We start from the raw sequence: 57,671 nt of genomic DNA, 5'->3' as shown, positions 1-57,671 counted from the left end.
CAGGTTGGCAATCAGGACTTTTATATTGATCTGCTACTCTATCACCGATCTCTGCAATGCTTTGTTGTTGTAGAATTGAAAGTAACTGCTTTTAAACCCGAGCATATTGGTCAACTTAACTTTTATCTGGAAGCCCTCGACCGCGACCATCGATTACCCCACGAAAACCCGAGTATCGGCATCCTGCTTTGTGCCAGTAAAGACAGTCAGATTGTCGAGTACGCACTGAGCCGAAGCCTATCACCAACCCTCGTGGCCGATTATACACAACAACTCATCGATAAGCGCTTATTGGCCGAAAAACTGGCCGAACTCTACGCTTATATCCAAACAGAACAAGCGAACCAATAATGGAAAATCAACCGATAGATTTTACCAATACATTAATACCTCAAGGATATAAATCTTCGCCAGTTGGCATTATTCCTAAAGATTGGGATGTTAAGAGGCTAAAAGAGATAGGAAAAGTGGGAAGTGGTAATACTCCTAGCAAAGACGTTAAAGAGTTCTGGTCTAAGGGTAATGTACCTTGGTTACCAACCGGAAAGGTAAATGACAGAATAATTACAGAAAGTGATGAGTTTATAACAAATTACGCGGTCAAAAAGAATTCAATAAAACTTCTACCAGTCGGAACAGTGCTTGTAGCTATGGTAGGGCAAGGCCATACAAGAGGTAGAGCAGCTTTAATGATGATAGAAGCATGGGTAAATCAAAACTTTGCATATATAATACCGAACGATAAAATAGTTTCTACATTTTTATTTATAATACTAGTACTCTTCCAATTTAGATTCTAGAGATTCTTATGATTCTACTTGATGTTTTAGGTATTGATTATCAGTAGAATATCGTCAATAGAATCCGATAGAATCACCAGAATCTATTTTGGTAAAGCACTAGAGTATCGATATGACCAAATAAGATCAGAAGGAGATAGAGGGGGAACACAAGGTTCATTAAACGGAGACATTGTCAGAAACATTAGAATTCCTCTCCCACCTCTCCCCGAACAACGTAAAATTGCGGAGATTTTGAGCACATGGGACACAGCCATTGAGCGCACGCAAGCTTTAATATCAGCCTTACAAAACCGCCATCGCAGCTTATTACAACAACTTCTCACTGGTCGGAAACGACTGCCAGGGTTTGAGGGAGAATGGAAGGAAGTGAAGCTGGGCGAGGTGTTTGATTTTATAAAAAGTGAATCGCATGCACGGGAAAGCCTAACATATCAGCAAACACATGAGCGTATCTATTACATCCACTACGGGGATATTCACGCCAAATTCCAGAAGCCATTTTTAGACTTCAACATAGAAGAAAACATACCATTTGTTAAAGATGGGCTATTAGATGAAAGTAAAGTTTCCTTCTTAAAAGAAGGCGACTTGATACTTGTAGATGCTTCCGAAGATTATCTAGGTGTTGGTGAATCTGTGGAAATCAAGCATCTAGGAGATCGAAAAGCTATTTCCGGCCTACATACATTCGTTCTTAGAGACCAATCAAATCAACTTGTAAATGGGTTCAAAGGCTTCGTGTTAAAGCACGAAAAAGTAGCCAATAACATTCGAAAAATAGCAACTGGCTCTTCGGTATATGGGATTTCAAAAAATAACCTTGCCAAGCAAATCCTTTATCTCCCTCCCCTTTCCGAACAAGCCGCCATCGCTCGCGTGCTAGATGCATCACTGGCCGAAATACGGCTGCATGAACGACAGTTAGCAACGTTACGTGAGCAAAAGCGCGGGCTAATGCAGCGGTTGTTGACAGGACAGGTGCGGGTAAAGATACACGCAAAACCAGACGAGCAGCTGACGCTATTTTAATCTATTTCTTTATTAACGAGGAGTAGGGGTAATTCTCTCCTTAGTCCTCGTTAACAAAACCTTAACAAACTTAGAACTTAGCAGGTCTGATGTAAAAAAAAGGCGATTCGTCAAACAGTCTAATTTCTTCCTCGTCCTCGGTTTCATCGTCAATATCATATAGAGCTATTGACTCCCACTCACCGTTATTAAATTCTGACTCACAGTACTCTCCATAACAAGTACCCGCATCAAAGATATTCATCATGGTTATTACTGCTATTGAGTAAAGCTCCATATCATCAATATCTTCTGCCAGCTTAATAGCATCATTATAGTCAATCTCAAATACATCCCTATCGGTTGCATAGAAATGTATAATATTACCGACTGTCTGAGCTCTATATTCTCCTTTTTTCCCAGAGTGTTTTTCAAAAGCTTGAATGAACTGGTCATACGTGACTAACACCATGCATGGTACACCAGACTAACATAAATTGCTATTATATTATTTAGTAAGCCTCTACAATGAATTTTATTTTTGAAAACTGAACTTATCGTTTAGCGCTAAAGTTGAGCAAGTAACTGAACCCCAGATGGTATCAGGATACTCATTTTTAACTAAAACAAAGGAGGTGATATGCATCCGACAACATGTACAGTTTCGATCTCACTCACTGATTTTATTGACTTCGTGTTGATGACAGGCAGCAAACGGCTTGATAAAGTCAAAACCATTAAAACCCGTGGCACATATGGGCGAGAGAAAGATTTTTATGCGCTCCTACGAGAGCGAATCCAACAAATGCACCGGCAGGACAAGCCTTATGAATATCTGGAAGAATTACTCCAACCAAGTCTACACAAAGTAAAACAGGACAACTACCCAACCATGATTAAAGGGTACCTGACGTTCCTGAAGAAAAATGCAAAGTCTGTTTCATGGGAAGAGCCACCTAAAGGAGTATGGAGCCATAACGGCTTGTGCGTAAAACTCAATCCCGAAGTTAGATTAACCATCAAGGGACAGACATACATTATCAAACTACACTTTCGCAAAGACGAACGCCTGAGTAAAGACAAAATCAGCTGTATTGTAAACCTGATGGAAGAAACAATGGCTCCCATTGTAGGAACGGACGTAAGATTTGGGGTATTAGACGTAGCAACGGGGAAATTATATCAGAAACAGGGGAAATCGTCAGGCCTAAATATCTTATTGAAGTCAGAAGCCGAAACACTACTTTCGTTATGGGGAAAAATATGAAAATAGTAAAAGGTCTTGGACGCTGATTGCGGGTTCAGCGTCCAAGACCTTTGTAAGCTCCCTACACAAGGTAAAGAGTAGAAAAAACCGCACTTCCTAAGTACGGTACGCAACTTTCGGTATTGCGTTTGCAAGGACATAAAGCCTCTGACCAGGTCCTTCACCCTTTGGGCAATGACGATACAAAAATACAAACACCATTTGATTTTCTCATGCCAACACCCTCCTTTTTAGAAGACGACATTTCACAACTACCGGCCCTGCATCTGCTTATTCAGATGGGGTTTCAGTACCTCACGCCCGAACAGGCGCTGGCTGCACGCGGAGGTCGGACGGCCAACGTATTGCTCGAAACTATTCTGAAAGAGCAGTTACGGAATCAGAACCGGATTAACTATAAAGGGCGGGAGTACGAATTTTCGGAAGCCAATCTCAATACAACCGTCCTGCAACTCCGTGATCTGCCCCTAAATGAAGGGTACATGGCGGCCAACAAAGCCTACTATGATCTCATCACGCTCGGTACCAGCCTAGAGCAAACTATAGATGGCGACAAGAAAAGCTTCTCGCTCCAGTACATTGACTGGAAGAATCCGGGTAACAACGTATATCATGTAACGGAAGAATTCAGCGTGCTGCGTTCCGAGCGCGACGACCATTATCGACCTGATATTATTCTGTTTGTCAATGGTATTCCGATGGTCGTAATCGAGTGCAAAAGTCCACGCATCAAAGACCCAATGGACGAAGCCATCCGGCAGCACAACCGTAACCAGGCCGACGATGGCATACGTCCATTGTATATGTACTCGAACCTGTTGCTTAGCTTATCGACCCATGAAGCTCTCTATGGCACAACAGCTACAGCGCGCGAATTCTGGGGAGTCTGGAAAGAACGACTCGACACCGAAGCCGAAAAGCAACAGTACCTGGTTGGCCTATATGCACTGAAAAACCGACCTTTATTGCCTGAGGCCAACCGGCAATTGTTCGGTGATCGCTTTGCCTATATCCAGCACCAATTTGACCAGTGGCTCGCGAATGGCGTAACCGTTACCGAACAGGATAAGCTGCTGTATGACCTTTGCCGTCCTGAACGGATGCTGGATTTGTTCTTCAACTTTATTGTGTATGACGATGGGGTCAAAAAGATAACCCGATACCAGCAATACTTTGCCATTCATAAAACCCTGGCCCAGATCACTACCTTTTCGCCTTCGGGCGCTCGCAATGGCGGTGTAATCTGGCACACACAGGGCAGCGGCAAATCCTTAACTATGGTGATGCTGGCCCAACTGATTGCCACCCGTATCCGAAACCCTAAAATTATACTCGTTACTGACCGTATCGATCTCGACGATCAGATTACCGAAACATTTCAGAAGTGCAAAAAAGAAGTCGTTCAGGCCACTACAGGTGCTTCGGAGGCCATTCGAAAAAAATTAAGTGGTCAATCTGATGATACAATAGATCAAAGCTCCAAACGAGACACCAGCCTGTTAGGGCTACTGCATGAAAAATCGGATGATATTATCACTACGCTGATTCACAAATTTGAAGCAGCACTCAAATCATCATCGGCTCCGTTCTCTTCTGCTGACATTTTTATTCTAGTCGATGAAGGCCACCGCAGCCAGTCCAATACGTTTCATACCAATATGCGCCGATTGTTTCCGAACGCGTGCTTTATTGCTTTCACGGGTACCCCGCTAATGAAGAAAGAAAAAAGCACAGCTGTCAAGTTCGGTGGTATTATCGACGATTATACCATTACGCGGGCTGTTGAGGATAAGGCTGTCGTTCCTCTGCTCTATGAGGGAAGACATCATTTGATGAGTACCAACGAGAAGCCCTTAGACACTTACTTCGAGAAAATTGCCGAACCACTAACAGATTATGGCAAAGCCGACCTAAAACGCAAATACAGCTCGAAGAGTATACTAAACAAAGCCGATCAGGTTGTGTATGCACGCGCATGGGACATTGTCGAACACTATGTCGATAATTTTCAGGGAACCAGCCTTAAAGGTCAATTAGTAGCCCCCAATAAGCTAACAGCTATAAAATATAAGGAGTACATTGACGAAATCGGTTCAGGTGATCCCACTAAAAAAGTAACCTGCGAAGTTGTTATTTCTCCTCCTGATGAGCGAGAAGGTTCCGATGATGTCTATAGTAAGCCCAACGATAAAGTGCTAGCCTTCTGGCACTCGTTGATGGACAAATACAACAAAAAGCCGTCTGTTTATGAGAAAAGCATTATCAATGCGTTCAAGAAACAAGACACGCCTGAATTACTCATTGTTGTCGATAAGCTCCTGACCGGTTTCGACGCTCCGCGCAATACAGTCCTTTACCTAACTCGTCAACTCCGTGAGCACACGTTATTACAAGCCATTGCCCGCGTAAACCGACTCTATCCAGGCAAAGACTATGGCTTTATCATCGACTATTATGGCAATCTGGGTAATCTGGATTCGGCGCTAAATACCTATTCGGAAGCGGGTTTAGATGAATTTGACGAAGACGATCTGGCTTTAATTCTCGTTAACCTGAGCGAAGAGGTAAAAAAGTTACCTCAAGCCCATTCAGAACTATGGGATATTTTTAAAGGCATTAAAAATAAATATGACGAAGCAGCCTACGAAGAATTGCTCTTTGATGAAGAACGACGGCATCTATTTTATGAGAAAACGACCGCCTTTGTCAAAATCCTGAAAATTGCCTTAGCGAGTGTCGACTTCCAGACGAATACGCCGGAAAAACAGATTGACAAATACAAACAGGATGCTCGATTTTTCCTGGCTCTACGAGTATCCGTCAAACGCCGTTATTTTGATGAGGCCAACTACAAAGCTTTTGAACCGCAAATTCAAAAACTGATTGACAAGCACATTACTACTGATGGCGAGGCCCTACGCATTACGGAGCTAGTCAATTTATTTGACGCTGAGCAACGACAAGCCGAAGTAGAAAAAGTTACCGGCAAGGCCGCCAAAGCCGATCACATCGCCAGTCGGACAATGAAAGCCATTAGTGTCAGGATGAATGAAGATCCTGTTTTTTACAAAAAGCTAGCAGCTCTTATTAAAGAAACCATTGAGGCCTATCACCAACAACGTATCGACGAAGCAGAGTTTCTACGTAGAGCCCGCGACTTAGAAGAAACAACGCACTCCGGAAAACGTAACGACCTACCAGCGTCCTTACAAAACAATGAAGTAGCCCAAGCTTACTATGGCCTAACACAAAGCGTGTTGGAGCAGGTTATAACCGACAAAGCCGCATTAGCTAATCTGGCTCTGGGCATTGATACAGCTATTCGATTGATCGTCTTCGATGGTAATAAACCTCGCATCGACTGGCAAAGCAATCTAGACATTGAGGGCAAAATCAAAATTGCGATAGACGATTTCCTATTCGACGAAAAAGACGCACATGATTTACCGATCACTAGTACACAAATTGACGAATTAATAGAAGAATGTCTGAAAATAGCCAAAGTCCGGTATCGGTAACGAACACAAATTCTTCAGAAAAAACTACCGGAGAGATTATGTTTGGACAAACCCTTATTCGGTTTTCAATACAATTTGCTGCGCGAAAAACATTAGGCATTCAGGTACACCCCAACGGTCAGGTTCTGGTTATAGCTCCTTTAGCGAGCGATTATCAAACTGTTCTAGAAAAGGTAAAAACCAAAGCCGCCTGGATTCGTAAACAGCAGGCGTTTTTCCTATCCTTTGAGCCCCGGCAAAAGCCTCGACTCTATATAAATGGCGAATCGCACAGTTATCTGGGAAAACAGTATAGGCTCAAACTAGTATTAGGTGCGGATAAAAAAGTTACAGCCGTTCGGGGATATCTTACTGTTCAACTACCGAATGTATCCCTAGAAGCAGTTCGTCGTTTACTGGAAAATTGGTATAAGGAAAGAGCTCTTCTTATTTTCAACGAAATACTAGCTGAAGTTCTCCCATCTTTTGAGCGCTATTCGTTAATCCCCCCCCACCTGGAAATTAAACGAATGGAAAAGCGTTGGGGCAGTTGTACCACAAAAGGCAAAATCATTCTGAACACCGACTTGGTCAAGGCGGCAAAACCTTGTATCCGATACGTTATTGTGCATGAGTTGTGCCATCTACTCAACTATTCTCACAATTCTGCTTTCTATGAGTTACTGAACCGAATGATGCCAGATTGGGAAAAATGGAAACAAAAACTGGAACATTCTCTAGCTTAAGCTACTCATCCAGCAAGTCAGGGCGTCTTGCCCGAGTCCGAGCCAGGGCCTGTTCGTGTCGCCACTCGTCAATTTTGGCTTCGTGACCCGATAGTAGAATGTCGGGTACCCGGTGGCCTTCAAATTCGGCCGGGCGAGTGTAAACCGGGGGCGCTAAAAGATTATCCTGAAATGAATCGGTTAGTGCCGACGTTTCGTCATTCAGAACTCCTGGCAACAGCCGAATGATTGCATCTGAGAGCACGCAGGCAGCTAGTTCACCACCCGAAAGCACGTAATCGCCAATGCTGATTTCTTTAGTAATGAACAGCTCGCGAACCCGTTCGTCTACACCTTTATAGTGGCCACAGAGAATAATCAGGTTCTGCTGCAACGAGAGCGTATTGGTCGTTTTCTGATTCAATCGCTCACCGTCGGGCGTCATATAAATAATCTCGTCGTAGACTCGGTCGGATTGGAGTGACCGGATACAGCGGGCAATCGGTTCGATTTGCATCACCATACCCGCAGCGCCACCAAACGCGTAATCGTCCACTCGCCGGTGTTTATCCAATGTATAGTCGCGCAGGTCATGGACAACGACTTCCACATAACCGCCCTGTTGTGCCCGTTGTAGAATAGAATGGGCAAAAAAGCTTTCCAGGAGCTTCGGCAGACAGGTAATAATATCAATCCTCATCAGTATCGTCGTCCGCTTCGTCGCCGTTGATTTCAGAATTTTCGTCCTTGCCGTTGTCTTCCATATAAATAGCGAGCAGACCGTCGGGTAAAGCGACATTGAGCTTTTGATTCGCCCGATCGATTGTCTTAACGATATCGCTATTGATCGGAATCAGGACTTCTTTGCCTTCATAATCCATGGCAATTAAATCCTGCGCGTTCATGGCATACACGCCCTGCACAATGCCTAGCTCACCTGCTTCGGCATCGACTACCTGATAACCAACAATTTCGTGGAAATAGAAACGGGTCTCGTCGGTAATCGGTTCTAACTCATCGAGTGGCAGATAAGCTCCGCAGTTGATCAAACGCTCTGCCTGTTCGATGGTATCCACATCATCGAAAGCAACAATGGCCCGGCTACCTTTCACGATAGCGATCGATTCAATAAAATACGGAATCAATTCGCCTTTCACTTCCAGCAATACCGACTCCAGGTCTGCATATTCATCAGGGTTATCGACATCCAGAAAAAGCACTAGTTCACCACTAACGCCATGCGTCTTGGTAATATGACCTACTTGATAACAATCGTCTTTTGTCATAGGGAATACGGCAGGGAAGCCGCTTTTAAACCCAAAAGCACGGCTTTCCAGCCGCATTACTTATAAAAAGAGCCTGTCCAGAAACGAACAGGCTCTTTCTTTACAAATTTACTGAAGTACTGGTTACCCAGAACCGGCGAAAAAATTATTCCGCAGCAGGTGCTTCTTCAGCAGGAGCGGCATCTTCAGCAGGTGCTTCTTCAGCTACCGGAGTTTCTGCAACAGGCTCTTCTACTTTGTTTTTCTTAGCAATAGCTTCAGCGCGAGCTTCGTTCACCTTTTTCTCCGCTTCTAAACGAGCAGCGCGATCTTGCTCTTTCGATTGCGATTTGGTTTCAGCAGCACCAGCTTTACGGCCTTGTTTTTCTTCTTGCCAAGTCGTGAATTTCGCATCGGCCTGTTCTTGGGTGATAGCACCTTTGTTCACACCTACCTGAAGGTGCTTGCGATACATGATGCCTTCGTGCGACAATACCGAACGCGCGGTATCCGTCGGCTGAGCACCAACCATGAGCCAGTAAACAGCCCGTTCCGACTTCAATACAACAGTCGAAGGGTCGGTGTTGGGATTGTACGAACCGATTTTTTCAATGAAACGGCCATCGCGAGGAGAGGTTGACTCTGCAATCACGATATCGTAAATCGCTCTTCTTTTGCGTCCACGACGCGCTAAACGAATTTTAACACTCATTTGTGCTTGATTGGTTTTGATGGGAGACGCATCCCCCCTGTAAAACGTGGCCGCAAAGGTACGAAAAAAGTTTCAGGTTTCAAGTTCAAGGTTTTAAGTTTAAATGTCTGACGATCAAATAAACCTGAAACACGGAACCTGAAACCTGAAACTTTTTAAAACCCTTTTCAACACGAGCCTATAAGCCGGGTTCTGTCCTCCCACAAGCGTGGAATGGCTTATCATTTATCTGGGATGGTCGTCACCGGCCACCTCGTTCGACCTACCCGCGTCGGCATCTGGATCGTCCCGGATGGGATTGCTCCAGAACGGGAACGAGCCGCCCCACGTCCGACGCTTATTTGGTCTTTCAGCCCCTAAGGTTTATCCTGCCCCACCGGTCGCCCGTTGGGCGGTAGGCTCTTACCCCACCTTTTCACCCTTACCACATGTAATGAGTGAATGAGTGAATGAGTGAATAAAAGCTTGCGCCAGCTATTCACCGCTCCGGCGGCCCGGTCATTCACTCATTCGCCATTAAAAAATGGCGGTATATTTTCTGTGACACTGGCTGTCGAATGGTCGTTCCCAACCATCCTCCTTCCCGTTAGGAAGTAGGGTGCCCTATGCTGCCCGGACTTTCCTCGCCCAATTGCTCAGACGCGATAAGCCAACTCGTATTAATCAGGGACCACAAAGGTAGCTAAAAACAAAGACTCCCGGTATGTGTCGTGATGATCACAAATCGGGAGTCTTTTCTACTAACGTAACTAAATTAGTTCGTCTTCGGATTTTTTGTGGCAGCACTACCCGCTACTGGTGGATTATACGCGATTTCATTATCCGGCACATCCCAATAATCCAGGTAGCCATAGGTGATAGTTGCATTGCGGCTAACAACACCCGTTCGACTCAGGGCAACAGCGCCCGTACGGCCAGTTTCCAACAAGCCCCAGCGACGAGCATCGTAGAACGACAGAGCCCGAAACAGTAAGCCAATCCGACGTTCCCGGCGCAGTTCTTCTTTGGCAGCATCGAGTGTAAGGTTTGTTCCAGCTACAGCAGTTAAGCCCGCTCCCTGCGCTTTACGAACTTCATCGATCAGAGCCAGACCTTCTTCTATTTTGCTCGTGTAAATCAGCGCTTCCGCTTTCATTAACTGGTTCTCTTCGTATGAGCTAGCCAAGTATAATTCGTAGCCACCTGCATTTGTATTCGAATACGTGATAACAGACGCACTACCTTCTGAGCCAGATGCCCCCCGGTTAACCAAATCAAACCGTGTGAAGAACGAATTACCTCGCGATGTTTCACCAATATAAGCCGACGTCCGTTGTTTAAAGTTGTTAGTAAACCGGAGATCGCCCGCTTTGAAATCCTGAATCAATCGTTCTGTAATCTTGTATGTGTTACCAGACCCAGTAGCTTTACCAGAAACGGTTCCGCTTGTAGGCGAAAGGAAATCACCGTTTGTATTGGAACGCCCGGTAAAGACATAGTCACTAGCCAGAATCCCACTATTCGTCAAGGTTAGAATATCGGTCCACTGTGCTGCTGTCATATTGGCCACCCGTGTATTCACCAGGATATTCCGAGCTTTCATGGTGTTAATATTGCGAATCCACATAGCTGGTGACAGAGCCGAAGCCACAGTACCTCCTTTACCAACCCGATTGAAGTTGGGAATAAGCCCTAACATTGAAGCCGTATAATCGGCATTAGCAGTTAGACCACTCAGAATTTTGGCAGCTGCATCGAAGTTCTTATTGGCTTCGGCAATCATGGCTTCTTTGGTTACGTAATTACCGTTGGTGCCGTTCAGTACTTCACCATTGGCCTTGTCATTAATAAGACCAGCATAATACATAGACCCAATGCGCGAGTAAGCATAGCCTTTCCACCAATACGCCCAAGCACGCAGAACACCTTTTTTTGTATCTACATCGCCCGAAAAAGTAGTAGCATCAATGTTGGCTAACAGTGTATTAGCGGCATTATTCAGATTATACATGTACGCCCATTCGTAGTAGGTCGAATTCTGGTAACCCGTTGAGTTGACATTAGCCGTAATACGAATAAAGTCAATTTGCTTACTGGGCGAGTTAGGATTCACTAGTACAGTACCATCATCCAGAGTAACCTGGTTGGGACAGCCAATCTGATTGATAAACACGTTGGCAATGTCGGTTCCGATTACATCACCCATCAATTCATGGTTACCGATAGCTCCCGACCAGAAATAACCGGGAACGCCATCGTAATATTTCACATCCTTAAAGCCAGTAATATAAAAACCCTCTCCATAGGAGATTAATCCCGATTCTGTTCTCAAGGCTGACGGAGAAGGCTGGTTAGGGTTTTCTACCTGCAATTGCTCTTTACAGGAAGCCATGAACCCTGAAAACACCAGTGTCAATGCATATATTTTTAACTTATTCATCAGTTCAAGTTTTTTGAGTGGGTTACTTAAAATCCAATATTCAACGTAGCCTGATACGACTTAAAGTTCGGCATTGTGCTGTGATCGGTACCACGGTCCCAGGCCGAGTTCGACGTTCCAGAACTGATTTCCGGATCGAAGCCCGTGTATTTAGTCGCTGTCCAGAGGTTCCGCCCCGCTAATACAAGCTGAAGTTTTTTGGTAGCTGGAATTTTAAACAATTTGGCAAAATCAATTCCTACCTGAATATTCCGCAGGCGCAGGAAAGAAGCGTCTTCGTAGAAGTAATCCTTCGTACCGTTAGCTGTCCGTTGTGCGTAAACCCCTCGGTAGAAGGCTGTCCAAGCACCAGTTTGACCATCAATGGCAATTGGGTTTGTGTAATCGCTATGGATACCATCCCTATACATCCACTCTTTGGTCTGGTTATATAGGTGGTTGCCTGCTACCCAATCAAACTGAAAACCGAATGTCAGGAAATTCTTGTAGCTGAAATCATTAATGAATGACATGTTAAACTTCGGATTTGGATCGCCAAAGCTGAACTTATCGGCTGTAAAGTAAGGCTGCTTGGTTGCCTTGTTAACTACAATGCCATTGCTGGCAACTGTATAACCCTCCTGATCAGCCTGTGCGATAAAGTAATTACCGTTTGGATCTCTGGCATCAACACTGCTAATGGTTTTATAGCCGTATAGTTGACCAATTTTTTCACCTGCTTTCAAGACGTAGTTGGTGCTTCCTGCGTTTGATGTAACAATAACTGGTGCATCGCCCCGAATCGAAATGATTTTTGAACTCTGCTTACCGAAATTAATGGTCGTATTCCATTTCAGATTCGATCCATTATACACCGTCGAATTCAACGACATTTGAATACCGTTCGAGCCTAAGGTGAAGGCATTATCAATCAGGGTCCCCAAGCCGACCGATGGAGCTACGTCAACTGAATAGATGGCATCTTTAGTTTGCCGATCCCAGTAGGTTGCAGCCAAGGCAATACCGTTTAGCCAGCTTGACCCTTTAAGTAGGCTAAATACCATGTCGGTACCGATCTCAATTTCCTGAGATACCTCAACACCCAGCGCAGGGTTACTTTGTCCATTGGCATAATAGAAGGCCGTTGTGTTGCCAACGGTTGGGGTCGTAACAGTTATATATCGATCAAATGGTTTGGGTTGAATACCAGCCTGACCGTAAGCAGCACGTAGTTTCAGTTCGGGAAGGAAGCCATTTACAACACTGTTTTGCCAGAAAGGTAGTGCTGACAGACGGACAAAAGCATCACCACGAGGGAATGTAAAAGGCTTAGACCCCTGACCAAATGCCGACGAATAATCACTGCGGAAGCCCCCCGAAATACCAGCAAAATCGCCATATTCAAACCGTTGGTTGATCAAATAACCGTATGTAATGAACGGTTCCTGATAATCACGATAGACACGCCACGAAGATCCATTAGTGGCATTGTAAGGCGCATAAGCCGCTGGTAAACCAAGCGCGACACTCGTATACTCCTTAAGCATGCTATTCCGATAATCGAACAAAGCCTGCGTAACCGACTTAAGTGGAATTTTTGAACCAAAGTCTTCTTTCAGGTCAAAAACAGCGGTAGCTGTAGCCAGAAAATTCTGGAACATCTTACTATTCGTATACTTATCCAGTTCACCACTGCTATTCGTATTGTAGTTTGAGATATAGGTGGCTGTTCCTAAGTTCTGCCAATATTTAATATTGGCATTGTTCGACTGGTTGAGGTATTCCAGATCGCGGTTTTGGGTCTGGAAATTCAAACCATATTTGGCATCCAGCTCAACATATTTCGGGAATTTGTAATTCAGGTTGACGTTCTGAATAATATCGACCTTATTATCATTATTGTTGCTATATGCCTGCCGATAGGATGGGTTCGATGCGTTGATCCCAATCGTCTGGTTCATATTATATGGAATCGAACCGTCAGTAGTTGTTAGCGAGAAATCTGCCAGCGGATACGCATTCAGCATATTATATAAAATAGTCCGATCGGTCGATCTAAGCGTGCTTTTTGTGTAAGCTAACTGCGTGATTGAACGCAAGGTAAGTCCTTTAGCCAGCTGTGCACCAATATTGGCCGAAAGGTTGCTCCGGTCATAGGCTCCATTGTTTATGATATTACTTTCCTGATGGCTGTTAGATACCGACAAGCTAAAATCAGCTTTCTGACTCCCACCCGAGATCGCAATACTATTGTTGGTCGTATTAGCGGGTCTGAAAAAGTAAGCAAAGTGATCGTGATATTGCAGGTTAGCGTCGTAAGGCTTGCTATTTGTAGCCGTTGGATCAATTGAGTTGTATTGAACGTTTTCTGAGTAGACACCAGAATCGGTCAGATAAGTAATAGGTTTACCTGAGGCTCCAATTATATTGTTACTGGCATCAGTTGCAAACGCGTGATACATTGCTTTACTAACTCCACCAACGTTCAGATACGTATTTTGAGCAATGCTCGACGAAATATCGATATTCAGTTGGCCATTTTTTCCTTTTTTGGTGAACAGTTGGATAACTCCATTAGCACCCTGTGCGCCATAAATCGTAGCAGCTGCAGCTCCCTGAACAACCTCTACACGCTCAATTGAATTCAAATCGATGGTTTGCAGGCTGGTAGCACCCATCTGAATCCCATCGATCAGGATCATTGGCGAAGTTCCCCGGTTGATGGTGTTGATACCACGCAACAGGATATTTACGTCGGCTCCTGGTGTACCACTCCGGCTGGTAATTTGTGCTCCCGGAATCTTCCCGATCAGGGCCTGGTCAATAGAAGCAGAAGGTGCCTGAGGTAAATCTTTGGACGAAACCGACTCAACCGATATTGCCAATTTACGCTTATCTGTAGCCACCCCCGTACCCGTTACTACAATCTCAGCAAGTTGCTTTGTATCGGTAGTTAGTTTAACATTCACTACTGAACTGGCCCCTAGTTCAACTTCCTTCGTTGCCATCCCAATGAAGGAGAACACTAATTTACTTTTGGCAGGAGCAGCTATTGAGTAGCCACCACTCGCATCGGTAACCGCCCCCACTGTGGTTCCCTTCACAACGACCGATACGCCGGGGAGTGAGCTACCGTCTTCGGCAGAAGTTACTGTACCTGTAATTTTCCGTTCCTGAGCCCAGGAGACTGCCAGAGTTGAGCACATCAATAAGAGGCTCAGCAGTATAGTTTTCCTCATATACAAGTTAGTGTTGATTAAGTTGATATCAAGTTAGGTTATAGTACCTAGCTATGATCATTCGACAAAACTATATCCCTGATGATTCAATTCAAAATTTCGTATTAAAAATATTATATAATCACTTCAATTGTCATTTATTTAGATTACAAAATATAATTCTGAATTATCAATACTATTGAACTATAGTTCCAAAAAATTAAGTAATAATGAAATTAAAAATTATATTATTACAATAAAAACCAATCATTCAGATAAACACTCAATAAGATAACCAGCCATTTATTATTAGAATAATACAAATTTAATCACTATTTAACCTCAGTATTAAAACGGATTGTATTTAGGTATAAACACTTAAAAAATTCCCATTTTATATATAAAACCAAAGAATTAATGGTATTTTAATAATATTTTAACCTTTAAATTTAATTTTTATGAAATCAGCTTAGATTATATGTATTTTCATATAAATGACAGAATTTAATAGTACCATTTAACTAGATTTATCTGTAGTGAGGTAGTACGAAAACAAAGAACGCGGGCCAGGATTTGAGCTTCGTAGGGATTCCCTTCGATTAACCAAATCCTGGCCCGCGTTCATAGAGGCCAAATGACACTAGTATTTCCTATTGCAGAGCTATTGCAATCCCTCCACTTTTACATCAAGCCGTCCGTGAGCATTTACAACGGCTAACATGGCTGTTGGAGTCAAATAAACCTGATCAGGCTTGATTTCATCAATTTGCCCATTGATAACGACCCCTTTGGCCAGTTGGTTATTTTTGAGCCGCTGCTGCAAGAGTTTCTGCATGTCGGCAATCTGAGAACCAACCGGGATGGTAAGTTGCTTTTCAAGTGTTCGGGCAAAGGTGCCTTTCAATAACCAGCTCGCCGATTGCGCCAGTATGTTTTTCGTATCTAAATCGAAATGCAGATCTTTTAACGAGATCGTTTGATCATGGGCATCGTAGTAAGGGCGTCCGCGCAGATAAATATCGCCATTGATCGTTCCTTTCAAGCCAGCCTTAATGATCAGATTCTCATTTTGCCCATACAAGTCGATGCTGGTGATCGTAACGTGATAGCGGTTATCACTAAACGAGAATGATTTTCCGACAAACTCTTCGGCAGCAATCTTAGCCACTTCCGGATACGTCGCTTCGCTCAGTAAACCAATCTGAAAATCATCCTTTACCTGAGATACCACCGTTAAATCGGGCAATGATACCGCCGGATGGACCTCTGGTTTGGCCCCGGTAGTTGTCAGCGTAAACCCTTCAATACCAATCGTAGCCCGAATAATTCGCCCTTCGAAACGCAAAGGCGTAATGAGCACTCGCTTAGGAACAACCTGTAGATAAGTTCGGTATTTTTCGGATAACAGATAAGGTTCACGCAGGGTGTTCCAGGCTTTCAGAACAGGGGTTCGGATATCTACATTCCGGCGAACCTGTTGGTCGATCGTTTTAGTAATACTGCCTAAATTTTTGTCGATCATTCGGCTCACGAAGTTCGTAATCGGGATATTTACACCCACAACACTCACCGTTGGCTTACGCACCCAGCCGTAGCCATCGGCCTGTGTTTGGGTATGAACCGACCAATCTTTATCGAGGTCAAATTTGGTTTTGAACCGAAGATCAATCTCAAATTCGGTTTCTTTATACTGTGTAAAACCCAATACTGATACACCCGCTTTCACCCAGATGCGTAACGGAACCATAAAATGAAACAGGCTGTCTTCCGCCGTCACGAGAATAGTACCACGTTTCCAGACTTTCGTCATGAATTGATCACGGTTGTTGTCTTCCAGGCTATTATCCTCATAAATCAGACCATTGACCTGCGCATTGATCTGTCGTTCAACATCACCCAATGCAATGGACACAGGAACGTGGACGGTCGATAAAAAGCGTTCATTTCGGACTTCCATTTCAGTGATGTTATAGGCTTCTTTAGGTGCTTTGGGATTCAATCGATTGCTGGCTGGCTGACCGCAACTTAACAGAAAAAAACAGAAACACAGAGATAGTAGGAACAGTAACTGATGGCGCAAGGCCCTGGCCTTATGCCTGCTATTCGTCGGCCTCTGGCCGATACATTGATTGTTACTACCAGCCATAGACTGAGGAATAGCAGGCACAAAGCCAGAGCCTTGCGCCATCCAACTATTTAAGCGTAACCTTCGTGGCACCATAGCCGAATTTCTGTTTCTGAGCGTCTTCAAAGAATTTAACATTGGCATGCTGCCCCAAGCGCTTATGAAGTTCTGTTCGTAGAGACCCGCTGCCAACCCCATGAATAAACGTAATGTCGCGCATGCCGCTCGCAATAGCATTTTCGAGGGTTTTCTCGAATGTATCCAATTGGAGTTTTAGCAGATCGGCGGGCGTACGATTGCCTGGGCCTTTGGGCAAAAGCTCTTCAACATGTAAATCCACAATTGCAGTAGGCCGGTCAATGGAAACATTCGTCGGTTCTGCTTTCGACTTGAACATTTCAGCTTTCAACTCATCAGGCCGGATGGTCGTTGGCTTCGGCTGTTGACTCGCAGAAGTCGGCTGCTCTACAGCCTCAGCATCCAACTGCGTCAGAAAACCGGGCTGATTTAGGACAGGCACGGTTGTTTTGCTTTTGAACAGCGTGGTTGCCCGAGCTTTAAAGCGCTTCATTAACGGTTGTCGCAACGAGGACTTTCCAGCCCGAAACCACAACCCCTGCACAACAAACGTTGGCCATTCTTCAAATTTGGCATGGGCATACATGTCATTCATTTTCTGCTGCGACTTGGGTTTCAACAAACCACTGTGCAGTCCACGGAATTGCACTCCTCCCCCAACACCAGCCGACTCTTCACCCAAAGTATACGGAAACTCCCAGTCGGTATTATTGATGAGGTGTAGCGTATATTCTCGATCGTTGACTGGAACAAACGCCAGATAAATACCCTGATTTGACAGAATGACTGGCGCAGCGGGTGTCACCGTTTTTTGTGGCTCATAGATACTTGGCTTTAGTAACCGTTCGGCTTCCATCGGCGAAACCAGCACCAGCTCTGACCGCATCACCGGAATACGGAATCCGTCTTCAATTTCAATTTCGATCATGTTGCCCGGCAAAAACCGCGACACTACTCCCTGTTCTTTTGCCCGGAGAAGCCGGACTTTATCCCCAATATTCATAATAGTCGTTAGTCACGAGTCGATAGTCGTCAGTTTTAGGAGTCATGTACTAGCAACTCTTGCCTGTCGGCTATCGACTACTAATTAGTAAACGCCAAAAGTATAACGCAGATAGTCAAAAATCTCTTCCATCAATTTTTTAAATCATTTTGGCAGCTTGTCTATCCTTCGTTATAGAAAACCTAGATAGAGTTAAAAACGGTGATTTATGCGATAATTAGTCGATAGATAAAGGGCGATTTTATTGCTCAATCGGCTTAAATCGGCTATTTTGACCGATTGCGCGCCAAACGCTATGAAAGAATCCGTTACCATAAAAGAAATTGCCCGTCAGTTAGCGATCTCACCGTCTACCGTTTCCAGAGCCCTTCAAGACAATCCACGCATTAGTCCTAAAACCCGTGAAGCCGTTCAGGAACTCGCCAGTCGGTTGAAGTATTTCCCTAACGCAACAGCCCGTAACCTACAACGGGGTAAAACAGGTGTATTCGCCGTAGTGTTACCCGAAATCCGGGAAAACTTTTTTTCGGAAGTCATTAACGGTGTCGAAGAGTTAGTTTTTGCACATCAGTATACCGTTGCTCTGTATCAATCGCACGATTTGTTTGAACGGGAGAAGCAAATTCTGGCGGTACTGGCTGCCAACCAGGTAGAAGGTGTCTTGCTTTCTGTCGCCAAAGAATCGGAAAACTTTCAACATATCCAGGACCTGATTGATCGAGGGATTCCTGTGGTGCTTTTTGATCGAATTCCGCCTAAAATTGAGACACATCAGGTTGGTTGCGACATTGAAAAAGGCGCTTACGATGCCACAAAATGGTTAGCGACACAAGGCTTCAAACGAATCGCCCTCCTGAACGGACCGCATCCTTTGGTCGCCAGCGAGGAACGCTATCGAGGATACATCAAGGCGCTTCTGGAAGATAACCTGCCGATCGAAAATGCCTTGATCAAACGCGTCGATTTAACCACGGAGGATATTACAGAGAAAATGAACCAGCTCTTAATATCGGCGACTCCCCCAGATGCGGTCCTGGCTTTTAATGATTATGTGGCACTGGATGCAATAAAGGTTTGCCGTGAACATGGTCTCCGAATCAATCAGGACATTTCGTTCGTTAGTTTTTCCAACTTACCGCTTACCGCCTACTTAGAAAACCCACCTTTAGCATCAATCGAACAATATCCCTACCAGATTGGCCGTAAGGCTGCGGAAATTTTATTGTCAGTTACCAATCAGGACGTCGATGCTTATGGACGATTTCAGCAAATTCTGCTTCAACCAAAACTAGTTTTTAGTTGCCAGACGGTATAGTTGATTGTATTTTTTTGTCATCCCGACAAAGGAGGGATCTTCGGGAATAACTATTTTTATACTTATCCGAAGATCCCTCCTTTGTCGGGATGACAAAAAAAATACAATTAACTATCAATAAGCTCTTTAACTGGGAAATCAATCCTATTTAGACTTAGGTTGTAGCCAGCAATTCCTGACTAAGCCTGACAACCTCTAACCACACCTGACTAACTATCTAACAGTCCGTTGTTATCTTTCAAGGCTACGCCCGTTATCTGTAAGCGGAAGGCGGAATTGATGAGATACATCAGTTTATCGACGGCAAGCGCTGGTGGCAATCCCCGATCGCGAATGTTTGAGACACAATTTCGGCGTTCGTCGGTAAGGCCGGGTTCAGGAGCGTAGGTAATGTAAGCACCCATGCTATCGAACGAACTGAGTCCAGGGCGTTCGCCGATCAGGATAATCGCTAATCGGGGACGAAGAATTCCGCCAATGGCATCCGTGATCGCCACTCGTCCCTGTTCAACCAGCAGCAAAGGAGCCAGGGAGTAGCCTGCCTGTTGGGCTTCCGCAACCAATCGGGTTACGACAGGGCCAGTATAGGTATTAATCGCCGTTGCCGACAGGCCATCCGCGATGATAATACTGATGTCGGCGGGCGAGCTTGCCAGTTGCCGAAGTTTGTCTTCCGAATCTTTCGCTAACAAACGCCCCAAGTCGGGCCGCTGCAAATACACATCCCGATTCTCAGCCTGGCTACGTATGTGGTGAACAGCCAAACCCGTACTTTCCAGATCAGCCTGTAAACCATCCACATTCAAATGCGAATAAACGGCATCTTTGGCATGCGCATGCGCCATCTTGAACCGAAGCGACTCCTGAAGCGGAATGGAAATACCGGTTTTGCCAAGTGCAATTCGAGCATTTGTATACGCTTTGAGCGGCTCCCAGTCGTCGGGCTCTATACCTGTTTTTTTTACGTCGTTCATGTGAAAAAGCAGGGAGCCAGGAGCGCGGGGCAGGGTTCGAGGGACGGCACTTTCCCCAGCTCCGAGCCCCATGCTCCACGCTAATTAGCTCACCAAAGCCGTATAAAGTTGTTTTTGTAAGCCTGTTGACAATCGATTGCCTACCGAATCCATGATACCTTGCCGTAATAACCACGCTTCAAACTCAGGAGCGGGCCGCAGGCCGAGTACCCGACGAAGATACAAGGCATCGTGGAATGAGGTCGACTGATAATTTAGCATAATATCATCAGCACCGGGAATACCCATAATGAAATTAATGCCCGCTACCCCCAGAAGCGTTAGCAGCGTATCCATGTCGTCCTGATCGGCTTGCGCATGGTTGGTGTAGCAAATATCCATGCCCATCGGCAGGCCCATGAGTTTCCCGCAAAAATGGTCTTCGAGTCCGGCCCGGATAATCTGTTTCCCATCGAACAGGTATTCAGGCCCAATAAACCCAACAACCGAATTGACCAGAAACGGATTGTACTGCCGGGCAACGGCATACGCCCGTACTTCGCAGGTTTGCTGATCGACGTTATGATGCGCACCAGACGACAAGGCACTCCCCTGCCCGGTTTCAAAATACATAATGTTGTTGCCCACCGTACCTCGTTTCAGGGACAGTCCCGCTTCGTAAGCCTCTTGTAAAAGCGGAAGACTTATCCCGAAACTGGCGTTTGCTTTTTCGGTACCGGCAATCGACTGAAAGACTAGATCGACGGGCACATCCTGTTCGATTAATTCCAGCGTCGTGGTAATATGACTCAATACACAACTTTGGGTTGGAATGGCAAACCGCTCCCGAACGCCATCAATCATATACAACAAGCGCGATGTAGCCGCTGGGCTATCGGTCGCGGGGTTAATGCCGATGGTTGCATCTCCACTGCCGTAAAGCAGTCCATCGATAATGCTGGCCGCTACCCCTTTCGCATCGTCGGTTGGGTGATTGGGCTGCAAACGGACGGACAGATGTCCACGTAACCCAAGGGTATTTCGAAATCGGGTTATGACTTCGCACTTTTTCGCAACCAGAATCAAATCCTGATTCCGCATCAATTTCGACACGGCGGCTACCATTTCCGGCGTCAGGCCACGGGCTAGTTGCTGGAGGGTTATTGTATCGGCATCATCGCTGAGTAGCCAATCCCGCAAATCGCCAACTGTAAAATGGCTTATCCGTGAAAAAGCAGCTTTATCATGCGTATCGATGATTAAACGAGTCACGTCATCGGCCTCGTAGGGAATGACAACCTCGCTCAGAAAGGTCACCAACGGCACATCGGCCAGTGCCATTTGGGCAGCGACCCGCTCTTCGTAGCTTTCGGCCGTCAAGCCCGCCAACACATCTCCTGACCGGAGCGGACTAGCTTTAGCCAGCAGTTCCTTCAAGTCGTTGAACCGGTATGTAAAGTTGCCGATCGTGCAGTGATAGGACATGATATTTAATGACTTAACTCCACTCCTCCTTAATTTTCCGATACCGCCCCGACACGTAAAACAACCCCATGACAGCCACCAGCCCTCCAAAAAACAACAGGCTCAACCAGCTATAAAAATAGATCATTGCCACTAACGCCACGAGTGCCAGCAGTAACGCAATGGCAGGAACAACTGGATAAAATGGCGCTTTAAACGGGCGTGGCATGGTTGGCTGACTCTGTCGTAGTTTAAACAACGACAACATGCTAATCAGGTAAACGACTACCGCACCAATTGTTGATAGAACCACTAGCTTGCTTGTATCTAATGCGATGAGGGCAATAATACCAAACACCGCCCCTGCCAATAAAGCCCAATAGGGAACCTGCCGGGATTTGCTTACTCCTGAAAGTGCATGTGGTAAATAACCACTACGCGCTAGGGCAAAAATCTGCCGGGAGTAACTAATGATGATGCCATGAAACGAAGCAATCAAACCAAACAAGCCAACGCTCGCAAAGAATTTGGTTAACGGATTCTGTCGTCCGAGGACAATGGCAATGGCTTCGGGCATTGGGTAGTCGAGGTGGTCGAGTTTTTCCCATTCGGTGATGCCGCCTACACTAATCATGACGGTCAGTGCCAGAAACGCCAAGGTCAGCACCGCCGAGATATAGCCTTTGGCGATGGCATTACTTCCCTCCTTTACCTCCTCGGCCACCATGGCAATCCCTTCGAGGCACACAAACAGCCAGATGGCAAATGGCAAGGCAGCAAATACGCCCGGCCACCCAAACGGCATCGGATTGTGCATGAACGTATCGAAGCTAGTATGCGGATATACAACGCCGATGAAAAGCAGTAGTTCACCGATAGCAATGATGGTCATAATCAGCGAAAACCAGGCAGCTTCCTTTATGCCCAATAGGTTGATTATCGTGAAAATCACAAACGACGCAACGGAACACCACACAACCGGAATCGATGGATACAGAAAGTGAACATAGCTACCAAGGGCCAACCCAATAGCTGGCGTGGCAAACAGAAACTCAATCAGCGTTGCATAACCAGCTACCAAAGCTCCCAACGGTCCAAACGCCTGTAAGGCATAGGCAAAGGGCCCACCTGCGTTCGGGATGGCTGTTGTAAGCTCGGTAAAGCTGAAAATGAAGGTAAAATAGAGCAGGGTGATGATGAGTGTGGCAATCAATAACCCCACTGTTCCGGCCACACCCCAGCCGTAATTCCAGCCAAAATATTCACCCGATATAACCAACCCCACCCCTATTGCCCAGAGGTGAATGGGCTTTAACGCTTTTTTTAATGCTGGAGGATTTTCTGTCATGTGTCAAATTTAAAGAGCGAAAGAATGAATGAGTGAAAGAGCGTCATGCTAATCACTCATTCACGCTCTTTCACTCATTCATTCTTTCGCTCATTCATTTTTTCGCTCTTTAATCAAGCAATTGCCTGCCCCATCAATGGATCGCTATAGCCAACTTTACCGGTTTCAACACGTCCGGCATATCGCTGCTCGAAGGTGTCGAATCCGGTCACTTTCACGCTGAAATCATACCAGTTATGGCTGTTTTTCAGGCTTAGCAAGAGGGTTTGTTGAGCCCCTTTTGCGCCTGCTTTGTCCAGCGTTTTCTGTTCACCTTTGGTGTGGTAAGCATTATCGGTGAGCTGAATAGCATAAGCACGTTGCGGGTCCAGGTTTTTAAGTTTCACCAGCACATTTCCCGTAAGTTGCTTTTTGGCATCTCGTTCGTAGCTACATGAAATTTCAATGGCAGGATTATTCGCGGCCCCTTTGAATTCACGCAGAAACCCGTTTGGTCCATAAACACAGAGATGATAAGGTTCATCCAACGACCAGGAATCGCTCAATTGATCACCCGCGACAACCGTATACGAGCGGATTTTCACATCGTCGGGCAGCACCTGATACACCTGAAACGGAGCGCCCAGTGCCTGCTTGCCAAAGACTTCATTCTTAGCGGCCAACGTCATTATAAACTGCTTTCCGTTAGCGTGTCCATCAACGTATAATTCGTAGGGCAAGGCATTGGCCAGACGCACACCTTTTTCCTGCGTAGGTATATGCACGGATGCGACTGGATTCTGGTTGATCTCCCGAATTTCATCGGCGCTGAAAGCTTTGTAGCCGCTGGGTACTGGCTTAAACTGCGCCTTGTGGATACTTTCGATAAAGGCTTCTTTAGCCACAAATTCGGGTAGTTTGATTTTTTCGCCCTGATAAGGTCGAAACGCGGAGGTAAGATCCCCACAAACGGTCCGGCGCCACGCGCTGATGTTGGGTTCTTCTATTTTCTTCCCTTTTTTATGGCTCAGAAATTTCTCCAGAAACTGAAGCGTCGACGTATGGTCGAACACTTCCGAACAAACATACCCTCCCCGACTCCAGGGCGATGCAATCACTAATGGAACCCGGAAACCTAAGCCAATTGGCCCCGTTCGGCCTTTGTTTAAGCGCTTGTCTTCCTGCTCCTTCGTGACAAACTCCAGGCGGGTATCAATGCCTTTGCTGGTTAAGCCGGTTTCGGGCTGGTCGGGATGGGCCGGAACGAATGGCGGAATATGATCGAAATAACCATCGTTTTCGTCGTAGGCCAGAATAAAAATCGTCTTTTTCCAGATATCCGGATTCTGTGTCAGAATATCCATCACCTCCGAAATATACCAGGCTCCGTACCAGGGTGCGCCGGGGTGATCAGAAAAGTTTTCGGGAGCTATCAGCCAGGAAACGGTAGGCAGCTTCTTGTTTTTCACGTCCTCGCGGAACTGGTGCAATACATCACCTTTGGGCACCTCCACCTTCCGTTCGATGCTCCCATCCTGATACGTTTTTGTGGTTAACGTCCGGTAATCAGGGTCGTTTACGTTGGTGGTGAATGCCTTTTCGTGGAGATTCTTTTCCCGCTGCGATAGTTTTTTATACGCTTCGGGTGTGTAGTTCACTAAGTCAGCCTTAACAATTTTCTGCCATTCCTGCTGATTAGCCAAATCCCGTTTCGTACGCACGTAGTCTTTATCGGTTTCGGGCAGCGCTTTTAGCTTGGCCTCCAACGCTTGTATACGCTCGGGCAACGCTTTTTCTTCTTTCTGGATAAAGGGATAATAGGCCGGATGGAATCGAACCCGGTGCTGCGAAAACCACTCGATGGGGTTATCCGTAAAGTTGCCCAGCCATTCGTCCTGTTTCCCCTGAAATCCGGTTGGTAAACTGATTTCGTTCTGATAAATCCGCCAGGAAATACCGAGATCTTCTAAGCGTTCGGGAAAGGTTGTCCAATCGACTTCCGAATCATAATCTACGTTTTCATTACGCACGTTGGCCATCGCCTTCGGATCGCGGGGATCCCGGAGCGTACCGGTCCAGAAATACAATCGGTTGGGGGTAGTCCCCGTCAGCGACGAGCAGAAATTCTGATCACAGACCGTAAAGGCATCGGCCAGCGCATAATAAAACGGCAGGTCTTCGCGATTATAATACCCCATCGTCAGGGGCATTTTCGCGTATTCTTTATTACCCGACTTCTTGGCGTCCAGCCATTTATCCTGCTTTCCTCCGTTGTAGGCATCCACCTGATTTTCCCAGGAATGCGGCAACGAACTCATCCAGGTCGCTTTGGTATCCTTCAGATTCAGTCGAAACGGAGCGTAGGTTTCATTAGCTGCGTTGGTTTGCAGCCAGACTTTATTTTTGTTGGGCAGGTTAATTGCTCGGGGATCGTTGAACCCTCTGACGCCCTGCAACATACCGTATGTATGATCGAACGAGCGGTTTTCCTGCATTAAAATAACCACGTGCTCGGCGTCCAGATAGGTTGTGCCGGGCTGTGGATCAATGGCAAATGCTTTCTGAATCGACTCGGGAAGGATGCCCGATAAACCCGTTGAGAGTAAAGCTGCTTTTTTAAGAAAATCCCTTCTGGAATCCATACTTTAGTCAGTAACTGTTTATCAAGATACGGTTAAAGGTGCAAAAAGTACCCGTTTTTACCGATTCTTTATTCAGTAATTGATGATTTAGTAACACGATACTGGCGCGGGTTTGAACCCGTGCCTTCCCATTTCGTCAATATTCACTGACATAGGAATAGACGACGCGCAGCGAATGCTGGTTATATGAAAAGGCACGGGTTTAAACCCGCGCCAGTCATTTCAAGATTTATTACTTTAAAATCCACATTTGCTCGTTAGTGTTGTCATTGCCACTGTACTGATTGGTCAATGCCGATTTCACGTTGGTGCCGTTGTAATCCAGCTCGCTTTGTGGGTACAGCCAGCGGATAGGCAGCTTGTTGCCCGGCACGTTCATGTTCGATGCTGTATTGACGGGGAAAGCGGGGTAACCCGTCCGGCGATTTTCGAAGAATGCATTGTATGGAGCCTGTAAAAACGTGCTCAGGAATTGCTGCGTTATAATCTGCTCGATTTGCTGTTCCGATGTGCCCGCTAGTTTCACTTTATCCGATGCTACGTAACTGCTGATATAATCGGCCGTAATGGGCATATTGTGGTGGTAGGCTGCGTCGTTAGGCGTATTGTCCATGACGAATTTCATGGCTGCCGTTATCCCATCAGCATAATAGGTCGCTGCCGTGGTACCCGAAATCCATCCCCGAACCGTTGCCTCGGCCAGCATGAATTTCAGTTGGGCATAGCTCAACAAATACACGGGTTCGCTGGCGGGTAATTCCAGGTAACGGCTGTTCACGTTTGAGTAATCTTTGGTCGCGTAGATTTTACTTAAATCAGCGTATACCATCGACGGATCGGTACCAACGTAGGCCGTTGGGTCGTTAACCGCCTTGCCTTTAGCCAACTGCACCGGCGATGGGTTCGCGTAGTAATACAACCGACGGTCGTCCAGTGCCTTGAGCTTATCGGTCAATGTGCTCGACACCATCGTGTAAATCATCGCCTGGTTATTGAGCTTATAAAACGGATAGCGTTGGCTCGCTTTATCCGAATAAACCAGTTGAAAATTATCGCTGTTGCTCGTGAAAATCGGACGGCTACTGACAATCTCTTTAAACCGATCCGTTACTTTCAGGTCGGTATCGCCGGTTTTCTTGTACAGGTTGAGTAACACCTGTAATTCAAAGGTATTGACCACCTTACGCCACTTCGTCACGTCGCCCGCATAAACAGGATCGCCCTCAAAAGTGGCTCCCTGCGCGAACAACTTATCGGCTTCATCCAGCTCGCTTAAGATACCCTGAAAAACCTGCTTCTGGGTGTCATAAGTTGGTGCCACGTTGTTACTTTCTCCCTTCAGAGCGTTGCTGTAAGGAATATCACCTACTCGCATCGTTAGGTTGAAGAATTTCCAGGCCCGCACAAAATGACCCAGCGCCGTGTATGAGTTTTTCGTCGCACCCGCTACGGAGTAGTTCAGCATTTTTTCTACGTTCGTCAGCACGGGTAGTACCTCAAAACTGGTTCGGCCTAGGTTGTTGTACTGCATATCCTCCGCAAACTCGGTGTAGAGGATCGTTTTACCCAGCATAAAAGGCTGCATAAACGTTTTTCCAGAGCTGATGGTCTCATCGGTAATATTCAGAATCAGCTTGGATGCCAACATAGGTGCCGTAACATTTACGGCAGCATCGGGGTTGGCGTTCAGTTCATCAAAATGGGAGCAACTGGCCGATGAAATCATCAAGAGCCCGGCGAGTATATAGTGTTTATAAGGCGTTTTCATTCGAAAGGCGTTGACGGTGATTAAAACGTGAGTTGGATATTAGCCCCTACGTAGCGCACAGAAGGCGAGGTAAGCTGGGTGTCATCGGCTTTGTCTGGATCGGCAAACCGGAAAGCTTTGGCCCACATCAGCACGTTTTGTCCTGTTAATGAAATACTGGCCGTTCGGGCACCAATGCGGCTGGCCAGGGCACTGGGGAGCGTATAGCCAATCGATACTTCCCGCAGTTTCAGGAAGGTTGCATTGGTTACCCCCCGTGTGCCATCGCCGTAGGTACGAGCGTAGCTTTGATACGATACCTTAATATCGTTCGGAGCAAACTCACGGGTATCGCTGGTGATCTGGCCGAGGTTATCGTAGGTAATGGTTCCACCGGTAACTTTCACACCCTGACCCACATACGATTTATTACCGTTCACCACCTCATCGTAGCGCCACTGATTGTCGCTGTCTGGGTGCGAACCGGTATCCCACATTTTGTACGAGCTATAGTTGTTCAAGATACCACCAACGCGCCCGTCGAAGCTTAGCCCCAACGTGAAATTGTTGAATTTGAAATAGTTGGCTAGTCCCCAGATAAACTTAGGATCGGTATACCCGTACAGGTAATTGTAATTACTAGCCAATGGCATACCATTCGCCTGATGGACAACATTACCAGCGCGATCAGTAACCCAGGTGCGGCCGGTATAGGTATCGGTTCGTCCGCCCGGTACTGTCCATAGATTAACCGCCGAATAGACAGGGTCAAGATCTTTAAAGTACCGGTGATTGTAGGAGTAATTGGCAACGGCGTTCCACTGGAAATTACCCGTTTTGACCACCGTGGCATCCAGACTCACTTCGACCCCCTTGCGGATATAGCTTTGTTTCGTGTTAATAAGGGTCGATGTAAAACCCGATGCCGCAGAGACAGTAGCGCTTGTCTGGATGTTATAGTTATACTTATTGAAGTACGCTACGTCCAATTTAAACCGTTTACCCAGGAAATAAGCTGATGTACCGATTTCCCACGTGCGGTTGGTTTCTGGATTAACCACGCTGTTCCGAATCGTTGTTGGATAGGTTGCCGAGTTGAAGTTGTCCCAGTCGGCTGTTGTTGTCGAATAGGTCTGGTTGTTGGCAAAAACGCCCAGATCGGTCTTCGAGAGTGTCCAGGAGCCCCGAACTTTCCAGAAATCGATTCCGGTCGGCATTTTCAGGAATTCGCTCATGACCACGCTACCCCCTACCGACGGATAGAAATACGACCGTGAACTCTGCGGCATCGTTGAACTCCAGTCATTTCGAGCGGTTACGTCCAGAAAGAGTGCATTCATATAGCCGAGTGTCAGCTTACCGTACAAACTGTTCACCTGCTTTCTCCCATACGGGGTACCATCGGTAATTGTAAAGAGAGACGACTGTGTACTTGGGCTTGGATTAACAACTACATCGGGTCGCTCGATTGAGTTATTCAGCGAATAATAACCGGGTACAACAATTCCGCCACGCGTAGAGCTGTAGAGTTCTTTGTTTCCATAGGTATAAATGGTTCCTCCAACCAACGCATCGATGTCCAGCTTACCAACGGATTTGTTGTAGGTCAACAACGCGTCGCCATTGAAACTATAGCCATTTCGCTGATCGATTGAATACATACCATTAGCCGTCCAGCCGCGCGTCGACAAAATATTGAGGGGATTCCGGCGGGTTTCGTTATTGAAGAACATATCAAACCCCGGACGAACAATGATTTTAGCCCCTGGAAACACCTCATAGGTAGCCGTCAGGTTGGTGTTTACTTTGTTCTGCTCAATGCCGTTCAACTTCTCGTACGCCATGATGTATGGGTTATCGTACCAGGCTTTGTAATGCCAGTTTTGTTGTACGTTCGGGGTAAGCCAGTAATTATCCTTATAGAGGCTCAGGTCGTATTCAGGCCCCATCCAGATCAGGATGTTATAGATATACCCCTGGGCCGTATAACCCGATCCAGAAATTTGGGGAGCTGTTTTCCGGTTGTACCCCATCTGGCTCGACAAGGTGAATTTGCTCCCGACTTTCATTTCGCCCGAAACGGAGAAATTAATCGCATTGGCTTTTAGATTCGGGTATTGTCCTTTGTTGTAAATATGGTTTAGCGAAACCCGGAAGCTACCATTCTCTCCACTCTGTGAGATACTTACCGTATTGTTGGTAATGCCACCCGGCACCAGAAAATCATTAAAATTATTCCGCCCGCGCGAGGTCAACTCCTGGTCTTCCATCTGCTTCGAAATCGGATTCCATTGCATAGCCCGCTTGCCAATATCGAGTTTGGCACCCCACACGTAATCGGTTGGGTCATAGACACCACCCAGACCCGCGCTGTACGAATGTTGTACTTCAGGCAGCATCAGGAAACCCGCATTCACCATGTTGTTCGAGTTAACCGTAACGGTCAACCCTTTCGAACCCGCTCCACGTTTGGTTGTCACAATAACAGCACCACTCCCCCCACGCGAACCATAGAGAGCCGCAGCCGTTGGCCCTTTCAGAACGTCGATGCTTTCGATATCATCCTGAGGAATGTTCCCGATGTTCATGTTCCCATAAGGTATACCATCGATTACCAACAGGGGCGTTTCACCCCGCAGAGAGAGCGCTGGAGCCTCGTTGAATTCGGTACTGTTTTTAATCCAAAGCCCGGCAACCTTACCCGTCAACGACGTGGCTGCGTTAACACCTTTTACGGTTTGCAGCGTAGTACCCGATACTTTCTGAACGGCGTAACCCAGCGAGCGTTCTTCACGCTTCACGCCCAGCGCCGTTACCACCACTTCGTCGAGCTGCTTCTGGTCATCGGCCATCGTTACGTTGATTTCCGTCCGATTACCAACGGTTTCCTCTTTGTTTACGTAACCTATGAACGAAAAGACCAGTACATCCGAAGCACCAGACACGCTAATGCGGTATCTACCCTGCGCATCAGTTGTAGCACCGCGTGTGGTTCCTTTAATCGTTACGTTCACACCGGGTAGCGGAACGTTGCCTTTTACATCATTGACAACACCGGTGATCGTAATATCGGCGGGTGTTTCATGGCCAGAAGCTGAGTTAGCCAGCCTGGGCGTGTCAAGCGCATAGGTCGAGCTAAGCGCAAAACAGGCAAGAAAAATCAGCAGAGGACTGCGGAAATTCCTTTTGAACGGGAGGAATGACCTCCATTCGTGTAAAGAGTGTACCATGTGCAGGTTGTACAGTTAGTTAGAAAAACAGGAAGAATACAGCTTGAGAAGGCACGTTGAGTGGGTTACTCGATTGACTAATACACACTCGAACTCCTTAACATTCGCTTAACATTCAGATTAAAGTACGATTAAAGCTAGTGAGATAGGCCATGTCACTCAATAGTAAATTTTAAAGAAAGTATGATTTGTGCCAATTATGAGTTGTGCAAACGTTTGCAGTACCCTAGACAAACGTTTGCACAGAAGGTTAATATTTTCTCAAAAATCCCAATATCACTTAATTTAAATATTGATATTACTAACTTCTATATCCATTAAATTTCAATAAAATAGGGAATATAAAAATAATATTAAGTTAACACTAGCTTAATATTGACGTAAACAGAGTCGAATACGAACTGTTACCATTACCAACAGTTGGACGTTTCGCTCTACGGAGTGGGCCAACGAAGTGCAATCTGGATTAGTGAAAATATGGCAAAACCTAGAAGTGAGTTTTACTGAAAGTTTTTTAAATCATTTAGCCATCCTTTCAGCTTTATATAGGATAACTATCATTTAGCTTTATGTGGATTGTATTTGCTTTATCAGCGGCTTTAGCGGCTGCTACCGTCGTTACACTTTCGAAAGCCGGTATCAAACATGTTGATTCAAGCCTGGCATTTGCAATCCAATCTGTTTTGATTTTACTGGTATCCTGGAGCGTGGTGATCGCCCAAGGTAGCCTGCCTGATGTAGCGCGAATTGAACGGCGAGTCTGGATTTATCTGGTAATTGCGGGTGTGCTAACCTGTGTGTCGTCCCTGCTTTCGTTTCGGGCATTAAAGCTAGGGAATGCGTCTCAGGTATCGCCCCTAACTAATTTTTCACTCGTCTTCTCGGTCATTCTAGCGGCTGTTTTCCTGAAAGAAAAATTGAGCTGGCAGGTTATTGCGGGTGCCGTGATGATGGCTATTGGGGCATTAACCATTGCATTGGCACGTGGATAAGCTACGTTGATTCGATGACGTTTCGGGTAAGAACTCGTCTATAAATGGAGTATCTTTGTTATTTATCTCCTGTACGTTTCTATGCCCACTCCCGTAAACGAAAAGCTTGCGCTTGCTCACAACTTTGTTCTGCATACCAATCAGAATATCTTCCTGACTGGAAAAGCGGGAACTGGTAAAACAACCTTCCTGCAACAGGTTAAACAACTCAGCGCCAAGCGGCTTGCCGTTGTTGCACCAACGGGCGTAGCGGCTATTAACGCCGGTGGAGTTACCATTCACTCGCTGTTTCAGCTTCCGTTTGGGCCGCTGACACCGGGTACTGCTCAACGTGAAGGCAAGAAATTCAACAAGGAAAAAATTAACTTATTACGTACGCTGGACTTACTCGTTATCGACGAAATTAGTATGGTTCGGGCCGATGTGCTTGATGGGATTGACGAAGTTTTACGACGGTATCGATCTAATTCAGGGCCATTTGGGGGAGTTCAGTTGTTGCTCATTGGCGATATGCAGCAGTTGCCGCCCGTTATTAAAGATGAAGAATGGGAGTTGCTGCAACCGTATTATGACTCCGGCTATTTTTTCAGTAGTCGTGCCCTTCGCCAGACGCCTTACGTCTCGATTGAATTAACGCACATCTACCGGCAATCCGACCAGCGGTTCATTAGCCTGCTTAACAGCATTCGGGAGAAAACCGTTACGCAGGCCCAACTCGCCGATCTGAACCAACGCTACATTCCGGATTTTTCGCCCAGCGATACCGAAGGCTACATTACCCTTTCGACGCACAACACCACGGCCCAGCAAATTAATAGTACCAAGCTACAGAGCCTAAAAAAGCCATTGCGGACGTTTACGGCTACTGTTGAAGGAGATTTCCCGGCCCACGCCTACCCAACCGAAGTTAGTCTTGATCTGAAAGTGGGGGCCCAGGTGATGTTCGTCAAGAATGATATTGCGCGGGAAAAGTTGTATTACAACGGAAAAATTGGTCGGATAACCGACATGGATGAGGATGTTATTTACGTTACGAGCCAACAGGACGGCGACGTAATTACCGTATACCCGGCCGAATGGAGCAACATCAAATACACCCTCGATCCCACAACCAAAGAAATCAAGAGTGAAGTAATTGGCACGTTCCGGCAGTTTCCGCTCAAGCTAGCCTGGGCCATCACGATTCACAAAAGTCAGGGGCTTACGTTCGAAAAGGCCATTATCGATGCCTCAGCCGCTTTTGCCCATGGGCAAGTTTATGTAGCGCTTAGTCGCTGCAAAACCCTCGACGGTTTGGTATTACGAGCACCTATTCCATCGCACAGCATCAAAACGGAGCTTAAACTGGAGGATTTCCACGAGCAGGTTCAGCAACAAACCCCGAACGAACAGCATCTGTATCAGGCGAAACGAACGAATCAGCAGGATCTGATCCAGGAGTTATTTTCGTTTGAGCGTGCCAACTCATTATTGTACCGTTGTCGCCGGACCGTGAATGAACACGCCAGTAGTTTAGATGCGGAAGCCAGCCCGATCATCTCTCAACTCACCGATCTCCTGCGCGAAAAGGCCCGTGATGTAACCCAGCGTTTTCTACAACAGCTGCCTGGCTACTTCGTCAGCGATCAGTTGCCCGAAGCCAATCCGCAGTTACAGGAGCGCGTCCGAAAGGCAGGCACTTATTTTCAATCCTTGCTCGGCACCGAGTTACTTCCGCTCCTACAGCGTTTCCCCACCGATTGCGATAACAAGAAAGTACGTGAGCTTATGCTGGAATCGCTGGACGAATTGGAGAAGGAGCTTTTTACTAAACTACGCAGTTTTGAAACCTGCCGGGAGGGTTTCAATGCCTTAGCCTATTTGCAAACCCGCAATCGGGCCGAACTGGATTTCCAGCCTGAACGTAAAAAACATGAACCTCAGGCTGCCGAGAAAGCGACCTCTGATGGTTCTTCTCGCGGTGGGCTTTACGGAGCCTTAATGAAGTGGCGAAATGATCTGGCTGGTGAACATAACACGTCGGGCTTTATGGTCTTGCCCCAGAAAACAATCGTTGAACTGGCTCGAGTCCGACCGACGACAGAGGCTGAATTATTAGCCGTTAAGGGATTTGGAAAAACGAAAGTAAGGCAAATAGGGGCAGCCATCCTCCGTATTGTTCAGGAAAACCCAGTCGGGCGCGCAGCGAGTTCATCAACCCCAAAAGTAAAGACACCTAAAGAACCGAAACCGCCCAAAGAGCCAAAGGAGTTATCGCCTGCTATCACCCTAGCCTTTTTCCAATCTGGAAAAACCATTGCAGAGATTGCAGCCGAACGTAGTTTGGCCGTTTCGACCGTCGAAAGCCACTTAGTCAAATACGTTGGTACTGGTGATTTAGCCGTCGACGCGTTATTACCTGCAAAAAAAATTGCCACTATACGATCATACCTCGAAAACTATCCTTCTGAAACACTGACTGAGGTTCGGCAGAATCTGGGCAATGATGTCTCGTTCAGTGATATTCGGTTTGTACAATACGCCATGCGGGCAGAAGCCGAAGCGAGTGGAGCTTAAGGGAGTTTATTTCTCCGCTTCTGACAAATTTTTGAACAGCTCAACAAACTGACTAAAGTGGGGGTGTCTTGTACTTAGGATACCGGAGAGGATGGTAGTTCGGTCGCCATCCGGGAGATAGGCATCCATCTTGAAAAGATCAACCGGCATTGTATCAATATCCTTGTAATACCAGCTAGTAAATTTACGAAATCGGGCTTTCTCGCGACCATCCGAGCTATCACAGATATAAATAATCACATGCTCCAGCGAGCGGAAAAAGTCCTTAAAAATAGCCCGGATCGTATCTTCAGTAAGCGGATCATAGGCAATTCGACCACCTATTGGATTATCCGCCACAGCTATTACCATTTCATAGGCGTTAACATGTCCGTCAATATAATCTACAAATAAGTACGCAGACGGCACGAATCTAATTTCATAACCAATTTCGCCATTGGTCGTAAAGGCATAAACGTTATGATCACCTCCGACACAAACAAATTTATAGTTACTTCTTGGCGCGTCTTTCGGCATTTTCTTTTCTCAGTCGTTCAAATACTGCCCGATACTCAGGGTCATTCTGGTATCGTTCCCGTGCTTCCCGCTGTACCTGCTCTTTCACTTCCACAAGCCTGCGGATTTTTTCACGGGCCGTCATGGGTTTGATTGGCGTTTCCATCGTAGTCATTGTTTATAAGACGAACAAAAGAAGATAAGGTCTCTGCCTTGTGAGCAGAAAACATCCATTTTATATGAAATAGTTTAGTTAAAGGCGACTAGATGATCTAATACCCACCATAAAACTTCCGCAAACCCCACTCAACAGCAGCCAGTGTCAACACGACAAAGAACAGCCATCGCCAGTTGATCAACTCATTCATTTCCTCAGTACTGGTCAATCGGGCTGGGTGAGACTGGCTTGTCAGTTTACGAACGAGTTCGTCGGTTTGGCTAGCGGTAAAGAATTGACCACCTGTTTGCTGGGCCAGTTGGCGAAGTATACCGTGGTCGGCCGTGGTATTAAGGGCTTCGAGTTGCAAATCGCGCACGACAAACTGCCCCGACGATTGTTCAGCCTTATCATTGACCGTTACGCTCGCCTTGAACCGATAGGCTCCCTCAGGCAAACGGCTGATCTCAAACCGACTGTTAGCAGCTGTGGGCGTATAATTGAATGAACGAGTTACGCCCTTTTCATCACTGATTTCCAAACGGACGGGCTTATCGAATACCCGTTCATAAATGTCGTTGTAGAGCTCGGTTTCGAAAACAACTTTTTCGCCAGCAACAAACTCATTGCGAATAGGATATACGCGCAACTTCCGGCGATCTTCTTTTACCGAAATCAGTTGAATAACTTTCTGGATCAGTTCATCAACAACTTCCTGCTTATTGGTCAAGGCATATTCCTCCAGACGCCAGGCCCATAGCCCTTCTCCTGCCAATACTGCCGTTTTGCGTGGGCTGGTCACATTCAACGCCAACAAGGGCTTAGTAGTACGAATACTACCTACCTGCTGCCAAAGCACCACTTCAGTGCCGGGCTGTAGTCTATATTCGCCATAAGGCGTCAAGAGAGGAGGCAGCTTCGATAAAATATCGAGCCGGGTTGGGTCGAAGTTCAACTGTTTAAACTCCTGATTGAATACACCCGTCACTTTATCGCTCTGATTGGGTTGAGCCGACACTTGCATCACCGAGTTTGAGTTGTTAAACGGCCCAAGTGAAGACTGATTCCCCAGTACAAATAATACGGGCGTATTTTTCGCCAAATACTTCTGAATTAATGTAGTGCCTACTCCTCCATTATCAGGAATCTGATGCAGGATAATCAGATCATACGTCTTTTCTGCTGGCGGAGTTGCCTCTGCGGGTGTTCCGGTCAGAATCCGGATATCGAGTTCGTAATTCTGGTTTCGCTCCAGAATGTTGCGAATGGCTTTTATATCAGGGTGAGGAGCTAATGCCAACAGCAAAACTTTCTCTTTACCATCAATTACATCCAGATAAACATCCTGGCGATTATTGAGCGTACTAAATTCGCCTGGTTGTGGCAATACCTCTACCACAAAATGTTGAACGCCTTTTTGAGTTGCCGTCGCCTGAAACGTCAATTGGTTGAACGTATCGTTTTTGCCAAAATTGACAGACTGACGACCAAGTTCCTTACCATTTTGTCGCAACACAACCGTTGCACTTCGCCCCTGAAATCCATTGCTAACAATCTCGGCCTGCACCGGAAACTGATTACCCAGATAAGCAATCCGGTTCGCAACGATTCCTTTAAGCTGAATGTCTTTTTTGGGAATCGTATCGCCAAGGCCAATTGTTTGAACAGCAAATGGATATTGACCAAACGTAGGCGACATGCCCTGATTGAAGATCCCATCCGACACCAATACAACATCTGTCAGGTTACGCCCTTCGTAGTCAGAGCGAATACCTGACAATAAGCCCGATAAATCTGTGGTGCGTCGGGTAAAGGGAATTTGGGTAAGATCGGCATCTGTAACGCTATCGCCAAACGTTCGTATCGCCACATCCAATCCTTTGTCGGTCAACTGCTGCCGTAGTGTTTGCAAACCAGCCAGCGCCTTGTTGAGTGCCGGACGCCCTGCCGCTGCCACCGACTCCGAATTGTCGACAGCAAGCACGACCTTGGGCTTTTCGGTAAGCGTTCTGAGACTACGGATCAGGGGATTGAGCAGCAGAAAGCATAGGAAGCTTACGATTACAAATCGCAATGCGGCCAGCCCATAGGTCGTTCGCTTATCGAAACCACCAACCGTTACACCACTACCTACAAGGCGAGGCAGTGGCTGGTACATGGCAAACGCATAGGCTGCTCCCACAAGCAGGCAAACCAAAATCCACCAGGGCGATGATTGAAAAATAAAATCCATTTTTTTAGTAGTGTGGAGTGAGGAGTGAGGAGCGAGGAGTTTCTGGCTCTTCGCAAGCCTGCGTCAGCCATTCTAACTCCTCGCTCCTCACTCCTCACTACTAGGTTAACATTCCGCCATCTACCTGCAACACTTGCCCGGTAATATAACGGGAAAGGTCGGAAGCTAAGAAAACGGCACAGTCGGCTACTTCTTCGGGTTGACCACCTCGTTTCATCGGAATTTGCTGTTTCCAATCTTCGAGGGCTTTCTCATTGATTTCGCCTGTCATTTCGGTTTCGATAAAACCCGGTGCAATAGCATTGGAACGGATATTCCGCGAGCCCAACTCCAACGCAACTGATTTAGTAAACCCAATGATTCCTGCTTTTGATGCGGCATAGTTTGCCTGCCCTGCATTCCCCCGAATACCCACTACAGATGTCAGGTTAATGATTGAGCCAGACTTTGCCTTCATCATCGGCTTGGTCACTGCTTTCGTCAGGTTAAATACCGACTTTAAATTAACGGTAATTACGGTATCCCATTGTTCTTCGGTCATACGCATGAGCAAACCGTCTTTGGTAATACCGGCATTATTGATGAGTACATCCAGTTTGCCAAAATCGGCGATCACCTGATTGACGAGCTCTTCGGCAGCCTGATAGTCCGAGGCATCTGAACGATATCCTTTAACCTGGCCACCAAATGCACGAAGTTCTTCTTCCAGCGCCTGCCCTTTTTCTACACTCGATAAATACGTGAAGGCAACGGCAGCACCTTCCTGCGCAAATTTCTGGGCCATAGCCCGCCCAATTCCGCGTGAGGCTCCGGTAATGAGGGCAACTTTTCCTTTCAGTAAATCCATTATTTTAATGAAGAATGAAGAGTGAAGAATGAAGAGTAAAAAGGGTTATCAATGCCTCTTGGGCTATTATTCACTTTTCATTCTTCACTCTTCACTATTGTTACCGTCAAAATTAGCGGTTTGGTCCGAAACGGCAAGGTAAAGCCGGGTTTTGGTTTAGCGAGTAAGCTGCGTTAATTTACCTCAAATTAAGCCATTTATTATGCGCTCCTACATCCTACCTGCCTTGCTATGGTTGACTACAACAGTAACCTATGCCCAGAAAATACAAGCTCACAACGATTACGCACAACCTCAACCTTTTGTAAATGCCTACGAAAAGCGTGCCGATTTTATTGAGGCCGACGTTTGGCTGTTGAATGGTAAACTGGTTGTTTCGCATGAGAAACCAACCGCTAACGCTCCAACCCTCGATTCGCTCTATCTGAAGCCTATTGTACAATTGTTTCTGCAGAATAAAGACAAACCGAGTCCTGATCGAGACTACACGTTTAACCTGATGATCGATGTAAAAGAAAACCCTGCCGAAGTGCTGCCTGCATTGATAACACTACTTCAGGAAAATTTGCCGGTTTTTAACCGGGCGGCCAATACCAAGGCAGTACAGGTTGTTATCAGTGGAGAGCGTCCTAAAATACCCGTTTACTTCGACTACCCTTTGCTTCAATTTGACGGAAGGCCCAGCGAAGTGTACGATTCAGAAACCCTTCAGCGAGTAGCTCTTATCAGCGACAACTTCCAATCGTATTCACGATGGAACGGCATTGGCGATATTCCTGATGCTGACCGGGACAAGCTCAAACGGGTAATCAAACGTGCCCACAGTGATAATAAACCCATCCGCTTCTGGGCCATTCCCGACACGCCGAATGGCTGGAAACAGCTAAAGAAATTAGGGGTGGATATCATTAATACAGATAAAGTGGCCGAGTGCGTTGAGGCTGTACGATAGTTACTCAACGTTTACTGTAAGGGATCATGTTCATAATAGCCCATTCAGCCTGAATAGCAGTAAACTTACTAGCTTCCTTACTTTAACCAGTATTTAATAACGTTCCTAAGCACTCCCCTTTTCTAATGGACATCCCACAAATCAAAAAGGCTCCCGTTACCTACGACGTTGCGATTGTTGGTTCGGGTGCGGGTGGCGGTATGGCCGCTTACATGCTGGCCAAAGCAGGCGCAAAAGTAATTCTGCTCGAAGCAGGCGGCTATTATGACCCAGCTGACCCAAAATACATTACCCAGCTCAAATGGCCCTGGGAATCTCCCCGACGTGGCGCAAGTACCGAGTTCCGTTCAGGTGGCGATTTTGATGCGGCCTGGGGTGGTTGGGAAATTGATGGCGAGCCTTATTCGGCCAAGGATGGTACCGAATTTGGGTGGTTTCGGTCCCGAATGCTTGGGGGAAGAACCAACCACTGGGGGCGTATCTCCATGCGATTTGGTCCCGACGATTTCCGGCGCCGTTCGCTATCGGGCGTTGGCGACGACTGGCCAATTGCGTATGAGGATCTTAAACCTTTTTATGACCGGGTAGACCGTCTGATCGGTGTTTTTGGATCAGTTGAAAACTATCCGAATGAACCAGATGGTATTTTCTTACCCCCTCCCAAGCCACGTCTACATGAGTTGATGATTCGGAAAGGGGCCAGAAGCATCGGGATTCCGGTTATTCCATCACGACTAAGTATTCTGACCAAACCGATCAATAAAGACCGGGGTTCCTGTTTTTATTGTCGCCAGTGTAATCGGGGTTGTCAGGCTTATGCCGATTTTTCGGCTTCGTCGGTACTCTGTATTCCAGCCGTTAAGACTGGAAATGTAACACTTGTCAATGGAGCTATGGTGCGTGAAGTACTGACCGATCCACAAACGGGTCTGGCAACGGGCATTAGTTATGTAGACAAGGGTTCGTTACAGGAAATAACTGTAAAAGCTAAAGCCGTCATGCTCGGAGCCAGCACCTGCGAATCGGCCCGGATACTGCTTAACTCTAAATCTCCTCGATTCCCTAATGGCTTAGCCAATAGCAGTGGTGTAGTCGGTAAATACCTGAACGATTCAACGGGAGCCAGCCGATCTGGTTTTATACCAGCTTTAATGGATCGTAAACGTTACAACGAAGATGGCGTTGGCGGCATGCACGTGTTTACACCCTGGTGGCTGGACAACAAGAAATTAGACTTCCCACGTGGGTACCATATTGAGTACGGCGGTGGTATGGGAATGCCTGGTGCAGGCTATGGCGGTGGCATTGAATCGCAGAACGGTTCGATTCCTGGCCGTGATGGAAAAATGAAACCCGCTGGTGGATATGGCGCAGGATTGAAAGATGACTACCGTCGATTCTACGGGGCTTATGTCAGCATGTCGGGGCGGGGTGAGCCGGTCCCTCTCGAAAGCAATTATTGCGAAATCGACCCGAACAAAGTAGACAAGTACGGTATTCCGACCCTACGTTTCCACTACAAATGGTCGGATTACGAAGTGAAGCAAGCTAAACATATGCAAGATACCTTCGAAGAAATTATCCATGCAATGGGCGGCACTCCACTAGGTCCCAAACCAGGTCCTAACACAGCACACGGATATGGACTAGCTGCTCCCGGACGGATTATTCACGAAGTAGGTACAGTTCGCATGGGCAACGACCCACAAAAATCGGCGCTAAACAAATTCCAACAAGCGCACGATGTGAAAAACCTGTTCGTAGTTGATGCTGCCCCATTCGTGTCACAGGGCGACAAAAACGTAACCTGGACCATCTTGGCCAGTGCTATGCGTACTAGTGAGTACTTGATTGATCAAGTGAAGCAGAAGAATATTTAAGTACAAGTAGCGCGGACATCTTGTCCGCATAGCCATTTGCTTTTTGCTATGCGGACAAGATGTCCGCGCTACACAAAAAAGGGCCTGACTTTTGTAAGTCAGGCCCTTCCATTTTATAAATCAATTATCTCTTACTCAACCACTGCTTCAGGCTTCTTCACTGTAATAGTAAGCGTTTCGCCTTCGCCACTGTAGTCGGCCAAGATAACATCGCCTTCTTTCAATTCTCCTTTCAGAATCTCTTCTGCAACAGGATCTTCGAGGTAGCGCTGGATGGCACGGCTTAACGGACGAGCACCGTACTGAGGATCGTAGCCTTTTTCGGCCAGGAAGTCCTTCGCCTTCACTGTCAGTTCAACGGTGTAGCCAAGGTTTGTCACACGGCTCAGCAGTTTGCCCAACATCAGGTCAATGATTTTGTGGATGTCTTCGCGTTGGAGCGAGTTAAACACAATCACATCATCCAGACGGTTCAAGAATTCAGGTGAGAATGCTTTTCGCAATGCACTCTGAATGGTGCTCTTCATCAACTCGTCCTGCGTTTCGGCCGATTTCTTAGTTGAGAAACCAATGCCTGCACCGAAGTCTTTCAGGTCACGAACCCCAATGTTAGAGGTCATGATGATGATCGTGTTGCGGAAATCAACCCGACGACCCAGACCGTCGGTCAGGATACCATCGTCAAGCACCTGCAACAGAATGTTAAACACATCCGGATGCGCTTTTTCGATTTCATCCAGCAACACAACGCTGTAGGGCTTCCGACGAATTTTCTCAGTCAACTGACCACCTTCTTCGTAACCCACGTAGCCCGGAGGTGCACCAACCAAACGGCTAACGCTGAATTTCTCCATGTACTCCGACATGTCGATACGAACCAGCGCGTCATCTTTATCGAACAGATACGTAGCCAATACTTTGGCAAGCTCGGTTTTCCCTACGCCCGTTGGGCCGAGGAAAATGAAGGAACCGATTGGCTTTTTAGGATCTTTCAGACCAACGCGAGTCCGCTGAATGGCTTTTACCAGCTTGTCGATGGCCGACTGCTGACCGATTACGCGGCCTTTCAGTTCATCGCCCATGTTGACAAGTTTCTTGCCTTCATCGTTCGATACGCTCGTTACGGGGATACCGGTCATCATAGCCACAACTTCGGCCACGTTCTCTTCGGTCACTTTGTAACGACGTTTTTTGGTGTCTTCTTCCCAGAGTTGTTTTGCGCGCTCAAGCTGATCGATCAGGCGTTTTTCCTTATCGCGAAGCTGAGCAGCTTCTTCGTATTTCTGGCTTTTAACAACCTGATTTTTCTCCTTCTTGATATTCTCGATTTGCTCTTCGAGTTTCAGAATATCTTCAGGAACCGTGATGTTCGAAATGTGTACGCGAGCGCCTACTTCGTCCAATACGTCGATGGCTTTATCAGGCAGGAACCGATCCGAAATATACCGTTCCGACAACTTCACCGCAGCCTCGATGGCTTCTTTGGTGTAATCGACATGGTGGTGATCTTCGTATTTATCCTTGATGTTGTTCAGAATTTCGATGGTTTCATCAATCGACGTAGCATCGACCATTACCATCTGGAAACGACGGGCCAAAGCGCCATCTTTCTCAATGTACTGACGATATTCATCGAGGGTTGTGGCACCAATACATTGAATGTCGCCCCGCGCTAAAGCTGGTTTGAACATATTCGATGCATCGAGCGAACCTGAGGCACCGCCTGCACCTACAATTGTGTGCAACTCATCGATGAACAGGATTACTTCCGGTGATTTTTCAAGCTCATTCATTACGGCTTTCATTCGCTCTTCAAACTGACCACGGTATTTGGTACCGGCCACCAAAGAAGCTAAATCAAGCGTAACAACACGCTTACCAAACAGCACCCGCGAAACTTTCTTCTGCACAATGCGCAGCGCAAGTCCTTCGGCGATGGCGGTTTTACCAACCCCTGGCTCACCAATAAGGATTGGGTTGTTTTTCTTCCGGCGGCTCAGAATCTGGGCCACACGTTCAATTTCCTTTTCGCGACCAACAATGGGATCGAGTTTGCCAACTTCAGCTAGTTTAGTCAGGTCTCGGCCAAAGTTATCCAACACAGGTGTCCGAGATTTTTCGGAACCTTTTGGGTCTTTGCCTGAACCGGAACTGCTTCCGCCAAACATGCCACGGTCGTTGTCGTCATCGTCGGTTTCGGGTCCCATCACCGGGCGGGTTCCCGAAGATTGATATTCGAGCATCTCCTTAATGACTTCGTAATTAATATTGAATTTATTGAGAATCTGCGTGGCGACATTGTCTTCATCGCGCAGAATCGACAGTAACAGGTGCTCCGTACCAATGAGCGGGCTTTTGAAAATCTTAGCTTCCAGGTACGTGATTTTCAGCGTCTTTTCCGACTGACGAGTCAGTGGAATATTCGCTAAATTTTTCACGTTGTTGGTGGCTGTTCCTTTCGTGGCCTGTTCAATAGTGACCCGGAGTTCGTCGAGTGAGATACCGAGTTTTTTCAGTAAGCCCACTGCCACACCCTCACCCTCACGAATCATACCCAGCAAGAGGTGTTCCGTGCCGATATAATCGTGGCCTAAGCGTAAGGCTTCCTCCCGACTCAGCGTGATGACTTCCTTGACGCGGTTTGAGAATTTTGCTTCCATTCGTTTTAGGGTCTCCTTAGGTAAGCTACTATACTGGCCTAACGAAGAGTTTTAAGGATTTGTTCACTCCCGAAGGCCAGCCTTCAACACGTCTGATGAGGACGGTCCCTGGCAGAACAACAGGTCTACAATACTAAGATTTGGTACAAAATCAACGCCAAAATTTTGTGGATACACCACTGGCTGATGGAATACATACGTTTCAGGACTATTTCCCGGATTTAGCTTCGATCGAGCGTCAAATAGGCCGATCGGTCCTGTTTTTTCGTACCATTCTGTCAGGTTCAATGGTATCCTCCACTGTAGCAATTTCAGACAAATTGTCAGCAGTTCAACATTTAAATCGAATAAAAACGTCCATTTTTTTTGATAGACCGGCTCCAAATAGGGCGCGTAATATTCGAAAAAAGGAGCCTTACCGTAAGCCGCTTTCAGACATCGCCAATGATGTATCTGCCAGTTTTGATCATTCGCAACCCGAAGTTCACGAATGGGCTGATGATGGGTTCCCTGCTGTACGGGCACTGTTAGGGCATCAACTTTGTTAGATGTAAGCACGTAGCACCGATTTCGAAAACTTTGTTTCTGGTAATGCTCATATGCTTCAATCTGTACTCCTCCAAACCGCATCAGCCCCGACATATAATCCAGGCAGGGCAAATAATGTAATTCAATTAATAAACTGGTCGGATGAGACCCTAACGAATGCTGTTCCAATGACTACTTAAAGTATCCGTTCACAAATAAAGCAAAATTTCAATACCGCCAACTAGTTTTAGTATTTTTTTAATTTTCGATAAAGCAGGAGTTTCGAATTTTGTAGGCTCTACGTTACTTAAATGATCTTTTTTCGATTATTATCCCGTTTACCGTTAAAGGTACTTTATGGCATTTCTGATGTATTAGCCTTTTTACTCAACTACGTTATCCGCTACCGTCGGCAGGTGATTTTGGAAAACTTAACTCAATCATTTCCTGACAAATCAGCAACCGAAATTAACCTGATTGCCAAAGGGTTTTACCGGAATTTAGCTGACTTACTGGTTGAGACAATAAAGTTACCGAGTCTATCACCCGAGGAACTAAAGCAACGCGTTCGCTTCACTAACGCAGCTATTGTAAAAGACTACTTACAAGCTGGTCAGCCAGTTATTGGCATGGCTTCACACCAAAGCAACTGGGAATGGCTCCCATCAGCTTCCGTATTAAATGGAATGCCAGCCGACAGTATTTATAAACCACTAACCAGTGGCTTTTCGGAAAAAATGATGCAGGCCATTCGGTCAAGCTTTGGTGCCGTGCCTGTCCCAATGAACAACCTGCCCCGTCGAATGGCGTCGCAGAAAAATGCACCTCGCATCATTGCACTCGTTGCTGACCAAGTCCCAAACGTGCCTGAACAAGCCTACTGGACCGATTTTCTACACCACGATACGCCGTTTTATCCAGGCACCGAACGCCTGGCGCGTAGTCGTAATTTGCCCGTTTTTTATGTGGAGTTGGTGCGCGTACGCCGGGGCTATTACGAAGCTACCTTTTTTCCAGTTGGGGTACCACCTTATACCGATTTACCCTCAGGCGCTCTGTTGGAACGTTACAGAGACTTACTCGAAACCACTATTCGCAACTACCCTTCAGACTGGCTCTGGTCGCATCGACGGTGGAAACACTGGCGGGAAAAATATGTGAAAGTAGGCGCCAAGCTGGAGTAACTCGACTAAATTAATGCTATTTTAATGTGTTTTTTCGACTAGAAAGTACGTCATTCTCCAGAATAGCAATATAATTTTTGCCAACTAATTTAGTATTTTTTATATTTAGGTCGGTAAGTATTTTTACCTTTTCCGTACTGTACGCCTAAATGATCTTTTTTCGACTGTTATCCCGTTTGCCTTTCAGTGTTCTTTATTGCATTTCGGATGTCTTATATTTTGTCATTGTTTATGTAGTTCGTTACCGACAGCAGGTTGTTCTGGAAAACTTACAGCTATCCTTTCCAGAAAAGTCACCAGCAGAGATTCGTCTGATTGCAAACGATTTTTATCGTAACCTGACTGACATTTTGGTTGAAACCATCAAAATGTCATCAATTTCTTCCTGCGAATTAAAAAAACGGTTTAAGTACACCAACCCAGAACTAGTAAAAGATTTTCTGACTACAGGTCAGACGGTTATCTGTACAGGCTCGCACCAGTGTAATTGGGAATGGGTGCCGTCGGCAGCAGTTGTTATTGATATTCCGGTCGATAGCGTTTATAAGCCGCTAACGAGTCCGGGCATGGAGAAGCTCATGCAGGAAGTGCGAGCAACTCATGGGGCAGTGCCTACGCCAATGAACTTGCTACCTCGTCAGATGGTCGTGCGGAAAGATATTCCGCGTGTTATCGCGCTTGTCGCCGATCAGGTGCCTGATGTACCGGAACAAGGGTATTGGATGAACTTTCTGCACCGCGACACGCCTTTCTATCCTGGCACCGAACGACTGGCCCGGAGTCGGAACTTACCGGTATTTTTTCTGGAATTGATTCGTATTCGTCGGGGCTACTACGAAGGAACGTTCAAGCTCATTGCAGAGCCTCCTTATACAAACTTACCCCAGGGAGCTATTCTGGAAAACTACCGAGATAAGCTTCAGGCGAGTATTTGCAAACACCCCTCCGACTGGCTCTGGTCGCATAAGCGTTGGAAACACTGGCGCGGGAAGTATGCGAAAGTATGTGCAAAACTTGAGTAAAAACTGTTTCAGGTTTACTGTTTCAGGTTCCAAATTAATGCGTACCATCTTGTGTATGAGTTAACTTGGAACCTGAAACAAATTAATTACAACGAATCCCGACGAGCTTTCTCAGCTCTTGTTGAATCTCGTTTGTCTTTCAGCTTACGAGCTTCTGTAGAAATTGCATCCGAAGCATTGTCTAAGCCTCTATTGACTGCTCTGCCCGTTCGTTGGGCGGTTGTATCAATTGCCTCACCGGCTACTTTTGCTTTACTTTTAATACCCTGGCCTACTTCCCTTGTCGTTTCACCAGCAGCTCGGCCTGTATTTTTAAGATCGTCTTTCAGACGTGCTTTCCGCTCAGCCTTCTCCTGCTTTCGCATTTCTTTCTTACTCATTGTGGCTGTAGAGTCCTGTGCGTAAGCACCGACACTAAGCAAAAAGGCAAGTGCAAACGCACTTAATAATTTGGTTTTCATAACGTTTTTGAGTTGTCAACTAAAATGTATTGTTCGTTTTCAGTGATCACCCAAACTAATTGAAAGTTTGAGCATCTTGCTGGTATCTTTAACAGGATGCACAGATTATTGTTTATTAAAAATATTTTAACTGTCTCACTGTCAAGCTTATTTGGGCTTTATAAATGAGCCATTTTAGCGAACATTTAGCGTCAACCTTACGTTTGCCAATTGAATAGAGATAAAACCGGAAAGCCGCTTTTTCCGTACCTTTGTTCTGTCAAACGGCTCTGCCGCTACCTGTATGCTCGATTCGCTGCTTACTCCTTCTTCATTGGCAACATTGCCAGATTCGCCTGTTCTTTATACGCCTTCGCTAACAGAGTATATCCGCCGGAAAACCATCACGGTCAATATTGGCGATGTACCGTTGGGATCAGACTATCCAATTCGGGTTCAATCCATGACAACCGTCGATACGATGGATACGCTTGGTTCGGTGGAGCAAAGTATCCGGATGATTGAGGCTGGTTGTGAGTACATACGGATCACAGCACCGAGCGTGAAAGAAGCGCAGAATCTGGAGAATATTCGCAAAGAACTTCGGGCACGGGGATATACTACGCCACTGGTAGCCGATATCCACTTCACCCCTAATGCTGCTGAATTAGCAGCTCGGATTGTAGAGAAAGTCCGCATCAATCCCGGCAATTACGCCGACCGCAAGCGCTTTGAATTTATTGATTATACCGACGAAGCCTATGCCTCTGAATTAGAGAGGGTTCGGGCTAAATTTTTACCACTGATTCGTATCTGCAAAGAATATGGTACAGCCATGCGAATTGGCACCAACCACGGTTCTCTTTCTGACCGTATCCTGAGTCGTTATGGCGATACGCCTGCTGGTATGGTAGAATCGGCCCTGGAGTTTCTGCGGATTTGCGAAGACGAAAATTACTATAACATTACCCTCTCGATGAAGTCGAGCAACCCGCAGGTAATGGTACAGGCTTATCGATTGCTGGTGCAACGACTGGACGAAGAAGGTCTAAAACCCTATCCGTTACATCTCGGCGTAACCGAAGCGGGTGAAGCCGAAGACGGTCGTATCAAATCGGCGCTGGGCATTGGAACACTACTCGAAGATGGCATTGGCGATACGGTTCGTGTCTCATTAACCGAAGAACCCGAACGTGAAGCCCCCGTTGCGCAGGCTCTCATTGACCGTTACACCAACCGGGCAGCAGAAAGTCAGCCTATTCCAGCGGTAAACTCATATCCGATCAATCCATTTCAATACACGCGTCGGACTACCCATGAGGTGGCCAATTTCGGTGGTCAGAATGTACCGCGTGTTATTGCCGATTTCAGTCAGACGCCCGTTCGGGAACACGATGATTTAAAACCTATCGGGCATTTTTATTTACCCGAACCCGACAAGTGGCGGATGAATGATCTGGGTGCCGACTACATTTACACCGGCTCGCATCCAGCGGAGTTCATGTTGCCCAATGGACTGAAACAGATTCTGGATCATGCCGTCTGGCAAACTGTTTCAGACAAGATCAACACGTTTCCGCTCCTGACTGCCGATGCGTATCTGCAAACGCATGCCGAAAAAGGGTTACGACAAGAACGACTGAATTTTGTTCAGTTAACGCTACCTGAACTTTCTGCCGAACTACTCGAACAACTCCGCTCCGATAAAACGGTTGTGTTCCTGATTAAAACGGATAATGCGCACGCCATGCCCGAATTGCGGAGACTGTTTGTTGAGCTTATCAACCAAGGCATAACTACACCCGTTGTGGTGCAGCGCAGCTATGGACATATACTAGCCGAAGATGTTCCACTTTATGCTGCAACTGATGTGGGCGGTTTGCTGATTGATGGTTTGGGTGATGGGATTATGTTGTCAAGTGCACCTGCTGTGGTGTCGGTTTCTCAAACCCGACAAACTCGCGTCAGCAATAGTGTCGGGTTTGAGAACCCGACACCACAGACAGAAAGCATCACCCTAAAGGCATTCAACAGCCTGTCGTTCGGTATTCTACAAGCGACCCGAACACGCATTACAAAAACCGAATATATATCGTGTCCATCCTGCGGACGAACCCTGTTCGATTTACAGGAAACGACGGCACACATTCGTCAACGAACCGATCACCTGAAAGGAGTAAAAATCGGGATTATGGGCTGTATCGTGAACGGTCCCGGCGAAATGGCCGATGCCGACTACGGCTATGTAGGTATTGGACGTGACAAAATTGCCTTGTACCGGGGTCAGCAGGTTATCAAGAAATCGGTTCCCGCTGACCGAGCCGTTGATGAGTTGATCGAACTCATTCGGGAAGACGACCGTTGGATTGAACCAAGTTTAGTAACAGAATAGTGTTTAAAGTTTCATGTTCAAGGCTCCATGTTCAACAAACAGAGCATGAAATCGTAAACATGGAACCTTGAACATGAAATTTTAAACAAATCATTCGTGAACAGATTCATCGATTACCTCAAAATTGGGCCTGTTTTCGCCTATTTCATCCGCGTATTTCGCAAGCCTGATCCAAACCAGCCGACTAGCGTAAACCTGCGCATGATGCACGGCATCAACCGGGTTTCGATTGTCATGTTTTTGATTGCCATTATTGTCTATAGCGTTCGTCATTGCACCCGATGAATACCGAAACAATACGTGACTATTGCATTTCCAAACCAGGCGTTACGGAGTCGTTTCCCTTTGGTGGCGATGCGCTGGTTTTTAAAGTCGGCGGAAAGATGTTTGCTCTGCTGTCTACCGAAAGTCGACCGACGACAATTAACCTAAAGTGTGACCCCGAACGGGCGGTACAACTTCGGGAAGAATATGCGGCTGTAACGCCCGGTTACCACATGAATAAAACACACTGGAACACGGTTACGGTTAATGGCAGCATTCGTACATCAGAACTTCAGGAGTGGATTGATCATTCGTATGAACTCGTTCGAAAAAGTTTACCCAAAGCTATTCAGGCTACATTAAACTGAGTTATTTGCTTGTCGAATCAGCCCTGAACAACTAAATTCGCAAAGGGTAGAATAAACCAGAGGGGGATATGGAAGTTGTATTGTTAGGTCTGCTTTTTGGGCTTTATCTGACCATCCGATATTTCATGGTCGATCACGATACTATTGCCGATAAAGACCGGAAACGATTCCGAAAAGGTATCGAGTTAGTCCAAAAACGCAATGCCACCGAAGCCTATCCTTACTTCAATGAGGCCGTTCAGCAGCACCCAAAATCGGCTGTTGCTTATGCCTATCGAGGGAAATGCCAGCTTATTCAGGAGAACTACTATTCCGCGATTTACGACCTGACTGAAGCCATTAGCCGAGATAACACCTTGGCAGATTGCTATTTAGACCGTGGTGTTGCGCTCTATTATACCAACGAGTTTCAACAGGCATTTCGGGAGTTTGACAAGGCCGTCTGGCATTTCCGGGATGAACAACCCGATGCCTACCGTTGGCGTGCTTTAGCCCGGATTCAACTCCGACAACTACCGCAGGCCGAAAACGATCTTCGTCGGGCCGTTGCGCTCGGCGATGAAAATTCGTTTCATATTCTCCTTCAGCCACCTTTTACAAGACCAGTTTATCAGCGATAGTTGTAACGTGGTGATGAGCACCTGATAACTTCGTAATTCATAACCGGCAATCTTGGCAACCCGGCGACTTAGGTACACATACCATAGTTCAACAATACTTTCACCTCAATACAGAAGAGTCAACAAAAAGGCGCTTCCATTGTAATGGAAGCGCCTTTTTGTTGACTCTTCTGTGTAAATCTACTTCAATTTCCCCAGCTGTTCAACGTTCTTACGCGTATCGTTATGGCTCGCCTGGGCTAGTTCCATTGATTTTTGAGCGGCCTTCTGCGCATCGGCAATTTTACCAGCACGCCGATAAGCTTCAGCCAATTCGTAATATAAATCACCCTGTTCTTTCGGACCAGGCTTTAGGGCAAGGCCTTTGTTAATCCACTTTACCACCGTTGGTACATCACTGGCATCGGGGCTACTCCGGTTAAAAAGATGTGAAATATACTGGTATTCCAAAACCGTCAACTGATTAGAGTTGACCTGGTTATCCATTCGTTCTACCGCTTTGCCCGTCTGACGAGCCCGAAAATAAGCATTCACTTCGGGCAACAACGTCCGGTTAGCCGCAATCTTAGGATCAATTCCAATTTTAACCAGATCCTGCCGAATATCGAGAATACGCGAAATAGGAAACTGGGCTCCCCGACCACTGAACAACGACGACATCAATATATTTTCGGCAACCTGTTGTGTTTCCTGAACCCCATACGCCTTTCGATAAGTATCCATATGGCTCAGCATATACTGAAAAATGGGATTTTCGGAATCAAGAACAAGCTTTTGCAGCGCCAGCCAGTTTGTCTGATTGGCAAACGTTGCGGCTGATTGCTGCTTGGCATAGTCGTTCATGGCAGCCATATTCGCGACCGTATCCTTCGTCACACGGCTGTACATAGCATAGTCGATCAGGAAATTAGCCGATCGTTCGCCCTGTTGATAACGCGATTTCATGGTTTGGCTTCGCGTCTTTGGATCAAGGGCGTTGTTCCCATGCCGAATCACTTCATCTGTTGAGTTATTACTCATGGCAAAGTGAATCAAATTCTGCTGCGGATCGAAATACAGAAACAACGGTAGCGATGGCACAAACAACCGACGGCTATCTAAAAACGCCCGTGTCGATGGCTGATTGATGTCTAACTGCGTATTCAGGAACTTGTCGTTGTAGAACTTCCCTACTCGCGCATCGGCCAGCGTCGGTTTGAAGCTTTCGCAAACATGACAGGTAGGCGAAAAAATCTCGATAAACACGGGTTTCCCCGCTCGTCTTGCCTCCTGAAATACTTTCTCAACCGGTACGGGTTTAAACTGAATTCCCTTTTGGGCAAGGGCGCTCGTTGCCACAAAGAGCAGCAGCAGAATTTTTTTCATGAATCGTAAAATCATTGGTAAACAGGCACTAGCAAATTAACGGCCAATGTGCTGGCTTCGTGTTGACTATTGCTGTTTTTGCTGCTCTTTAATTTCTTCTTCGAGCCGCTTACTGAGCACTCGACAGGTATTTTCGATATCGTTGGCCATACGTTTATCACCCGTTGCATTGATGGCTGTATCGGCAATACCACTCATTATTTCAATCAGGAAGCGCTTCATATCGACCACTTCCATTTCTTTTGTCCAGAGGTCAATTTTTAGCGTACTATTATGGTAATTGTCCCAGAGGGCAATGGCAATGGCACGGGTATCGCTAAGTCCTTCGTTCGGATTGTCGGTGGCTTCCCAGTATATTTTTTCGGGGATATTCTGGTTATCCAGTTCAACTGCGAAGTGAATGTCTGATTTTTTCATGAGGCAAAAATACATAGTGCGGTTGGAAACCCGCGATTTGATTGGCAACAAACATTAATACGGTGTGGGTTTCCCAGCTCGCTACTAAATTTGTCCATCCAAGAAATCTACTGACATGTACACCTTATACGCTATTCCCAACTGCGATACTGTAAAAAAAGCCCGCGTCTGGCTTGCTGAACATGGCGTTGAGTACCAATTTCACGATTACAAAAAACAGGGAATTGACAAAAAAACGATTGAACACTGGCTTTCGCAAAAACCCTGGGAAGAGTTGGTAAACCGATCTGGTATGACTTGGAAACAATTGCCCGATGAAAAAAAGCCAACTAACACCGAAGCAGCCATTGCCCTGATGATTGAAAAACCATCCGTAATTCGTCGGCCATTAATTGAAGAAAATGGGAAGATTGTAGCGTTAGGCTTTAAAGCCGACGCCTACAGTGAAACATTTCGGGGTTGACTTGGGGTTCTTTTGACAGGATTGACAAGATTATCAGGATTGATTGATCCCTATATAAGTCCTGTAAATCCTGTCAAAAGAATGAACCTATACTATCATGTCCAGAAGATTATTGGATTCGCCGGAAGCCGTTAAATTGCTGGTGGATTCGTTTTACGAAAAAGTACAACTAGACGCACTACTTGCTCCCGTTTTTACCGATGTGGCACAGGTAGACTGGTCAAAACACTTGCCCAAAATGTATGCCTTCTGGGAGTCGATCATCCTCGGCAATAACGCCTACGATGGGCACCCCTTCCGTCCGCACTTGATCGTTAACCAGAAGCATACACTCACCATCGATCATTTTGAGCGCTGGTTACAGCTATTTTCGCAAACAATTACCGAAAATTTCACTGGAGAAACGGCTGAACAGGTACGGCAGCGTGCTACTCAGATTGCGCTAGTATGGAATAACAAACTAGAGTATATCAACAACGACTCGTATATGCAGTAGCGCGGACATCCTGTCCGCATAGCCGAAGGTTAATGTTAGCTTCTGGCTATGCGGACAGGATGTCCGCGCTACTCACTACTGCTTGCTAAATACTTTCTTTAATAAATCCGTAACCCGGGCGGCTGGGTTCTCCCGAATTTTTTCTTCTTCTTGTGCCACTAGAATAAACAATCCATCAACAGCTTTACCTGTTGCATAGGCCGTCAGGTCGGGGTTAGCTTTCTGAACAAACGGGATTTTGTTGTAGGTGTTTACCAGGTCGCTGTAGTACTTGGTGGCGTTGTTTTTCTTGAGCGTACTATCAATGATGGGCGTAAACTCTGTCACCAATTGCTGGCCCGATGTCCGGCGGAGGTACTGTGTTGCGGCATCCTTTTGTCCCTGTAGAATACCAACAGCATCCTGAATACTCATCGACATAATCGCCTTTACAAACACAGGAGCGGCTTTTTTGGCAGCATCTTCGGCCGCCCGGTTGAGCGATAGCTCAAACTGATCTACCTGTTTACTGAATCCTATTTGCCGCAGTTTGCTCGCTACATTCTGTGCTTCGGGCGGAAAGGCAATCTTGAGTAGTGGATTTTTAAAATAACCATCCAGCGCCGACGCTTTAGCCGATCCATTGGTTACGCCAACACGCAGTGCTTCTTTCAAACCAGACGCAATATCACTATTTGTCAGACTACCCGTTGCGCCCGAAGGTTGACTAACGGCATTAATAATTTTGCCAAAAATCCCCCCAGCCGTTGACTTCTGACGGGTCGAGTCCTGAGCTAAACTAGTTTGATTGAAGGTCAGGGCCAGTAATGCGGCTGCAAGAACAGTTTTTTTCATAATTGGAAGTAATCAGGTTGCCATTTTATAACGATCAATGGCGCTAAATCGTTTTTTCGTACTTTTGACCACTAGCCGAAACGAAGGTTTAACAGAACTCGTTACTCGTTCTAGCTACTTAAGACTGGATCATACGATCCATGTAACGCGAATGACCAACATGATCCGTGCCGAAATCATTACGATCGGCGACGAAATTCTTTTCGGACAAATTACCGACACGAATACCCAGTGGATTGGTACCGAACTCACCAATATTGGCATACGTCCTGTTCGCAAGTCATCTGTGGGTGATCAGGCTGACGCCATTTTACAAATTCTGAACGAAGCCCATCAGCGTGCCGACGTGATCATCATTACTGGTGGCCTTGGCCCTACCAAAGATGATATTACCAAGAAAACGCTTTGCACCTATTTTGGTGTCGGAATGGTTCGCAACGAAACGGCTTTGGCCTTTGTAACGAGTTTTTTTGAGAAGCGGGGCCGCGCCATGACCGATCTCAATCGTGCCCAGGCCGATCTACCAGCCAACGCCGTTTACATTCAAAACGATTGGGGCACGGCTCCCGGCATGTGGTTCGAGCATCAGGGGCGTGTCTACATCTCATTACCGGGTGTACCGTTTGAGATGAAACACCTCATGACCAATCGGTTTTTACCCAAATTGACCGAGCATTTCCAGACCCCAATCATCAAGCATAAGATGATTCGAACAGTCGGAATTGGCGAGTCGTTTCTGGCCGAACGTATTGAAGCCTGGGAAGACGCCCTACCCGATCATATCAAACTCGCTTATCTTCCTAGCTTTGGCGGTGTAAAACTGCGTTTAACCGCCACTGGCGACGACAATGCGGTGCTTGATCAGGAGTTAAACGAGCAGGTACAAAAAGTTATGCCGTTGATCGAAAAAAGTGTATTTGGCTTCGATAACGACGAATTGGAAGATGTTGTTGGTAAACTTTTGAAAGACAAAAACCTTTCACTAGGTATAGCCGAAAGCTGCACAGGTGGCTATGTTTCCTCCCAAATCACCAAAGTTCCGGGCGCATCAGCCTATTTTTGGGGAAGCATTGTCAGTTATAGCAATGCCGTAAAAGTAAGCGCCTTAGGGGTTCAACCCGAAACGCTGGATCAATACGGGGCTGTCAGTGAAGAAACGATTCGTCAAATGGCCGAAGGAGTCCGAAGGGCATTGGGCACAAACGTTGGCATTGCCACAAGCGGCATTGCTGGCCCCGACGGTGGTACACCCGATAAACCCGTTGGTACCATCTGGATTGCCTGCTCCACCGATCAGCGCACCGTTACCCGGCTCCTGAAACTTGGGCAATACCGCGACCAGAATATTCAACTCACCAGCACGTATTTACTGAATATGCTGCGGGAAGAACTTTTAAATATATGATGTAGGATGTAAGATGTATTATATATGATGTGTGCAAAAGAACTACACTATATCATATATAATACATCCTACATCCTACATTATACTTCATACATCAAAAATGGCTCTCATCGATATGGTCATGCCCAAAATGGGCGAAAGTATAATGGAATGTACGGTTATCACCTGGCTGAAAAAGCCTGGTGACCGCATTGAAACGGACGAATCGGTACTGGAAGTAGCGACCGATAAAGTGGACACGGAAGTCCCCGCTCCCTGCAATGGAATTCTGAAAGAATTACTAGTTAAAGACGGTGATGTTGTTGCCGTTGGCGCTCCCATTGCCCGGATCGAAGCGGAGATATCTGCAACAACCGAATCAGAACCTGTTGCGTCGCAGCCCAGTGAAACACCCCCGGATGATGCAGATCAGACACCCAAAGGAATTGGAGATATTGCTAACGTTCCTGCCGAAACCGAAAGCATTGATGTAACCGAATCGGCTCGCGAACTGGAAGCCAGTATTTTGGCCATGAGCAGCCGACCCGCTACAGCGGTATCCAATTCAACGGCTTTCCCAGATCGCTTTTACTCTCCTTTAGTGTTGAACATCGCCAAAGAGGAACGTATTTCCCGCGATGAACTTGACCGAATTCCGGGTTCGGGCGCTGAAAATCGAGTTACCAAAAAAGACATCCTTGCCTACGTCATTGATCGGGCAGAGGGTAGACTGCCAGGCGCAGGGAGCGTGGAGCAGGGAGCAGGGAATACCCGCTTCCAGCCTACGTCCCCCCATCACCCATCACCGAGCCCCGAGCCCCCTGCCCCACGCTCCCTCAACGGCCAGACGGATATTATTCAGATGGATCGTATGCGGAAAATGATTGCACAGCGTATGGTAGAGTCGAAGCAGATTTCCCCACACGTCAGCTCGTTTGTCGAAGCCGATCTGACACCCGTTGTTGAATGGCGTACGAAGATCAAAGACCGATTTAAGCAACAGACGGGTGAAAATCTAACCTACACACCTATTCTGCTCGAAGCCATTGTGAAAGCGATCAAAGACTTTCCGATGATTAACATTTCGGTGGAGGGTGACCAGATCTTAGTAAAAAAAGCCATTAACATTGGCATGGCAGTGGCCTTGCCAAGTGGCAATCTGATTGTACCCGTCATTCACAATGCTGACCAATATAACCTGATTGGGTTGGCGAAAAAGGTGAATGACCTTACCAAACGGGCTCGGGAGAATAAGCTTACTGCCGATGACTTGGCGGGCGGAACCTACACGTTCTCGAATATCGGGATGTTTGGTAATCTGATGGGTACGCCCATTATTGTGCAACCTCAGGTAGCCATTATGGCCTTCGGAGCGATTGTAAAAAAACCAGCCGTCATCGAAACGCCACAGGGCGATTTTATTGGCATCCGACAATTAATGTTCCTTTCGCATTCCTATGACCACCGCGTCGTCGATGGGTCGTTAGGTGGCCAGTTCGTACGGCGCGTAGCCGATTATTTAGAAAAATTTGATACAACCTTAAAAATCTGAACCAGGATTTGTGTGATTTGACTGACCGACCGACTTTGATTTTCATATCCAGCTTTCTTTGAAAGCAAACTCAATGAATTAGAATCAAAGTCGGTCAGCAAAACCATAAAAATCCCGGTTCAGACAACCCTTATGAAACAACGCATTGCTATTGACATGGACGATGTCATGGCCGACACGCACGCCAAATTCATCCGGCTTTATCTGGAGGGCGAAATGCCTCGCTACACACTCGAGGAGCTAAAAGAAAAATCCTTTCACGAATTATTCGACGAGAACGAATACGACGCCATTTCGAAGCGGGTCTACGAACCTGGATTCTTTCGGGATATTCCGGTGATGGAAGGGGCTCAGGATGTGATTGCCGATCTGATGAAGAAATACGACATTTTCATCGCATCGGCAGCGCAGGAATTCCCAAACTCACTACGCGAAAAATGGGACTGGCTCCAGGAGCATTTTCCAGCTATCTCGTGGCACAACTATATTTTCATGGGTGATAAGAGCGTCCTGAACACCGCTTATCTGATTGATGATATGCCCCGCAATCTACGCACGTTTCAGGGCGAAGGCTTATTGTTCGATGCGCTACACAATCGGGAAGACAACCAGTTCCGGCGCGTGAAATCCTGGCAGGAGGTAGCGAAGGTTTTGTTGTAATCTCTTTTTTTGTCATGAACTGTGTCAGGAGAATCTTAAGCTTGACTTATAGGCGACTTTAAGATTCCTCCTGTCGACCATATCTTTGTTTGCAAGCAAGTTAGCTAAAAAAAGTGCAACTTAGCAAATGCCA

The 57,671-nt window shown here is 46.5% G+C and carries 45 protein-coding genes, 1 other RNA gene and 1 pseudogene (1 of these 47 running past the window's edge); 22 read left to right on the top strand and 25 right to left on the bottom strand.

What is annotated here, in order from left to right:
• From ACYVGR_RS31025 to ACYVGR_RS31015, 3 genes and pseudogenes are all read left to right on the top strand, one after another.
• A protein-coding gene (locus tag ACYVGR_RS31025) for a PDDEXK nuclease domain-containing protein (protein WP_460963850.1) crosses the window boundary here: on the top strand, window positions 1–351 show its final stretch. Its footprint begins 654 nt before the window's first position; the window shows 351 of its 1,005 coding nt (coding positions 655–1,005); the start codon falls outside the window, past its left edge; its stop codon occupies window positions 349–351.
• Window positions 351–1,073 (top strand): annotated as a pseudogene (locus ACYVGR_RS31020) (restriction endonuclease subunit S); the annotation flags it as partial. The gene ACYVGR_RS31025 and the pseudogene ACYVGR_RS31020, both read left to right, overlap by 1 nt.
• 96 nt (window positions 1,074–1,169) lie before the next feature.
• Window positions 1,170–1,832, top strand: coding sequence for a restriction endonuclease subunit S (locus ACYVGR_RS31015; protein WP_460963934.1), 663 nt, complete (start codon window positions 1,170–1,172; stop codon window positions 1,830–1,832).
• Window positions 1,833–1,902: 70 nt separating this feature from the next.
• On the opposite strand, the gene ACYVGR_RS31010 is transcribed toward ACYVGR_RS31015, so the two are convergent.
• Window positions 1,903–2,283 (bottom strand): hypothetical protein, encoded by a 381-nt coding sequence (locus ACYVGR_RS31010; RefSeq protein WP_460963849.1) that lies wholly within the window; start codon window positions 2,281–2,283, stop codon window positions 1,903–1,905.
• A gap of 168 nt (window positions 2,284–2,451) precedes the next feature.
• Here ACYVGR_RS31010 and ACYVGR_RS31005 point away from each other — a divergent pair, with 168 nt between their 5' ends.
• The 3 genes from ACYVGR_RS31005 to ACYVGR_RS30995 all read left to right on the top strand — a co-directional run bounded on the left by ACYVGR_RS31005 (window position 2,452) and on the right by ACYVGR_RS30995 (window position 7,321).
• Window positions 2,452–3,078 (top strand): hypothetical protein, encoded by a 627-nt coding sequence (locus ACYVGR_RS31005; RefSeq protein WP_460963848.1) that lies wholly within the window; start codon window positions 2,452–2,454, stop codon window positions 3,076–3,078.
• Window positions 3,079–3,290: 212 nt separating this feature from the next.
• Entirely contained in the window at window positions 3,291–6,596 is a 3,306-nt protein-coding gene (locus tag ACYVGR_RS31000) for a type I restriction endonuclease subunit R (RefSeq protein WP_460963847.1), read from the top strand.
• A 38-nt stretch (window positions 6,597–6,634) separates the two neighbouring features.
• On the top strand, window positions 6,635–7,321 hold the full coding sequence (locus tag ACYVGR_RS30995) for a M48 family metallopeptidase (RefSeq protein ID WP_460963846.1): 687 nt from the start codon (window positions 6,635–6,637) through the stop codon (window positions 7,319–7,321).
• 1 nt (window position 7,322) lies between these two features.
• On the opposite strand, the gene trmD is transcribed toward ACYVGR_RS30995, so the two are convergent.
• From trmD to ACYVGR_RS30955, 8 genes are all read right to left on the bottom strand, one after another.
• Window positions 7,323–8,000, bottom strand: coding sequence for a tRNA (guanosine(37)-N1)-methyltransferase TrmD (gene trmD, locus ACYVGR_RS30990; protein ID WP_460963845.1), 678 nt, complete (start codon window positions 7,998–8,000; stop codon window positions 7,323–7,325).
• On the bottom strand, window positions 7,990–8,586 hold the full coding sequence (gene rimM, locus ACYVGR_RS30985) for a ribosome maturation factor RimM (RefSeq protein WP_460963844.1): 597 nt from the start codon (window positions 8,584–8,586) through the stop codon (window positions 7,990–7,992). Before rimM ends, trmD begins: the two co-directional genes overlap by 11 nt.
• 145 nt (window positions 8,587–8,731) lie before the next feature.
• Window positions 8,732–9,277 carry a 30S ribosomal protein S16 gene (locus tag ACYVGR_RS30980; protein WP_460963843.1) on the bottom strand — a complete coding sequence of 182 codons (546 nt, stop codon included), beginning with the start codon at window positions 9,275–9,277 and terminating at the stop codon, window positions 8,732–8,734.
• A gap of 165 nt (window positions 9,278–9,442) precedes the next feature.
• Window positions 9,443–9,938: RNase P RNA component class A (rnpB, locus tag ACYVGR_RS30975), an RNA gene on the bottom strand.
• A 93-nt stretch (window positions 9,939–10,031) separates the two neighbouring features.
• Window positions 10,032–11,696 carry a RagB/SusD family nutrient uptake outer membrane protein gene (locus tag ACYVGR_RS30970; RefSeq protein ID WP_460963842.1) on the bottom strand — a complete coding sequence of 555 codons (1,665 nt, stop codon included), beginning with the start codon at window positions 11,694–11,696 and terminating at the stop codon, window positions 10,032–10,034.
• A 26-nt stretch (window positions 11,697–11,722) separates the two neighbouring features.
• Complete coding sequence (locus tag ACYVGR_RS30965) at window positions 11,723–14,914, bottom strand: SusC/RagA family TonB-linked outer membrane protein (RefSeq protein WP_460963841.1); 3,192 nt, start codon at window positions 14,912–14,914, stop codon at window positions 11,723–11,725.
• Between the two features lie 640 nt (window positions 14,915–15,554).
• Window positions 15,555–16,892: a DUF4403 family protein gene (locus ACYVGR_RS30960; RefSeq protein WP_460963840.1), complete on the bottom strand. Its 1,338-nt coding sequence runs from the start codon at window positions 16,890–16,892 to the stop codon at window positions 15,555–15,557.
• A gap of 193 nt (window positions 16,893–17,085) precedes the next feature.
• Window positions 17,086–18,099: a Smr/MutS family protein gene (locus ACYVGR_RS30955; RefSeq protein ID WP_460963839.1), complete on the bottom strand. Its 1,014-nt coding sequence runs from the start codon at window positions 18,097–18,099 to the stop codon at window positions 17,086–17,088.
• Between the two features lie 295 nt (window positions 18,100–18,394).
• Here ACYVGR_RS30955 and ACYVGR_RS30950 point away from each other — a divergent pair, with 295 nt between their 5' ends.
• Window positions 18,395–19,414 (top strand): LacI family DNA-binding transcriptional regulator, encoded by a 1,020-nt coding sequence (locus ACYVGR_RS30950; RefSeq protein WP_460963838.1) that lies wholly within the window; start codon window positions 18,395–18,397, stop codon window positions 19,412–19,414.
• Between the two features lie 209 nt (window positions 19,415–19,623).
• Here ACYVGR_RS30950 and eutC read toward each other — a convergent pair whose 3' ends face one another.
• The 6 genes from eutC to ACYVGR_RS30920 all read right to left on the bottom strand — a co-directional run bounded on the left by eutC (window position 19,624) and on the right by ACYVGR_RS30920 (window position 30,777).
• Window positions 19,624–20,388, bottom strand: a complete 765-nt coding sequence (gene eutC, locus ACYVGR_RS30945) for an ethanolamine ammonia-lyase subunit EutC (protein ID WP_460963837.1) — start codon at window positions 20,386–20,388, stop codon at window positions 19,624–19,626.
• A gap of 84 nt (window positions 20,389–20,472) precedes the next feature.
• Window positions 20,473–21,852, bottom strand: coding sequence for an ethanolamine ammonia-lyase subunit EutB (locus tag ACYVGR_RS30940; RefSeq protein WP_460963836.1), 1,380 nt, complete (start codon window positions 21,850–21,852; stop codon window positions 20,473–20,475).
• Between the two features lie 13 nt (window positions 21,853–21,865).
• Window positions 21,866–23,179: an ethanolamine permease gene (gene eat / locus ACYVGR_RS30935; protein ID WP_460963835.1), complete on the bottom strand. Its 1,314-nt coding sequence runs from the start codon at window positions 23,177–23,179 to the stop codon at window positions 21,866–21,868.
• A 113-nt stretch (window positions 23,180–23,292) separates the two neighbouring features.
• Entirely contained in the window at window positions 23,293–25,800 is a 2,508-nt protein-coding gene (locus ACYVGR_RS30930; protein WP_460963834.1) for a phosphocholine-specific phospholipase C, read from the bottom strand.
• Between the two features lie 232 nt (window positions 25,801–26,032).
• Window positions 26,033–27,568 carry a SusD/RagB family nutrient-binding outer membrane lipoprotein gene (locus ACYVGR_RS30925; RefSeq protein ID WP_460963833.1) on the bottom strand — a complete coding sequence of 512 codons (1,536 nt, stop codon included), beginning with the start codon at window positions 27,566–27,568 and terminating at the stop codon, window positions 26,033–26,035.
• 20 nt (window positions 27,569–27,588) lie between these two features.
• On the bottom strand, window positions 27,589–30,777 hold the full coding sequence (locus ACYVGR_RS30920) for a SusC/RagA family TonB-linked outer membrane protein (protein WP_460963832.1): 3,189 nt from the start codon (window positions 30,775–30,777) through the stop codon (window positions 27,589–27,591).
• Between the two features lie 569 nt (window positions 30,778–31,346).
• On the opposite strand from ACYVGR_RS30920, the gene ACYVGR_RS30915 reads away from it, so the two are divergent.
• Both ACYVGR_RS30915 and ACYVGR_RS30910 read left to right on the top strand, forming a co-directional pair.
• On the top strand, window positions 31,347–31,769 hold the full coding sequence (locus ACYVGR_RS30915; protein WP_460963831.1) for an EamA family transporter: 423 nt from the start codon (window positions 31,347–31,349) through the stop codon (window positions 31,767–31,769).
• An 81-nt stretch (window positions 31,770–31,850) separates the two neighbouring features.
• A complete protein-coding gene (locus tag ACYVGR_RS30910) occupies window positions 31,851–34,325 on the top strand; it encodes a helix-turn-helix domain-containing protein (protein WP_460963830.1) in 2,475 nt (824 codons plus the stop codon).
• 6 nt (window positions 34,326–34,331) lie between these two features.
• On the opposite strand, the gene ACYVGR_RS30905 is transcribed toward ACYVGR_RS30910, so the two are convergent.
• The 4 genes from ACYVGR_RS30905 to fabG all read right to left on the bottom strand — a co-directional run bounded on the left by ACYVGR_RS30905 (window position 34,332) and on the right by fabG (window position 38,057).
• The gene (locus ACYVGR_RS30905) at window positions 34,332–34,841 is read right to left on the bottom strand and encodes a DUF6169 family protein (RefSeq protein WP_460963829.1); all 510 of its coding nucleotides are present in this window, start codon (window positions 34,839–34,841) and stop codon (window positions 34,332–34,334) included.
• Window positions 34,816–34,986 carry a hypothetical protein gene (locus tag ACYVGR_RS30900; protein WP_460963828.1) on the bottom strand — a complete coding sequence of 57 codons (171 nt, stop codon included), beginning with the start codon at window positions 34,984–34,986 and terminating at the stop codon, window positions 34,816–34,818. The genes ACYVGR_RS30905 and ACYVGR_RS30900 overlap by 26 nt, the downstream gene beginning before the upstream one ends.
• A 106-nt stretch (window positions 34,987–35,092) precedes the next feature.
• On the bottom strand, window positions 35,093–37,210 hold the full coding sequence (locus ACYVGR_RS30895) for a vWA domain-containing protein (RefSeq protein ID WP_460963827.1): 2,118 nt from the start codon (window positions 37,208–37,210) through the stop codon (window positions 35,093–35,095).
• A 100-nt stretch (window positions 37,211–37,310) separates the two neighbouring features.
• Window positions 37,311–38,057 (bottom strand): 3-oxoacyl-[acyl-carrier-protein] reductase, encoded by a 747-nt coding sequence (fabG, locus tag ACYVGR_RS30890; RefSeq protein ID WP_460963826.1) that lies wholly within the window; start codon window positions 38,055–38,057, stop codon window positions 37,311–37,313.
• Window positions 38,058–38,259: 202 nt separating this feature from the next.
• Between fabG and ACYVGR_RS30885 the strand changes: the two genes are divergently transcribed.
• Together ACYVGR_RS30885 and ACYVGR_RS30880 are read left to right on the top strand one after the other, a co-directional pair.
• Complete coding sequence (locus tag ACYVGR_RS30885) at window positions 38,260–39,009, top strand: phosphatidylinositol-specific phospholipase C/glycerophosphodiester phosphodiesterase family protein (protein WP_460963825.1); 750 nt, start codon at window positions 38,260–38,262, stop codon at window positions 39,007–39,009.
• 125 nt (window positions 39,010–39,134) lie between these two features.
• On the top strand, window positions 39,135–40,889 hold the full coding sequence (locus ACYVGR_RS30880; RefSeq protein ID WP_460963824.1) for a GMC oxidoreductase: 1,755 nt from the start codon (window positions 39,135–39,137) through the stop codon (window positions 40,887–40,889).
• Window positions 40,890–41,020: 131 nt separating this feature from the next.
• Here ACYVGR_RS30880 and ACYVGR_RS30875 read toward each other — a convergent pair whose 3' ends face one another.
• Together ACYVGR_RS30875 and ACYVGR_RS30870 are read right to left on the bottom strand one after the other, a co-directional pair.
• On the bottom strand, window positions 41,021–43,549 hold the full coding sequence (locus ACYVGR_RS30875; protein WP_460963823.1) for an ATP-dependent Clp protease ATP-binding subunit: 2,529 nt from the start codon (window positions 43,547–43,549) through the stop codon (window positions 41,021–41,023).
• Window positions 43,550–43,612: 63 nt separating this feature from the next.
• Window positions 43,613–44,266 (bottom strand): WbqC family protein, encoded by a 654-nt coding sequence (locus tag ACYVGR_RS30870; protein ID WP_460963822.1) that lies wholly within the window; start codon window positions 44,264–44,266, stop codon window positions 43,613–43,615.
• 122 nt (window positions 44,267–44,388) lie between these two features.
• On the opposite strand from ACYVGR_RS30870, the gene ACYVGR_RS30865 reads away from it, so the two are divergent.
• Both ACYVGR_RS30865 and ACYVGR_RS30860 read left to right on the top strand, forming a co-directional pair.
• Window positions 44,389–45,261 (top strand): lysophospholipid acyltransferase family protein, encoded by an 873-nt coding sequence (locus tag ACYVGR_RS30865; RefSeq protein ID WP_460963821.1) that lies wholly within the window; start codon window positions 44,389–44,391, stop codon window positions 45,259–45,261.
• Between the two features lie 149 nt (window positions 45,262–45,410).
• Complete coding sequence (locus ACYVGR_RS30860) at window positions 45,411–46,283, top strand: lysophospholipid acyltransferase family protein (RefSeq protein WP_460963820.1); 873 nt, start codon at window positions 45,411–45,413, stop codon at window positions 46,281–46,283.
• A gap of 86 nt (window positions 46,284–46,369) precedes the next feature.
• Here the strand turns inward: ACYVGR_RS30860 and ACYVGR_RS30855 are convergent, their stop codons facing one another.
• Complete coding sequence (locus ACYVGR_RS30855; RefSeq protein ID WP_460963819.1) at window positions 46,370–46,744, bottom strand: hypothetical protein; 375 nt, start codon at window positions 46,742–46,744, stop codon at window positions 46,370–46,372.
• A gap of 283 nt (window positions 46,745–47,027) precedes the next feature.
• Here ACYVGR_RS30855 and ispG point away from each other — a divergent pair, with 283 nt between their 5' ends.
• The 4 genes from ispG (at window position 47,028) to ACYVGR_RS30835 (ending at window position 50,367) form a co-directional block, all read left to right on the top strand.
• Entirely contained in the window at window positions 47,028–49,115 is a 2,088-nt protein-coding gene (ispG, locus tag ACYVGR_RS30850; protein ID WP_460963818.1) for a (E)-4-hydroxy-3-methylbut-2-enyl-diphosphate synthase, read from the top strand.
• Window positions 49,116–49,211: 96 nt separating this feature from the next.
• A complete protein-coding gene (locus tag ACYVGR_RS30845; RefSeq protein ID WP_182463878.1) occupies window positions 49,212–49,400 on the top strand; it encodes a DUF6728 family protein in 189 nt (62 codons plus the stop codon).
• Window positions 49,397–49,747 carry an MmcQ/YjbR family DNA-binding protein gene (locus ACYVGR_RS30840; RefSeq protein WP_460963817.1) on the top strand — a complete coding sequence of 117 codons (351 nt, stop codon included), beginning with the start codon at window positions 49,397–49,399 and terminating at the stop codon, window positions 49,745–49,747. The genes ACYVGR_RS30845 and ACYVGR_RS30840 overlap by 4 nt, the downstream gene beginning before the upstream one ends.
• A gap of 68 nt (window positions 49,748–49,815) precedes the next feature.
• Entirely contained in the window at window positions 49,816–50,367 is a 552-nt protein-coding gene (locus tag ACYVGR_RS30835) for a tetratricopeptide repeat protein (RefSeq protein WP_460963816.1), read from the top strand.
• Between the two features lie 180 nt (window positions 50,368–50,547).
• On the opposite strand, the gene ACYVGR_RS30830 is transcribed toward ACYVGR_RS30835, so the two are convergent.
• Window positions 50,548–51,732 (bottom strand): thioredoxin family protein, encoded by a 1,185-nt coding sequence (locus tag ACYVGR_RS30830; protein ID WP_460963815.1) that lies wholly within the window; start codon window positions 51,730–51,732, stop codon window positions 50,548–50,550.
• Between the two features lie 66 nt (window positions 51,733–51,798).
• Window positions 51,799–52,149 (bottom strand): gliding motility protein GldC, encoded by a 351-nt coding sequence (gldC, locus tag ACYVGR_RS30825; protein WP_460963814.1) that lies wholly within the window; start codon window positions 52,147–52,149, stop codon window positions 51,799–51,801.
• Between the two features lie 115 nt (window positions 52,150–52,264).
• Between gldC and ACYVGR_RS30820 the strand changes: the two genes are divergently transcribed.
• Window positions 52,265–52,612, top strand: a complete 348-nt coding sequence (locus ACYVGR_RS30820; protein WP_460963813.1) for an ArsC family reductase — start codon at window positions 52,265–52,267, stop codon at window positions 52,610–52,612.
• Window positions 52,613–52,709: 97 nt separating this feature from the next.
• Complete coding sequence (locus ACYVGR_RS30815; RefSeq protein ID WP_460963812.1) at window positions 52,710–53,108, top strand: group III truncated hemoglobin; 399 nt, start codon at window positions 52,710–52,712, stop codon at window positions 53,106–53,108.
• A gap of 75 nt (window positions 53,109–53,183) precedes the next feature.
• Here the strand turns inward: ACYVGR_RS30815 and ACYVGR_RS30810 are convergent, their stop codons facing one another.
• Window positions 53,184–53,945: a DUF4197 domain-containing protein gene (locus tag ACYVGR_RS30810; RefSeq protein WP_460963932.1), complete on the bottom strand. Its 762-nt coding sequence runs from the start codon at window positions 53,943–53,945 to the stop codon at window positions 53,184–53,186.
• A gap of 148 nt (window positions 53,946–54,093) precedes the next feature.
• Between ACYVGR_RS30810 and ACYVGR_RS30805 the strand changes: the two genes are divergently transcribed.
• From ACYVGR_RS30805 to ACYVGR_RS30795, 3 genes are all read left to right on the top strand, one after another.
• Complete coding sequence (locus tag ACYVGR_RS30805) at window positions 54,094–55,347, top strand: competence/damage-inducible protein A (protein ID WP_460963811.1); 1,254 nt, start codon at window positions 54,094–54,096, stop codon at window positions 55,345–55,347.
• Between the two features lie 100 nt (window positions 55,348–55,447).
• Window positions 55,448–56,878 (top strand): dihydrolipoamide acetyltransferase family protein, encoded by a 1,431-nt coding sequence (locus ACYVGR_RS30800; protein WP_460963810.1) that lies wholly within the window; start codon window positions 55,448–55,450, stop codon window positions 56,876–56,878.
• 132 nt (window positions 56,879–57,010) lie between these two features.
• Window positions 57,011–57,538 carry a 5' nucleotidase, NT5C type gene (locus ACYVGR_RS30795; RefSeq protein WP_460963809.1) on the top strand — a complete coding sequence of 176 codons (528 nt, stop codon included), beginning with the start codon at window positions 57,011–57,013 and terminating at the stop codon, window positions 57,536–57,538.
• Window positions 57,539–57,671 lie beyond the last annotated feature (133 nt).

The sequence above is a fragment of the Spirosoma litoris genome, from assembly GCF_054776755.1.
The sequence above is the reverse complement of the archived record's forward strand: the minus strand, read 5'-3'. Positions and strand labels throughout refer to the sequence as shown.

Coding starts and splice junctions, on each gene's coding strand:
- eat (WP_460963835.1), bottom strand. CDS start 23,179: ATGACAGAAAATCCTCCAGCATTAAAAAAAGCGTTAAAGCCCATTCAC.
- ACYVGR_RS30950 (WP_460963838.1), top strand. CDS start 18,395: ATGAAAGAATCCGTTACCATAAAAGAAATTGCCCGTCAGTTAGCGATC.
- ACYVGR_RS30860 (WP_460963820.1), top strand. CDS start 45,411: ATGATCTTTTTTCGACTGTTATCCCGTTTGCCTTTCAGTGTTCTTTAT.
- ACYVGR_RS30880 (WP_460963824.1), top strand. CDS start 39,135: ATGGACATCCCACAAATCAAAAAGGCTCCCGTTACCTACGACGTTGCG.
- ACYVGR_RS30855 (WP_460963819.1), bottom strand. CDS start 46,744: ATGAAAACCAAATTATTAAGTGCGTTTGCACTTGCCTTTTTGCTTAGT.
- ispG (WP_460963818.1), top strand. CDS start 47,028: ATGCTCGATTCGCTGCTTACTCCTTCTTCATTGGCAACATTGCCAGAT.
- ACYVGR_RS31005 (WP_460963848.1), top strand. CDS start 2,452: ATGCATCCGACAACATGTACAGTTTCGATCTCACTCACTGATTTTATT.
- ACYVGR_RS30865 (WP_460963821.1), top strand. CDS start 44,389: ATGATCTTTTTTCGATTATTATCCCGTTTACCGTTAAAGGTACTTTAT.
- ACYVGR_RS30895 (WP_460963827.1), bottom strand. CDS start 37,210: ATGGATTTTATTTTTCAATCATCGCCCTGGTGGATTTTGGTTTGCCTG.
- ACYVGR_RS31010 (WP_460963849.1), bottom strand. CDS start 2,283: ATGGTGTTAGTCACGTATGACCAGTTCATTCAAGCTTTTGAAAAACAC.
- ACYVGR_RS30915 (WP_460963831.1), top strand. CDS start 31,347: ATGTGGATTGTATTTGCTTTATCAGCGGCTTTAGCGGCTGCTACCGTC.
- trmD (WP_460963845.1), bottom strand. CDS start 8,000: ATGAGGATTGATATTATTACCTGTCTGCCGAAGCTCCTGGAAAGCTTT.
- ACYVGR_RS30840 (WP_460963817.1), top strand. CDS start 49,397: ATGAATACCGAAACAATACGTGACTATTGCATTTCCAAACCAGGCGTT.
- ACYVGR_RS30920 (WP_460963832.1), bottom strand. CDS start 30,777: ATGGTACACTCTTTACACGAATGGAGGTCATTCCTCCCGTTCAAAAGG.
- rimM (WP_460963844.1), bottom strand. CDS start 8,586: ATGACAAAAGACGATTGTTATCAAGTAGGTCATATTACCAAGACGCAT.
- ACYVGR_RS30875 (WP_460963823.1), bottom strand. CDS start 43,549: ATGGAAGCAAAATTCTCAAACCGCGTCAAGGAAGTCATCACGCTGAGT.
- ACYVGR_RS30980 (WP_460963843.1), bottom strand. CDS start 9,277: ATGAGTGTTAAAATTCGTTTAGCGCGTCGTGGACGCAAAAGAAGAGCG.
- ACYVGR_RS30925 (WP_460963833.1), bottom strand. CDS start 27,568: ATGAAAACGCCTTATAAACACTATATACTCGCCGGGCTCTTGATGATT.
- ACYVGR_RS30820 (WP_460963813.1), top strand. CDS start 52,265: ATGTACACCTTATACGCTATTCCCAACTGCGATACTGTAAAAAAAGCC.
- ACYVGR_RS30900 (WP_460963828.1), bottom strand. CDS start 34,986: ATGGAAACGCCAATCAAACCCATGACGGCCCGTGAAAAAATCCGCAGG.
- ACYVGR_RS30885 (WP_460963825.1), top strand. CDS start 38,260: ATGCGCTCCTACATCCTACCTGCCTTGCTATGGTTGACTACAACAGTA.
- ACYVGR_RS30805 (WP_460963811.1), top strand. CDS start 54,094: ATGACCAACATGATCCGTGCCGAAATCATTACGATCGGCGACGAAATT.
- ACYVGR_RS30995 (WP_460963846.1), top strand. CDS start 6,635: ATGTTTGGACAAACCCTTATTCGGTTTTCAATACAATTTGCTGCGCGA.
- ACYVGR_RS30830 (WP_460963815.1), bottom strand. CDS start 51,732: ATGAAAAAAATTCTGCTGCTGCTCTTTGTGGCAACGAGCGCCCTTGCC.
- eutC (WP_460963837.1), bottom strand. CDS start 20,388: ATGAACGACGTAAAAAAAACAGGTATAGAGCCCGACGACTGGGAGCCG.
- gldC (WP_460963814.1), bottom strand. CDS start 52,149: ATGAAAAAATCAGACATTCACTTCGCAGTTGAACTGGATAACCAGAAT.
- ACYVGR_RS30955 (WP_460963839.1), bottom strand. CDS start 18,099: ATGAATATTGGGGATAAAGTCCGGCTTCTCCGGGCAAAAGAACAGGGA.
- ACYVGR_RS31000 (WP_460963847.1), top strand. CDS start 3,291: ATGCCAACACCCTCCTTTTTAGAAGACGACATTTCACAACTACCGGCC.
- ACYVGR_RS30930 (WP_460963834.1), bottom strand. CDS start 25,800: ATGGATTCCAGAAGGGATTTTCTTAAAAAAGCAGCTTTACTCTCAACG.
- ACYVGR_RS30940 (WP_460963836.1), bottom strand. CDS start 21,852: ATGTCCTATCACTGCACGATCGGCAACTTTACATACCGGTTCAACGAC.
- ACYVGR_RS30815 (WP_460963812.1), top strand. CDS start 52,710: ATGTCCAGAAGATTATTGGATTCGCCGGAAGCCGTTAAATTGCTGGTG.
- ACYVGR_RS30800 (WP_460963810.1), top strand. CDS start 55,448: ATGGCTCTCATCGATATGGTCATGCCCAAAATGGGCGAAAGTATAATG.
- ACYVGR_RS30795 (WP_460963809.1), top strand. CDS start 57,011: ATGAAACAACGCATTGCTATTGACATGGACGATGTCATGGCCGACACG.
- ACYVGR_RS30910 (WP_460963830.1), top strand. CDS start 31,851: ATGCCCACTCCCGTAAACGAAAAGCTTGCGCTTGCTCACAACTTTGTT.
- ACYVGR_RS30965 (WP_460963841.1), bottom strand. CDS start 14,914: ATGAGGAAAACTATACTGCTGAGCCTCTTATTGATGTGCTCAACTCTG.
- ACYVGR_RS30905 (WP_460963829.1), bottom strand. CDS start 34,841: ATGCCGAAAGACGCGCCAAGAAGTAACTATAAATTTGTTTGTGTCGGA.
- fabG (WP_460963826.1), bottom strand. CDS start 38,057: ATGGATTTACTGAAAGGAAAAGTTGCCCTCATTACCGGAGCCTCACGC.
- ACYVGR_RS30835 (WP_460963816.1), top strand. CDS start 49,816: ATGGAAGTTGTATTGTTAGGTCTGCTTTTTGGGCTTTATCTGACCATC.
- ACYVGR_RS30970 (WP_460963842.1), bottom strand. CDS start 11,696: ATGAATAAGTTAAAAATATATGCATTGACACTGGTGTTTTCAGGGTTC.